51 protein-coding genes and 1 pseudogene (1 of these 52 cut by a window edge) are annotated in these 56,860 nt (G+C 64.0%); 19 read left to right on the top strand and 33 right to left on the bottom strand.

Features of this window, described 5'->3' with window-relative positions; all coding sequences use genetic code 11:
• The 3 genes in view from PVW46_RS12740 to PVW46_RS12730 are tightly spaced (at most 28 nt apart) and all read left to right on the top strand, a layout consistent with a single transcriptional unit that may run on beyond the window.
• Positions 1-411, top strand: partial view of a fumarate hydratase gene (locus PVW46_RS12740; protein WP_209037464.1) — the end only. 459 nt of this gene lie to the left of the window's left edge; 411 of the gene's 870 nt are visible here — the last part of the coding sequence; the start codon falls outside the window, past its left edge; it ends in the stop codon at positions 409-411.
• Complete coding sequence (locus tag PVW46_RS12735) at positions 404-1,030, top strand: fumarate hydratase C-terminal domain-containing protein (RefSeq protein ID WP_209037465.1); 627 nt, start codon at positions 404-406, stop codon at positions 1,028-1,030. Before PVW46_RS12740 ends, PVW46_RS12735 begins: the two co-directional genes overlap by 8 nt.
• A 28-nt stretch (positions 1,031-1,058) precedes the next feature.
• Positions 1,059-1,508: a MaoC family dehydratase gene (locus PVW46_RS12730; protein WP_274576099.1), complete on the top strand. Its 450-nt coding sequence runs from the start codon at positions 1,059-1,061 to the stop codon at positions 1,506-1,508.
• A 2-nt stretch (positions 1,509-1,510) separates the two neighbouring features.
• Here the strand turns inward: PVW46_RS12730 and PVW46_RS12725 are convergent, their stop codons facing one another.
• Genes PVW46_RS12725 through PVW46_RS12700 form a run of 6 tightly spaced genes read right to left on the bottom strand, consistent with a single transcriptional unit; the run spans position 1,511 to position 8,220 of the window.
• Positions 1,511-2,254, bottom strand: a complete 744-nt coding sequence (locus PVW46_RS12725; protein ID WP_167645635.1) for an SDR family NAD(P)-dependent oxidoreductase — start codon at positions 2,252-2,254, stop codon at positions 1,511-1,513.
• Positions 2,251-3,759 carry a class I adenylate-forming enzyme family protein gene (locus PVW46_RS12720; RefSeq protein ID WP_167645637.1) on the bottom strand — a complete coding sequence of 503 codons (1,509 nt, stop codon included), beginning with the start codon at positions 3,757-3,759 and terminating at the stop codon, positions 2,251-2,253. The genes PVW46_RS12725 and PVW46_RS12720 overlap by 4 nt, the downstream gene beginning before the upstream one ends.
• Entirely contained in the window at positions 3,756-4,217 is a 462-nt protein-coding gene (locus PVW46_RS12715; protein WP_088670911.1) for a MaoC family dehydratase, read from the bottom strand. Before PVW46_RS12715 ends, PVW46_RS12720 begins: the two co-directional genes overlap by 4 nt.
• Entirely contained in the window at positions 4,217-5,236 is a 1,020-nt protein-coding gene (locus tag PVW46_RS12710) for an NAD(P)H-quinone oxidoreductase (RefSeq protein ID WP_274576098.1), read from the bottom strand. The genes PVW46_RS12715 and PVW46_RS12710 overlap by 1 nt, the downstream gene beginning before the upstream one ends.
• Positions 5,237-5,247: 11 nt before the next feature.
• Positions 5,248-7,230 carry a TRAP transporter permease gene (locus PVW46_RS12705; RefSeq protein WP_088672510.1) on the bottom strand — a complete coding sequence of 661 codons (1,983 nt, stop codon included), beginning with the start codon at positions 7,228-7,230 and terminating at the stop codon, positions 5,248-5,250.
• Positions 7,231-7,290: 60 nt separating this feature from the next.
• On the bottom strand, positions 7,291-8,220 hold the full coding sequence (locus PVW46_RS12700; RefSeq protein ID WP_052244652.1) for a DUF6282 family protein: 930 nt from the start codon (positions 8,218-8,220) through the stop codon (positions 7,291-7,293).
• A gap of 97 nt (positions 8,221-8,317) precedes the next feature.
• Between PVW46_RS12700 and PVW46_RS12695 the strand changes: the two genes are divergently transcribed.
• The 3 genes from PVW46_RS12695 (at position 8,318) to PVW46_RS12685 (ending at position 10,880) form a co-directional block, all read left to right on the top strand.
• Positions 8,318-9,094 carry a DNA-binding transcriptional regulator gene (locus PVW46_RS12695; protein WP_043144430.1) on the top strand — a complete coding sequence of 259 codons (777 nt, stop codon included), beginning with the start codon at positions 8,318-8,320 and terminating at the stop codon, positions 9,092-9,094.
• A gap of 98 nt (positions 9,095-9,192) precedes the next feature.
• The gene (locus PVW46_RS12690) at positions 9,193-9,972 is read left to right on the top strand and encodes an HpcH/HpaI aldolase family protein (RefSeq protein WP_088670913.1); all 780 of its coding nucleotides are present in this window, start codon (positions 9,193-9,195) and stop codon (positions 9,970-9,972) included.
• A gap of 8 nt (positions 9,973-9,980) precedes the next feature.
• Positions 9,981-10,880, top strand: coding sequence for a cupin domain-containing protein (locus PVW46_RS12685; protein ID WP_274576097.1), 900 nt, complete (start codon positions 9,981-9,983; stop codon positions 10,878-10,880).
• A 264-nt stretch (positions 10,881-11,144) separates the two neighbouring features.
• Here the strand turns inward: PVW46_RS12685 and PVW46_RS12680 are convergent, their stop codons facing one another.
• On the bottom strand, positions 11,145-12,545 hold the full coding sequence (locus tag PVW46_RS12680) for a formimidoylglutamate deiminase (RefSeq protein ID WP_274576096.1): 1,401 nt from the start codon (positions 12,543-12,545) through the stop codon (positions 11,145-11,147).
• 48 nt (positions 12,546-12,593) lie between these two features.
• Between PVW46_RS12680 and hutI the strand changes: the two genes are divergently transcribed.
• The 4 genes from hutI to hutU are packed head-to-tail and all read left to right on the top strand — an operon-like array spanning position 12,594 to position 17,795.
• Entirely contained in the window at positions 12,594-13,802 is a 1,209-nt protein-coding gene (gene hutI, locus PVW46_RS12675; protein ID WP_274576095.1) for an imidazolonepropionase, read from the top strand.
• A complete protein-coding gene (gene hutH, locus PVW46_RS12670; protein WP_274576094.1) occupies positions 13,799-15,337 on the top strand; it encodes a histidine ammonia-lyase in 1,539 nt (512 codons plus the stop codon). The genes hutI and hutH overlap by 4 nt, the downstream gene beginning before the upstream one ends.
• Positions 15,334-16,134: an N-formylglutamate deformylase gene (gene hutG / locus PVW46_RS12665; RefSeq protein ID WP_069211777.1), complete on the top strand. Its 801-nt coding sequence runs from the start codon at positions 15,334-15,336 to the stop codon at positions 16,132-16,134. Before hutH ends, hutG begins: the two co-directional genes overlap by 4 nt.
• Positions 16,131-17,795, top strand: coding sequence for a urocanate hydratase (hutU, locus tag PVW46_RS12660; protein WP_274576093.1), 1,665 nt, complete (start codon positions 16,131-16,133; stop codon positions 17,793-17,795). The genes hutG and hutU overlap by 4 nt, the downstream gene beginning before the upstream one ends.
• Before the next feature lie 42 nt (positions 17,796-17,837).
• Here the strand turns inward: hutU and hutC are convergent, their stop codons facing one another.
• Complete coding sequence (gene hutC, locus PVW46_RS12655) at positions 17,838-18,527, bottom strand: histidine utilization transcriptional repressor HutC (protein WP_043144438.1); 690 nt, start codon at positions 18,525-18,527, stop codon at positions 17,838-17,840.
• 136 nt (positions 18,528-18,663) lie between these two features.
• Here hutC and PVW46_RS12650 point away from each other — a divergent pair, with 136 nt between their 5' ends.
• The 3 genes from PVW46_RS12650 to PVW46_RS12640 are packed head-to-tail and all read left to right on the top strand — an operon-like array spanning position 18,664 to position 22,111.
• The gene (locus tag PVW46_RS12650) at positions 18,664-19,620 is read left to right on the top strand and encodes an ABC transporter permease (protein ID WP_043144439.1); all 957 of its coding nucleotides are present in this window, start codon (positions 18,664-18,666) and stop codon (positions 19,618-19,620) included.
• Between the two features lie 5 nt (positions 19,621-19,625).
• Positions 19,626-20,483 carry an ABC transporter permease gene (locus tag PVW46_RS12645; protein ID WP_043144440.1) on the top strand — a complete coding sequence of 286 codons (858 nt, stop codon included), beginning with the start codon at positions 19,626-19,628 and terminating at the stop codon, positions 20,481-20,483.
• A gap of 2 nt (positions 20,484-20,485) precedes the next feature.
• A complete protein-coding gene (locus PVW46_RS12640; protein WP_274576092.1) occupies positions 20,486-22,111 on the top strand; it encodes an ABC transporter ATP-binding protein in 1,626 nt (541 codons plus the stop codon).
• A gap of 35 nt (positions 22,112-22,146) precedes the next feature.
• Here the strand turns inward: PVW46_RS12640 and PVW46_RS12635 are convergent, their stop codons facing one another.
• From PVW46_RS12635 to PVW46_RS12625, 3 genes are all read right to left on the bottom strand, one after another.
• Complete coding sequence (locus PVW46_RS12635) at positions 22,147-23,322, bottom strand: 2Fe-2S iron-sulfur cluster-binding protein (RefSeq protein ID WP_274576091.1); 1,176 nt, start codon at positions 23,320-23,322, stop codon at positions 22,147-22,149.
• A 1-nt stretch (position 23,323) separates the two neighbouring features.
• Entirely contained in the window at positions 23,324-24,364 is a 1,041-nt protein-coding gene (locus PVW46_RS12630; RefSeq protein WP_069211774.1) for an aromatic ring-hydroxylating dioxygenase subunit alpha, read from the bottom strand.
• An 84-nt stretch (positions 24,365-24,448) separates the two neighbouring features.
• Positions 24,449-25,375 (bottom strand): LysR substrate-binding domain-containing protein, encoded by a 927-nt coding sequence (locus PVW46_RS12625; protein WP_274576090.1) that lies wholly within the window; start codon positions 25,373-25,375, stop codon positions 24,449-24,451.
• Between the two features lie 156 nt (positions 25,376-25,531).
• Between PVW46_RS12625 and PVW46_RS12620 the strand changes: the two genes are divergently transcribed.
• Genes PVW46_RS12620 through hisC form a run of 3 tightly spaced genes read left to right on the top strand, consistent with a single transcriptional unit; the run spans position 25,532 to position 29,657 of the window.
• Positions 25,532-27,091 carry an ABC transporter substrate-binding protein gene (locus tag PVW46_RS12620; RefSeq protein WP_274576089.1) on the top strand — a complete coding sequence of 520 codons (1,560 nt, stop codon included), beginning with the start codon at positions 25,532-25,534 and terminating at the stop codon, positions 27,089-27,091.
• Between the two features lie 56 nt (positions 27,092-27,147).
• Complete coding sequence (locus PVW46_RS12615) at positions 27,148-28,533, top strand: FAD-binding oxidoreductase (RefSeq protein ID WP_274576088.1); 1,386 nt, start codon at positions 27,148-27,150, stop codon at positions 28,531-28,533.
• A 14-nt stretch (positions 28,534-28,547) separates the two neighbouring features.
• Positions 28,548-29,657 (top strand): histidinol-phosphate transaminase, encoded by a 1,110-nt coding sequence (hisC, locus tag PVW46_RS12610; protein WP_274576087.1) that lies wholly within the window; start codon positions 28,548-28,550, stop codon positions 29,655-29,657.
• A gap of 111 nt (positions 29,658-29,768) precedes the next feature.
• Here the strand turns inward: hisC and PVW46_RS12605 are convergent, their stop codons facing one another.
• The 3 genes from PVW46_RS12605 to PVW46_RS12595 all read right to left on the bottom strand — a co-directional run bounded on the left by PVW46_RS12605 (position 29,769) and on the right by PVW46_RS12595 (position 32,326).
• The gene (locus PVW46_RS12605) at positions 29,769-30,296 is read right to left on the bottom strand and encodes a HutD/Ves family protein (RefSeq protein ID WP_069211769.1); all 528 of its coding nucleotides are present in this window, start codon (positions 30,294-30,296) and stop codon (positions 29,769-29,771) included.
• A gap of 111 nt (positions 30,297-30,407) precedes the next feature.
• Entirely contained in the window at positions 30,408-31,814 is a 1,407-nt protein-coding gene (locus PVW46_RS12600; protein WP_274576086.1) for a sulfatase family protein, read from the bottom strand.
• 20 nt (positions 31,815-31,834) lie between these two features.
• On the bottom strand, positions 31,835-32,326 hold the full coding sequence (locus PVW46_RS12595; protein ID WP_088670927.1) for a MarR family winged helix-turn-helix transcriptional regulator: 492 nt from the start codon (positions 32,324-32,326) through the stop codon (positions 31,835-31,837).
• Between the two features lie 138 nt (positions 32,327-32,464).
• Between PVW46_RS12595 and PVW46_RS12590 the strand changes: the two are divergent.
• Positions 32,465-32,909: pseudogene (locus PVW46_RS12590) on the top strand (ISKra4 family transposase); the annotation flags it as partial.
• 290 nt (positions 32,910-33,199) lie between these two features.
• Here PVW46_RS12590 and PVW46_RS12585 read toward each other — a convergent pair.
• The 5 genes from PVW46_RS12585 to PVW46_RS12565 are packed head-to-tail and all read right to left on the bottom strand — an operon-like array spanning position 33,200 to position 39,864.
• Positions 33,200-34,552 carry an FAD-binding oxidoreductase gene (locus PVW46_RS12585; RefSeq protein ID WP_274576085.1) on the bottom strand — a complete coding sequence of 451 codons (1,353 nt, stop codon included), beginning with the start codon at positions 34,550-34,552 and terminating at the stop codon, positions 33,200-33,202.
• A complete protein-coding gene (gene hglS, locus PVW46_RS12580) occupies positions 34,549-35,910 on the bottom strand; it encodes a 2-oxoadipate dioxygenase/decarboxylase HglS (RefSeq protein WP_274576084.1) in 1,362 nt (453 codons plus the stop codon). The genes PVW46_RS12585 and hglS overlap by 4 nt, the downstream gene beginning before the upstream one ends.
• Before the next feature lie 19 nt (positions 35,911-35,929).
• Positions 35,930-37,195 carry an NAD(P)/FAD-dependent oxidoreductase gene (locus tag PVW46_RS12575; protein ID WP_274576082.1) on the bottom strand — a complete coding sequence of 422 codons (1,266 nt, stop codon included), beginning with the start codon at positions 37,193-37,195 and terminating at the stop codon, positions 35,930-35,932.
• Positions 37,195-38,697 carry an L-piperidine-6-carboxylate dehydrogenase gene (gene amaB / locus PVW46_RS12570; protein WP_274576081.1) on the bottom strand — a complete coding sequence of 501 codons (1,503 nt, stop codon included), beginning with the start codon at positions 38,695-38,697 and terminating at the stop codon, positions 37,195-37,197. Before amaB ends, PVW46_RS12575 begins: the two co-directional genes overlap by 1 nt.
• Positions 38,698-38,709: 12 nt before the next feature.
• Positions 38,710-39,864 carry a pyridoxal phosphate-dependent aminotransferase gene (locus PVW46_RS12565; RefSeq protein WP_274576079.1) on the bottom strand — a complete coding sequence of 385 codons (1,155 nt, stop codon included), beginning with the start codon at positions 39,862-39,864 and terminating at the stop codon, positions 38,710-38,712.
• 151 nt (positions 39,865-40,015) lie between these two features.
• On the opposite strand from PVW46_RS12565, the gene PVW46_RS12560 reads away from it, so the two are divergent.
• The gene (locus tag PVW46_RS12560) at positions 40,016-40,891 is read left to right on the top strand and encodes a LysR family transcriptional regulator (RefSeq protein WP_246870456.1); all 876 of its coding nucleotides are present in this window, start codon (positions 40,016-40,018) and stop codon (positions 40,889-40,891) included.
• A 71-nt stretch (positions 40,892-40,962) separates the two neighbouring features.
• Here the strand turns inward: PVW46_RS12560 and aptA are convergent, their stop codons facing one another.
• From aptA to PVW46_RS12490, 14 genes are all read right to left on the bottom strand, one after another.
• Positions 40,963-42,279 (bottom strand): omega-aminotransferase AptA, encoded by a 1,317-nt coding sequence (gene aptA / locus PVW46_RS12555; protein WP_274576077.1) that lies wholly within the window; start codon positions 42,277-42,279, stop codon positions 40,963-40,965.
• Positions 42,280-42,302: 23 nt separating this feature from the next.
• Complete coding sequence (locus PVW46_RS12550; RefSeq protein ID WP_274576076.1) at positions 42,303-43,316, bottom strand: proline racemase family protein; 1,014 nt, start codon at positions 43,314-43,316, stop codon at positions 42,303-42,305.
• A 9-nt stretch (positions 43,317-43,325) separates the two neighbouring features.
• Complete coding sequence (locus PVW46_RS12545) at positions 43,326-44,060, bottom strand: SDR family NAD(P)-dependent oxidoreductase (RefSeq protein WP_274576075.1); 735 nt, start codon at positions 44,058-44,060, stop codon at positions 43,326-43,328.
• Between the two features lie 4 nt (positions 44,061-44,064).
• Positions 44,065-44,820 carry an SDR family NAD(P)-dependent oxidoreductase gene (locus tag PVW46_RS12540; RefSeq protein ID WP_274576074.1) on the bottom strand — a complete coding sequence of 252 codons (756 nt, stop codon included), beginning with the start codon at positions 44,818-44,820 and terminating at the stop codon, positions 44,065-44,067.
• Positions 44,817-46,289, bottom strand: coding sequence for an aldehyde dehydrogenase family protein (locus PVW46_RS12535; RefSeq protein ID WP_274576072.1), 1,473 nt, complete (start codon positions 46,287-46,289; stop codon positions 44,817-44,819). The genes PVW46_RS12540 and PVW46_RS12535 overlap by 4 nt, the downstream gene beginning before the upstream one ends.
• Before the next feature lie 8 nt (positions 46,290-46,297).
• Complete coding sequence (locus PVW46_RS12530; protein ID WP_274576071.1) at positions 46,298-46,999, bottom strand: SDR family oxidoreductase; 702 nt, start codon at positions 46,997-46,999, stop codon at positions 46,298-46,300.
• A 10-nt stretch (positions 47,000-47,009) separates the two neighbouring features.
• Entirely contained in the window at positions 47,010-48,248 is a 1,239-nt protein-coding gene (locus PVW46_RS12525) for an NAD(P)/FAD-dependent oxidoreductase (protein WP_274576070.1), read from the bottom strand.
• Between the two features lie 52 nt (positions 48,249-48,300).
• Positions 48,301-49,191, bottom strand: a complete 891-nt coding sequence (locus PVW46_RS12520) for a dihydrodipicolinate synthase family protein (protein WP_274576069.1) — start codon at positions 49,189-49,191, stop codon at positions 48,301-48,303.
• Complete coding sequence (gene betC, locus PVW46_RS12515; protein ID WP_274576068.1) at positions 49,188-50,726, bottom strand: choline-sulfatase; 1,539 nt, start codon at positions 50,724-50,726, stop codon at positions 49,188-49,190. Before betC ends, PVW46_RS12520 begins: the two co-directional genes overlap by 4 nt.
• Positions 50,723-51,655: an aminotransferase class IV gene (locus PVW46_RS12510; protein WP_443137040.1), complete on the bottom strand. Its 933-nt coding sequence runs from the start codon at positions 51,653-51,655 to the stop codon at positions 50,723-50,725. Before PVW46_RS12510 ends, betC begins: the two co-directional genes overlap by 4 nt.
• A 9-nt stretch (positions 51,656-51,664) precedes the next feature.
• Complete coding sequence (locus PVW46_RS12505) at positions 51,665-52,405, bottom strand: amino acid ABC transporter ATP-binding protein (protein WP_043144464.1); 741 nt, start codon at positions 52,403-52,405, stop codon at positions 51,665-51,667.
• Between the two features lie 11 nt (positions 52,406-52,416).
• Entirely contained in the window at positions 52,417-53,502 is a 1,086-nt protein-coding gene (locus tag PVW46_RS12500; protein WP_043144465.1) for an amino acid ABC transporter permease, read from the bottom strand.
• Positions 53,503-53,506: 4 nt separating this feature from the next.
• Positions 53,507-54,673 (bottom strand): amino acid ABC transporter permease, encoded by a 1,167-nt coding sequence (locus tag PVW46_RS12495; protein ID WP_088702398.1) that lies wholly within the window; start codon positions 54,671-54,673, stop codon positions 53,507-53,509.
• An 87-nt stretch (positions 54,674-54,760) separates the two neighbouring features.
• Positions 54,761-55,798, bottom strand: coding sequence for a transporter substrate-binding domain-containing protein (locus PVW46_RS12490; RefSeq protein WP_043144467.1), 1,038 nt, complete (start codon positions 55,796-55,798; stop codon positions 54,761-54,763).
• A 132-nt stretch (positions 55,799-55,930) separates the two neighbouring features.
• Here PVW46_RS12490 and PVW46_RS12485 point away from each other — a divergent pair, with 132 nt between their 5' ends.
• Complete coding sequence (locus PVW46_RS12485) at positions 55,931-56,668, top strand: GntR family transcriptional regulator (RefSeq protein WP_274576065.1); 738 nt, start codon at positions 55,931-55,933, stop codon at positions 56,666-56,668.
• Positions 56,669-56,860: the final 192 nt, after the last annotated feature.

Raw genomic sequence — 56,860 nt, 5'->3', positions numbered from 1 at the left:
GCGGATCTCAAGGTCTTCAGTTATCCCACGATCGACGAGATCGAGGCCTATTTCATGGACTGCGTGCTCACCGCCGGTTCGCAGCATTGTCCGCCGGTGATCATCGGCATGGGGATCGGCGGATCCTTCGATCACGCCGCCAAGATGGCCAAGCGCGCGACGCTGAGACCCGTCGGGTCGGACCATGACGACCCTATGATCCGCGAGATGGAGGCCCGCCTTCTTGCCGCCGTCAACAAGACCGGCTTCGGTCCCATGGGCACGGGCGGGGATACCACGGCGCTGGCGGTGCATGTCGACTACGCCCACGGCCACGGTTTCGTGCCGGTCGCCGTTTGTTTCAACTGCTGGATCAATCGCCGTACGACGGTGCGCGTATCCGCCGATGGCGAGGTGACACGTCTTGAGTGATGCGCCGCTCCGCCTGACCCTGCCGCTGACGCCCGAGCAGGCCCGCAGCCTCGAAGTCGGCCAGATCGTCTGGCTGGACGGCACGGTGCGCACGACGGCCGGGTTCCCGACCCACAAGCGCATGGTCGAGGGGCTGGGCGTTCCGGGGGCCCTGCCCGACGATCTGCGGGGCGGCACCTTATTTCACATGGGCAGTTCCTGCCGCGAAGAGGGTGGCCGCTGGCTGCCGAACTATGTCAATCCGACCACCTCGACCCGGTTCGACGCCTTCATGCCCGATATCATCCGCGGCCTCGGCCTGACGGCGACAGGCGGCAAGGGCGGCATGGGTCAGGGCTGCGTCGATGCGTTGCGCGAAGTCGGCGGGGTCTATTTCTCGATGCCCGGCGGGGCGTCGCCGCTCCTGTCCGAAGGCGCGGTTGAACGCCTGTCGACCCATTGGGACGACCTGATCGAACAGTTCCGGCTGGCACGGTTCCGCCTTGAGGGTTTCGGCCCGGTGACCGTGGCGATCGACGCGCACGGCAACAGCCTCTACGCGACATTGCAGGACACGGCCCGCGCTCGGTTGCCGGGAATTCTGCAGAAACTCGCGGCGGAACGCCAACCGCCGGAATGACACTCACACACGGATAAAGGCAGAGCACATGAAACGGTATTTCGAGGACTTCGAGATCGGCGAAACGTGGCAGAGCACACCTGTCACCATGACCGAGGCGGAGATTATCGACTATGCCAAGGCCTACGACCCGCAGCCGATCCATACCGACCCGGAAGCAGCGGCAAACGGCCGATTCGGGTCGGTGATCGCCAGCGGCTGGCAGGTCGCCGCGCTGTCGATGTGGTTGTTTGTGGAAAGCGGCGGCTACGGGGACACGCCGGTCGTCGGCATGGGGATCGAGTCGCTGCGCTGGCGCCGCCCGGTCCGGCCGGGCGACACGCTCACCGTCACGCGGGAGGTGATCGGTCTGGAGCGCTCAGAGAAGCGGCCCGAGTGGGGCACGATCCGCACTCAGGTTTCCATGGCGAACCAGGATGGCGAGGTGGTGATGACGCTGGTGTCGCTCGGTCAGGTCGCTTGCCGATCCAAGGCCTGAGTTCAGAGGTGTCGGCCCTCATCCACGATGAGGGCGATGCCCGTGCTGCTGGTGAGATGCGTGATCGCCCCCTCAATGGCCAGCGCCACGTCCTCGGGTGAGGTGACCTTGCGCAGGGGCGTCTTGTCGGCCATCGCTTCCAGTTGCGCCCGGCTGCGTCCCGCGACGAAGTCCGTGTCCACCCCGGCGGGGGAGACCGAAAAGACGCGGATCGTCGGGCCCAGCACCTTGGCAAGCCCGGTGGTGAGCGTGTCGAGGCCGCCTTTGGCGGCGCAATAGGCCAGGTTACTGCCCACGCCGGTCTTGGCCGCGATGGACGAGACGTTGACGATCACGGCATCGCCGCTCTTTTCCATCAGAGATCGGAACGCCCGGATCACCGAGAAGGGTCCGCGCAGGTTCACCTGCACAATGCTGTCGAACAGCGCATCATCGAGACCGTCGAGATCGTTCAGCGGCACCGGTTTCGTTCTTCCTCCCGAATTGACGAGCACGTCCAGCCGACCGAACTGCCCGGCCACCAAGTCACGGGCCTCGGCGATGGAATCCGCGTCTTCGATCGAGATCCGGCAGGCCACATGGCCCTCGCCCTGGAGCGCGGCCACGGTCTCTTCGGCGGCGGCCTTGTTGGCGTGATAGCCGACGATCACAAGCATTCCCAACCGGGCCAGACGCAGGGCGGTGGCGCGTCCGATGCCCCGGCTGCCGCCAGTGATCAGCGCGATTTGGCGCGGGCTGTCCGTCATGCTGTCTTCTCTTCGATCCGGCGTTTGAGTTCCTGCTTCAGCACCTTGCCAACCGCGTTGCGGGGCAGCGCAACGATGATCTCGACGGCGGACAGACGCTGCATCTTGCCAAGTTGCGCGTTGGCCCAGTCAAGAATCGCGTCCGCATCGGCCGTCGCCCCCGGTTTCAGGGTCACGAAACCGAGGGGCGTTTCCCCCCACTTCGCGCTCGGCATGGCGACGACCGCGGCCTCGGCCACGTCGGGATGGGCCAGAAGCTGCTCTTCCAGATCCGAAGCATAGATGTTGAACCCGCCCGAGATGATCATGTCCTTCTTGCGATCGACAAGCGTGAGGAACCCATCTGCGTCGAAGACCCCGATGTCCCCGGTCCGGTGATAGAGCGTGCCATCGGCATCGCGCCACTGAAAATCGGCGGTCACGTCGGGACGACGGAAATACTCGGTCATCATCATCGGCGACCGGCCGATGATCTCGCCGCGCTCGCCAAGGGGTACGTCCTGACCGGCATCGTCGATGATGCGTACATGGTTGTTGGCCGCGGGGCGCCCGACGGTCCCGGCCTTGTCGGGGTGCGCCGTTACGTCGAGGATGCATGTACAGCCGCCTTCGGTCAGGCCGTAAACCTCAAGGAACTTGCCCGGCCAGTCCCGCACAAGCCGCAACTTGTCGGCGGCGGCCAGAGGGGCGCCGGTGCTCTGCTTCAACTCGAAGGACGAGAGGTCACGCTCGCCGAAACTCGGCTCCGCCAGGATTCGCTGGTACTGGACCGGCACCAGCATTGTGTGTGTGGCCCGGAACCGTTCGGCAAGGTCGAGATACCCGGAGGCATTGAACTTCGGCATCATCACCACCCGGCCGCCGTGAAACAGCGTCGCGAGCATCGGCATCAGGGTCGTGTTGGAATAGAGCGGCGTGGCCAGCAACTGCGTGCTCGCGGCGGACAGGCCGAACTGGTTGCGCGCCGTCTGGCGAAAGCGCATCCGGTGCGACTGGACGATCCCCTTGGGCCGCCCGGTGGTGCCGGAGCTGTAGATGATGTTGAACGCCGCATCGGGGTCTGCGAGCATCGGCTCCATTGTCGCCTTGGTGGCGTCCTGAACTGTCGGCAGAACGGGCAGTTCCCTCGAAAGCCCGTGCATCAACTGATCCGCATAGGCCGGATCGGCGATCAGAGCGGCCGGGTCACAGTCGGACAGCATTCCCAGCTGTGCGTCCGGGTGGGCGCTCGTCTGCAGCGGCACGGCACAGCGTCCGCTGGCGACGATCGCAAGATAGTCGATGACGAGATCGGGGCTTACATCCCCCAGGAGGGCGATCCGGCTGCCGGCGGGCGTGGCCTCGTCCAGCATGGCCGCGACGCTCAGGACTCGGTCGCGCAGGTCCTTCCAGCTGAGGGCTGCCTCCCCCACGATCAGGGCCTCGTCATCCGGCCGGGTCGTCCCGTGGTCCAGGAGCTGGATCATCAGCCCGCCTTCGCCGGTGGTATCCATGGCGTCGCTCATGCCGGGTCCTCGATCAGAAGAACATTGCGGGCAACTATGGCGGGACGGTCCAGGTTTTCGATCTGAATCTCTGCCTCGGTCACGATCCGCGTGCCGGCCTTGTGGGGGGTGGCCTCGACCAGGCTCTGTACCAGCCGGACGCGGCTGTCGACCGGGATCGGCGCGATGAACCGGATGCGGTCGTAGCCGTAGTTCAGCCCCTTCCCGCGGTTCCGGATCGAAAAGACCTGGCGCTGAAGACCCGGTACCAGCGACAATACCATAAGCCCGTGGGCAATGGTCCGGCCGCCCGGCATCTCGCGCGCGGCGCGGGCGGTGTCGACGTGGATCCAGTGATCATCCCCGGTCAGGTCGGCGAAGTCGGTGATCATCTGCTGGGTGATCGTGACCCAGTCCGATTTTCCAAGCTCGGTGCCGGCCAGGTCGGCCAGGTCACGGGCGTGATCGACGGTGCGCATCAGTTCTGTCCTTTCACGGGATGAGTTTCGGCCTTGGCCGGGTCGACGGCCAGGACGACCTTGCCGATCTGTTCGTTGCGGTCGAGGACACCGTGCGCGTCACGCACGTCGCCGAACGCGAATACCTGGTGAATGCGGGTGGTGATGGCGCCGCTCTCCAGCAGCGGCCAGACCTCGGCCTCGAGCGCCCGGGCAAGCCGGGCCTTGTAGGCGGCAGGTTCAGGACGGATGGTCGATCCGGTAAGGGTCAGGCGCCGCCGCACAAGCTGGCGCACGTTGACCTCGGCTGTCTCGCCCTGGTGGCTGGCGATCAGGACGACCCGACCGTCCATGCGCAGCAGGTCGAGTTGGCGCTGCGTATACGGCCCGGCCTGGGCATCCAGGATGACGTCTACCCCCTCGCCGCCCGTCAGGTCGCGGATCTTGTCGTCCCAGGCGCCGCGGTAGTCCACGGCCTCCTCGGCCCCGATGTCGCGGCAGACCTGACGTTTTTCGTCATTCCCGGCCGTGGCAAAGACCCGCGCTCCGCGCAGGGTCCGTGCCATCTGGATCGCGGCCATGCCGACGCCGCTGGTGCCGCCCTGCACGAACAGGGTTTCCCCCCCGGCCAAGGCACCGCGCCACATCACGTTGTTCCAGGCGGTGAAATAGGCCTCGGGGAGCGAAGCCGCCTCGATGTAGCTCAGCCCGGCCGGGATGCGCATGCACTGGCCTTCCTGGACCGCGCAGTATTCGGCGTAGCCGCCGCCGTTGGTCAGCGCACAGACCGGGTCCCCCACGGCCAGTCGCGTGACCCCGTCCCCGACCGCGGCGACGGTGCCGGCAATGTCCAGGCCCGGGATAGGCGAGGCATCGGGCGGCGGCGGATAGAGCCCGCGCCTCTGCTGGACGTCCGGCCGGTTCACACTGGCCGCGACAACCCGCACGAGGACCTCGCCCGGGTCCGCCTCGGGCCGGGGCGCTTCGGCGAAATGCAGTACCTCGGGGCCACCGGCACCACGGATTTCGACCTGTTTCATCCTGACGCTTCTCATGTCGTGCCACGCGCGGCGTTTCGGTTCATGACGGCGGCCAAGCCCAGCACCGGGACCGCGAGGACGAGCGCCGCCAGCAGAAGCTCCAGGTCGTTCCAGCCCGGGATCCCGTCAGCAGGCAGGGCTATCAGGATCGCAGCCAGCAGCAGGACGATCCGCAGCGGCAGGCCGTACCAGGCTTTCCGGAACAGGGCGCCGACCACGGGCACATAGCCTTGCATCGCACAGGCGAAGAGCGCGATACCCACCACCGCCAGAGCCAGGGAGGACGCGATCTCGCCCGCGGTCCCCTGCCCCACAAGCGCGGGATCGAAGACGAAGAAGAAGGGGATGAAGTAGATCACGCTGCCCAGGCGCATGGCCTCGAAGCCGGTCTTCATCGGCGGTGTCTTGGCGATCGACGCCGCGGCAAAGGCGCCGAGCGCCACCGGCGGCGTGATGAAGGACAGCATACCCCAGTAGAAGATGAACATATGCACCGCGATCGGATCCAGCCCGACCCGGATCAGCGCGGGCGCCAGCAGGATCGCGAGGAAGATATAGGCCGCGGTCGAGGTCATGCCGATGCCGAGGATCAGCCCGGTCAGCGCGCCCATGATCAGCAGCAGGAGCGAATTGCCATCTGCGATCCGCAGCAGGTCGTTCACCAGTGTCGCCGCTACACCCGTCATCGACAATGCGCCGATGATCAGCCCGACCGCCGCAAGGATCGCGACGAGATTGGCAAAGAGTGACCCCAGGTCGTCAAGGAATTGGCCAAAGGCTGACCAGGTCCACCGGTGCTTTTTCGAGAAGACCTGGTTGAGCAGGATCAGCAGCGGCGTGGCGTAATAGGGCGCCAACGCTTCGCGGCGCAGGACCAGCAGCATGTAGATCAGAACGGCAAAGGCGAAGATGTAATACCAACCTTCCTTGATCGTCTTGCCCAGCTTCGGCAGGTCCTCTTCCTTCATGCCCGACAGGTTTTCCTTCGCGGCCATGGAATCGATCTGTACGAAGAGCCCGAAGAAATAGAGCGCCGAGGGAATGATCGCGGCCAGCGCGATATTGGCGTAGGGCACGTTCATGATCGACGCCATGACGAAGGCCGTCGCGCCCATGACAGGTGGCATCAGTGTACCCCCGGTGGAAGCGCAGGTTTCCACACCGGCGGCAAACGTGCCGCGGATGCCGATGCGCTTCATGGCCGGGATTGTCATGACGCCGGTCGTCAGCACGTTGGTGATGACGCTGCCGCTCATCGACCCCATGAGCCCGCTGGAGAAGATCGACACCTTGGCCGGCCCGCCCCGTACCCGGCCCAGCAGGGCAAAGGACAGGTCCATGAAGAACGCCCCTGCCCCTGTCCGCTGCAATGCTGCGCCGAAGATCAGGAAGCCGATGATGAGGTTGGCAAAGGTCCGCATCGGGATGCCGAGGATGCTCTCGGACCCCATGGCGTGATAGGCCGCCGTATAGGACAGCGGCGATGCGAAGCCCGCGATCGCGGCTGGCAGGTACTCGGTATAGATCGGGTAAAAGGACATCACGCCCACGACGATGGCCAGCGGCCAGCCCGCTGCCCGGCGACCCGCTTCGAGCACCAGCGCCCAAAGCGCCAGGGCGAAGTAGACTGCGGTCGGGGGCGGTGACATTTCCCAGCCCCGCAGCAGGATCGACATGGTGTTGCCGATGAAATAGCCGCAGACCACCAGCACGGCGACCGCCAGGACCCAATCATGCCAGGGCGGGTTTTCGCGCCGGTGCTTCTGGCTCGCCGGATACAGCAGGAAGGTGCAGAACAGGCCAAGCGCGATGACCATGTAGTAGAACCTGAGGTCCACGATGGTGTAGTCGATGAAAAACCCCAGGTTGAAGGTCTGGTTCACCGCCAGCAACGTGAGTGTGGCGGCCAGAACGCGCACCACGAGTCGGGGGATGGCATCAAGTTTCCTTGGGCCTGCCTCGAACCGGGCGGCCTGTTCTTCGATATCGCTCATGGTGCTCCTCCACCGCAGTCAGTCTGCGGGCGTTTAAATCAAGTCCCGGCCCTTGCCGGGTCAGTCCAGTCCGACAAGCTTTGCAGGGTTGTGGTTCACCATGCCACGAACCTCGTCCTCGCTGTATCCAAGCGCGAGGCACAGTTTGATCGCCTGGCGCATCCCTTCGACCGGAGTCGGGTTGTCGACTTGCCCGAGGTCCGAACCGATGGAGGTATGCGCGGGACCGGCCGCGTCGATGTGCTCCTTCAGCTCTTCCGGGGAATAGACGTTGAACCGGCTGTCGATGTAGAGACAGGCGGACTGTTCGATCACCGCGCCAAACTCTGCCAGTTCACGGATGTCGTCGTAGGTGAAATGCAGCCCGTACATCGGGTGATTGATCAGCAGGCGCTTCACGCCTCGCTTCTTCGCCTCTGTGAAGAGGGTCCAGATCTCGGAGATGTGGAGATGACCGGAGGACAGGATCGCATCCGCCTCGGCGATGGAGTCGAGGATTTCCTTCACTACGTCGAGCAGCTCGCCATAGGCATCGACGACTGTGATGCCGGGCGACTTCTTCAGCGCGACGTTGGTGGCAAGCCGGCTCTTCCGGCGCGAGCTGCGGATGTGGTTGGCGGATTGCGCAGTCGGCATCCAGATCAGCTTGGCGCCCATCTTGAGCTGTGCATCGACCACGAAGGGATCGAGACCGCCCGTCGAATTGTTCAGGACCAGTCCGCCGTACATGGCGACGCCGTGGTGCCCCAGCACCCGGTTCATGATCGGAATGAACGGCGCCACGGAATAGTGGTGGTCCTTGAACAAGATGCCGCGCATTCCAGCCTCCGCGGCCTGCTCGACGGCCTCGAAGTGGTCCAGCTGCCGCTCCATTGTCGATGGACCGGAATGGACGTGCAGGTCCAGAGCCCCTTTCATGAGTCCGTCCACTACGGAATCGTCGATTTCTGCGATCAGGGCGCGTACTCGAGCGCGATTTTCTTCAGACATGTTTATCCTCCAAATGTTCCGGCGACATTAGGGCTTGACCTCATTCTGCCTCAACTCGACTATCCCGTGCATTCCGACAGGCGAAATGGAGGGGTGCATGGGGATCAGATCCATCGAGCGGGCTCTGCAGGTCCTGCAGGAGATGAACATGCAGCCGCATTCCTCGATCGCCCGCCTGCATGAAAAGACCGGGCTCCCCAAGCCGACGCTTGTGCGGATCCTCAAGACGCTCGAGGAGGCCGGTTATGTCGAAAATGACAAGCGAATCGGCGGCTACCAGGTCAGCGCTCTCGTGAGTTCGCTCAGTTCGGGCTATCACAAGGAACCGTTGATCGTCGAAGCCGGACGCTCCTGGGCAATCGCGCTCACGCGCAAGCACCACTGGCCGGTTTCCATTTCTGTGCTGGACCGCGACGCGGTGGTCGTGCGCTTCAGCACGGTGCCTGACAGTTCGATGTCGCCGTTCCACACCACCGTGAACATGCGGTTGCCGCTGATCACCCGGGGCATGGGGCTGGCCTACCTCGCCTTCGCCCCGGAAGAAGAGCGCGATCTCATCTTCGATATGCTGCGCAATTCCAACGACCCCGAGAACGCGCTGGTGCATCACCCCAAGGAACTGATGAACCTGATCGAGACCGTGCGGGCACAGGGCTACGCCACGCGCTCTGCCGGGGTGGAGCCGCAGAACTCCAACACCATCGCCGTGCCGATCTTCACCGCGGGCGGTCGCATCATCGCGAGCCTCGGGCTCACCTATTTCACCTCTGCCTTCAAGGCCCAGGCCGACGCCTGCGCCCGCTACGCACCGATTCTGCAGCGCACCTCCGAGGAAATCACCCGCGATCTCGTCCGCCTCAGCGCCGCCCCCTGACCTGCCACCGTTTCGCCTGTCGGAACCGGCCCGCCGCGCGTTTGTCCGCGTGCGGGCAACGTGGAAAAACCGCGCAAAACGCAGACGGAGGACAGGCTGTGAACTCACCGAAAACAAGATTCAGGGATGCCTTCCTGAACGGCGAAACCCTGATCGGGAGCTTCCTGAAGATCGCCAACACCCAACCGGCCGAGATCCTTGGCGCGGCGGGCTATGACTTTGTGGTGGTGGACGAGGAACACGCGCCCTTCTCCCGCGAGAGCACGGACCGCATCATCCTCGCCTGCAAGGCCTGGGACATCGCCGCCCTCGTTCGGGTGCAGGGACCGGCGCCAGAAATGATCCTCAGCGTGCTCGACTGCGGCGCTGACGGCGTTCTGGTCCCGCATGTCGACTCGGCCGACAAGGCGCGGGCCGTGGTTTCTGCCGCCCGCTACGCCGGGGGCGCCCGAGGGTATTCCCCGACGACGCGCGCCGGCGGGTTCGGCGGCGCCCGGATGCAGGCGCATACCGAGGCTCAGGACGCCCGGGTCACGGTCATTGCGATGATCGAGGATGTCGCCGCCCTCGATCACCTGGACGAAATCATGGCGGTCGATGGCCTCGACGGTATCTTCATCGGGCGCGGCGACCTGACCGTCGCCATGGGCCAAAGCTCCGGAACCGCCGCCCCCGTGGTGGAGGCCGTGGGCATGATCACCGACGCCGCCCGCCGCGCTGGCAAGGCAATCTGCGTGATGTCCTCCAGCGCCTCCGACATGCGGTCGCTCGCGGCGCAAGGAGCGACCGCCTTCATCACCTCGTCCGACCAGACCCTTCTGAAATCCGCTGCGGCACAGGGCCTTGAAGAGGCCCGCGCCGCCCTTGCAAGCACCTGAGGCCCGATATGTACGACAAGAAAGACCCCCGTTCGACCCTCGCCTCTACCGCTTCGGCCAAGCCGAAGACCGGCCTGATCGCCGAGGAACAACTCGGCCTCTTCTACCAAGAGGAGCCGCAGATCAACGACGAGGCGGGCAAGACCTGGTTCCTGCGCGGCCACAACTTCGTCCTAGCCTATACCGAGGCACAGCCCGGCGCCACGTTGCGGCGTACCGGCCAGGCCGACGAATACGTCGCGATCTTCCCCACCGCTGGCGCGGCGATCGAGGCAGACACCTCCGCCCGCGTCGCGCCCCTGAGCCTTGCCATGATACCGCCGGGCGACAGCGCGATCACCCTGCCCGAGGGCGGACCGGTCTACCGGCTCTTCACCACCCGGTCGCAGGATCTCGTCGATCTCTGCCCCAATGCGCACGCCTATGATACGCCCCGAACCCATGTGCCCGACTTCGCACCCTGGCCGGAACCGCCCGAAGGCCTGACCCTGCGCACCTATTCCTATGACGTGCCTGCCGAGGACGGTCGCTTTGGGCGCATCTTCCGCTGCACCACCTTCATGGTGAACATGCTATACCCCTACGACGGCCCGCGTGATCCGTCCAAGATGTCGCCGCACCACCACGACGATTTCGAACAGTTCTCGATCCTGATCGAAGGAGAGTACGATCATCACCTGCGCTGGCCTTGGACAACCGACATGGCCGACTGGCGCGAGGACAAGACCCATCATGTCGGCGCGCCCTCGGCCTTGGTCATCCCGCCGCCCGTCATCCATACGAGCCGCGCCTGCGGTGCCGGGACCAACAAGCTCATCGATGTCTTCTGCCCGCCGCGCGAGGATTTCAGCGCCAAACCCGGTTGGGTGCTCAACGCCGCGGATTACCCGGTCGACCAAGACGCCTGACACAGCGTTCGCCAGGGACGTGTTGCGCCCCGCGCAATCGACCCTGGCTTTCCGATCGGCGCCGGCATCTGGCAAATACCAAAGCAGCCCGCGGGCGGCGCGGATCGCTGTCCGTCTGCCTTGATCCCTCGATGCAATGGGACGCGTCGCCTTTCCGTCTTCGGATTCTTCGCCAAGAAGCGGACTTCTCCTTCGTTACCTTCCTCATCGGCTTCGTGACCGGTCCGTCGGCAGAATTGACGTTCCGCCAGGGCGTCGTGCCCGTCAGGCCAGGCTGTCCAGCAACTGTTGGACTGCGGCGCGGTAGCCCGCAAAGATCGCGTCCCGTTCTCGGTGCTGTCCTTCCGTGACCATGTGTCGTCCTGCGGACCAGACGTCTGTGACGACGTCATCCTTTGCGGCGAAGGCGAGGCCGTCGATCAGGGCGTGCCGCGACAGGGCGCACAACGCCGGGCGCTGGCTGTCGACCGCCACGAGGTCGGCAAGGCGACCGGGGGCGATCTCTCCGCCGTTGCGGTCCAGGGCCTGCGCTCCACCCCGGGCCGCGTTACGGTAGAGGAACTCTCCGACCGAGCCCTGTCCGGCGATCATCACGTTGCGGCCTGTGTCGCGCAGCCGCTGCGAGTATTCCAGCGTGCGCAACTCCTCTGTCAGCGAGATGTTGATATTGGAGTCCGAGCCAATTCCGAAGCGGCCACCGGCCGCGATGTACTCCGGGCCGTTGAACGGCCCGTCTCCGAGGTTGGCCTCCGTAATCGGGCAAAGCCCCGCGACGGCATGTGTCGCGGCCATGTCCCGCGTCTCGGCCGAAGTCATATGGGTCGCGTGGATCAGGCACCAGCGTTCATCGACCGGCTGGTTGTCGAGCAGCCAGGCCACCGGCCGCGCGCCAAGCCAGGCCTCGATGTCGCTGACTTCGCGCGGCTGTTCGGCGATGTGGATATGGATCGGCCCCTGACCGTGCACTCCGACGACACGGGCCAGGTCCTCGGGGCAGGTGGCGCGCAGAGAATGGGGCGCGATGCCGATCCGCGCGTCGGTGGGCAGGCCGCGAAGGGCGGTTGCTGCGCGTTCCGTCAAGCGCAGGAACCTGTCGACGTCGTTGCCGAAGCGTCGCTGTCCGGCCGCCAGCTCCACCTGCCCCGCACCACCGAAAGTGTACAGCACGGGCAGGTGTGTGAGGCCGATCCCGGTGCGGGAGGCCGCGGCGAAGATCCGCTCCGACAGCTCGGCGATATTGTCGTAGGGTGCGCCGCCGGGCTGGTGGTGAACATAGTGGAACTCACCCACGCTGGCATAACCGGCCTCCAGCATCTCGACGTGGACCTGCGCGGCGATGGCCTCGATCTGGTCGGGCGTCATTCGGTCCATGAAGCGATACATCAGGTCGCGCCATGTCCAGAAGCTGTCGCGCCCCGCCTGTCGGAATTCCGTCATCCCCGCCATGGCACGCTGGAAGGCATGGCTGTGCAGGTTGGCGAGCGCAGGCAAAAGCGTGTCGACGCAGGAGTCATCGGCTTCGGGCCGCACCTCTGTCTCCACCCGGACAATTGTCCCGCCTTCGACAGTCAACCGGACATCAGTAGCCCAGCCCTCAGCCAGGAGCGCCTGCTTTGCATGTATCACGACCTTATCTCCACGCTTATATATTTTATGTCTAGACATATAAACGGGGCAACGCTAGGAGAAAAGCAGAATTTGGAGGGATCCCGGATGACTGAAGCAACCAAGCTGATGACCAACCTGACCGCCGCCACGCTGGTCGGCGACGCCCCCTATGGATTGACCCAGGATGCTGCCATCGCGCTTGAAGGTGGGCGCATCCGCTGGGTCGGGCCGCGTGGCGACCTGCCGTCAGAGCTGGCCGGGGCCAAGGCCGTCGACATGGGCGGGCGGCTGGTCACACCGGGGTTGATCGACTGCCACACGCATCTTGTGCACGGTGGCAACCGCGCGGCGGAATTCGAGATGCGTCTGAACGGAGCAAGCTACGAAGAGGTCGCGCGCGCCGGGGGTGGCATCGTTTCCACCGTCAAGGCCACCCGGGAGGCTAGCGAAGACGCCTTGCTGCAAGATGCCCTGCGCCGGGCCGATACGTTGATCGCCGAAGGGGTGACCACGCTCGAGATCAAGTCGGGCTACGGACTGGATGTCGAAACGGAACTCCGGATGCTGCGGGTGGCGCGTGCGGTCATGGCCAATCGACCGGTGCGGGTAAAGACATCGTTCCTGGGCGCCCACGCCGTCCCCGCAGAGTACATGGACCGCGCCGATGCCTATATCGACGAGATCTGTATCCCCGCGTTGCGGGACGCCCATGCCGAGGGGCTTGTCGATGCGGTCGATGGGTTCTGCGAGGGCATTGCCTTCTCGCCCGCGCAGATCGCGCGCGTTTTCGATGTCGCCCAAACATTGAATATCCCGGTGAAACTCCATGCCGAACAGCTGTCCAACCTTGGTGGTGCGGCGATGGCGGCAGGCTACGGCGCACTGTCTGCCGATCACATAGAATATCTCGACGAAGCCGGCGTGGCCGCCATGGCCAAGGCCGGTACGGTCGCAGTGCTGCTGCCCGGCGCCTTCTACACGCTTCACGAAACGCAGATGCCGCCGGTGCAGGCCCTGCGCGATCATCATGTTCCCATCGCCCTGGCCACCGACGCCAACCCCGGCTCCTCGCCGCTGACGTCCTTGCTACTTACGCTGAATATGGGCTGCACATTGTTCCGCCTGACACCGGAAGAGGCGCTGCGCGGCGCCACGGTAAACGCCGCCCGGGCGCTGGGGCTTTCCGATGTAGGGACCATCACGGCGGGGCAACGCGCCGAACTGGCGGTGTGGGATATCGCGCATCCCGCAGAGCTTTCCTATCGCATCGGTTTCAACCCGCTGCATTCCCGCATTTTCGGAGACCTTGCATGACAAGCATGACCCTGACCCCCGGAGTCGCGACCTTGGTCGACTTGGCCCGGGTCTACCACGATGAAGCCAGCGTGCGGCTCGATCCGACCTGCCACGCCGGCGTCGCGCGCGCCGCGGCACGGATCGACGCGGCGGCCAATGGCGACGAGGCGGTCTATGGTGTGAACACCGGTTTCGGCAAGCTCGCCTCTGTCAAGATAGCGGCATCGGATACCGCGACCCTGCAACGGAACCTGATCCTGTCGCATTGCTGCGGCGTCGGCGCACCGATCTCGCGGCGCCACGCGCGATTGATGATGGCACTCAAGCTGCTGTCCCTTGGGCGCGGCGCCTCGGGCGTGCGGCCGGAACTGATCACCCAGATCGAAGAAATGCTGGCGCGCGGCGTCACACCGGTGATCCCGAGCCAAGGCTCTGTCGGGGCCTCGGGCGATCTGGCGCCCCTCGCCCATATGGCCGCCGTCATGATGGGCCATGCCGAAGCCGAATACGAGGGAGAGACCCTGGCCGGTGGCGAGGCGCTGAAGCGCGCCGGGCTGACCCCGGTGGAACTGGGGGCCAAGGAAGGGCTGGCGCTGATCAACGGCACACAGTTTTCCACCGCCTTTGCGCTGGCAGGGCTGTTCGACGCCTGGCGGGCGATGCAAGCCGCGCTTGTGACCTCGGCCATGTCCACGGATGCGATCATGGGGTCGACCGCACCTCTGCAACCGGAGATCCACACCCTGCGCGGCCATTCCGGACAGATCGAGGCGGCGGCAACCATGCGTGCGCTTCTCGAAAACTCCGAGATCCGCGAGAGCCACCGAGAAGGCGACACCCGCGTGCAGGACCCCTATTGCATTCGCTGCCAACCGCAGGTGACGGGTGCCGCCATGGACATGCTGCGCATGGCCGGACGCACATTGGAAATCGAGGCCAACGCCGCAACCGATAACCCACTTGTGCTGACCGAGGCCGGGCTGATCGTGTCGGGCGGAAATTTCCATGCCGAGCCGGTTGGCTTTGCAGCCGATATGATCGCGCTCGCGGTGGCCGAGATCGGGGCTATCGCACAGCGTCGCATCGCGCTGATCGTGGACCCGACGCTGAGCTTCGACCTGCCGCCGTTCCTTACGCCGAATCCGGGGCTGAACTCTGGCCTGATGATCGCCGAGGTGACGACGGCCGCCCTGATGAGCGAGAACAAGCATCTCGCCAATCCATGCGTAACAGATTCGACCCCGACGTCGGCCAACCAGGAAGATCATGTCAGCATGGCCGCTCATGGCGCGGTGCGGCTCGGTCGGATGGTTGCCAACCTCGACCGCATCCTGGGGGTCGAACTGCTGTGTGCCGGTCAGGGCATCGAATTCCGTGCCCCTTTGCGGACGAGCGCTCCGCTGACGGCGGTGCTGGATCGGTTGCGCCAGACCGTCCCAGCACTGACCGACGACCGTTACATGGCCCCCGACCTGGAACGCGCAGCCGATCTGGTGCGCTCCGGCGCCTTGCAACAAGCGGCGCAAACGACAATGCCGGAGTTGCGCGCATGACCCCCGTCGAGATTGCCCGCGGCGCAGGCCCCATCGTCCTTGGCCTGCCGCATACCGGAACCTGGGTGCCGGACGACGTGCTGAACAGGCTGAACGACCGCGGACGCGGTCTGGACGACACGGATTGGCATATCCACACGCTCTACGACGACCTGCTTCCCGGCGTCACCACTGTGCGTGCCACCTTCCACCGCTATGTCATCGACGCCAACCGCGATCCCTCTGGGCAGAGCCTGTATCCTGGTCAGAACACCACCGGCCTCGTGCCGCTGACCGATTTTGACGGGCAGTCGATCTGGCACATGGAACCTTCCGAAGCCGACATCGAGGCTCGGCGGCTGGCGTTCCACGCGCCGTATCACGCCGCCTTGCAGGCCGAACTGGACCGGGTACGCGCCGAACATGGCGTTGCAATCCTCTACGATTGCCATTCGATCCGCAGCCACATCCCCTTCCTGTTCGACGGGATCCTGCCGGACTTCAACATCGGGACGAATTCGGGCGTAACTTGCGATCCGTCCATCGAAGCCGCGGTGACGGGCATCTGCGATCGTGCGGAAGGCTACACCTCGGTCCTCAATGGACGGTTCAAGGGCGGCTGGACCACGCGGCACTACGGCCGCCCCGCAGACGGCTTTCACGCCATTCAGATGGAACTGGCGCAATCAACGCACCTGACCGCAGAAGCCCCGCCCTGGAATCTCGACCCGGCCAAGGCCGAAAAGCTGCGCGTTCCCCTGTCCGAAATTCTGACATCACTGGCCGATCTGGCCCCGACCCTTGGAGGCAAACGATGACCAATCCTCGTCACAACATCCGCGACGTCTTTCCCGCCACCGGCCCCGAGATCACCGCGAAAAGCTGGCTGACCGAAGCGCCGATGCGGATGCTTATGAACAACCTGCACCCCGACGTGGCGGAAAACCCGCACGAACTGGTGGTCTATGGCGGGATCGGCCGCGCGGCGCGCACCTGGGCGGATTTTGACATGATCGTCGCCAGCCTCAAGGATCTGGAGGACGATCAGACGCTTCTGGTCCAATCCGGCAAGCCGGTTGGCGTCTTTCGCACCCACAAGGATGCGCCCCGCGTCCTCATCGCCAATTCGAACCTCGTTCCGAACTGGGCAAACTGGAAACATTTCAACGAGTTGGACAAGAAGGGCCTGGCAATGTACGGTCAAATGACCGCCGGCTCGTGGATCTATATCGGCTCTCAGGGCATCGTTCAGGGCACCTATGAAACCTTCGTCGAGGCCGGGCGTCAGCACTACGACGGCAATTTGACCGGGCGCTGGATCCTGACCGGGGGCCTTGGTGGCATGGGGGGCGCACAGCCGCTTGCCGCCGTCATGGCAGGGGCCTGTTGTCTTGCCGTTGAATGCGACGAGACCCGCGCCGATTTCCGCCTGCGCACCCGCTATGTGGATGCCAAGACTCACAGCCTCGATGAGGCGCTGGAGATGATCGACCGCTGGACCAAGGCCGGCGAGGCCAAGTCCGTGGCCCTGATCGGCAACGCGGCGGATGTCTTTCCGGAGCTGGTCAAGCGTGGCGTGCGTCCCGATATCGTGACAGACCAGACCTCGGCCCACGACCCGATCCACGGCTACCTGCCGCAGGGCTGGACCGTCGCTGAATGGCGGCAGAAACAGGAAAGCGACCCGGAAGCCGTGGAAAAGGCCGCGCGCGCATCCATGAAGGTGCATGTGGCGGCGATGGTCGACTTCTGGAACGCCGGCGTGCCGACGCTGGATTACGGCAACAACATTCGGCAGGTGGCGCTGGAGGAAGGGCTGGAGAACGCCTTCGCCTTCCCCGGTTTCGTCCCCGCCTATATTCGCCCGCTGTTCTGCAAGGGCATCGGACCGTTCCGTTGGGCTGCGCTGTCGGGTGACCCGGAAGATATCTACAAGACCGATGCCAAAGTGAAAGAGCTGGTGGACGACCCGCACCTGCACACCTGGCTTGACATGGCGCGCGAACGCATCAGCTTTCAGGGTCTGCCCGCGCGGATCTGCTGGGTTGGCCTAGGTGTGCGGCACAAGCTGGGTCTCGCCTTCAACGAGATGGTGCGCAACGGCGAGCTGAAGGCCCCGGTCGTGATCGGCCGCGATCACCTCGACAGCGGCTCGGTCGCCTCGCCCAACCGCGAGACGGAGGCGATGAAGGACGGCAGCGACGCAGTATCCGACTGGCCGCTCCTGAACGCGCTGCTGAACACCGCTTCGGGCGCGACATGGGTTTCGTTGCACCACGGCGGGGGAGTCGGTATGGGCTTCAGCCAGCATTCCGGCATGGTGATCTGTTGCGATGGTTCCGAAGACGCCGATCGCCGGCTTGCCAACGTGCTGTGGAACGATCCGGCCACCGGTGTCATGCGCCACGCCGATGCAGGCTATGATATCGCCAAGGATTGCGCGAAGGAGCACGGGCTGAACCTGCCCGGCATCCTCTGACGCCAAACCCGCATCGCCGCGGTCAGCCGATCGCGGCGATGCTCAGTACTTCGTGGTCATTCTGTGGCCGCGCCGATGGGTCAGCCGAACCAGCGTGATCGCCTCACCCTGCAACCAGGTCGTGCGTTCGGTGCGAAACAAGGCATTGCCTGCAAAACAGCCCAGGTGATCGGCAAGATCCTGGGTCGCTTCGATAGCCATGAAGCTGATCTCGGCATTGGAGAATGGAATCTCCGACAAGAGCCACTCATTCGGGCCGCTTTTCGAAAAATCCGCCGTCAGCACGCTGGGCACGATTTCGGGGTTTATCCAGCGCTCTTCGTGCTGGTAGGGGATCCCGTCTGCCCAATGCATACAAACGACACGCACCACTTGCTGGCCCTGCGCCAAGGACAAGCGCCCCCTCAACCAGTCCGGCACCTCCTGCAGCGTCCGGTCGATCAGCGCATAGCGGTATTCCGCTCCTTGCGCCTCGATTTCCTCGCGTACGATCGGAATCGAAAACCTCGCCTGGCGGATCGGTGCCATCCGGACACGCGTGCCTGCCTTCCGCTTGCGCTCGATGATGCCCTCGTCCGCCAATTCGCGCATCGCTCGATTGACCGTGGCACGGGCGCAGCCGTATTTTTCCGCCAAGTCCATCTCGTTCGGCATCAGGCTGCCGGGTCGCATCACGCCACGCGCGATTTGATCGAGAAGGTCCGCTTTGACATCCTTGAAGGTCACGGTCATTGGCAATGCCCCTTTATCACTTCAGCCAATCTAACCAATAGACCAACCTAACTATCTGATCTTCGGGTATACAGATTACTGTAGACCTCGATAATGATATACATAATGAAATAAGAGTAGACAATAGGACCGGATCGTGTCGCCAATCCTGAAGATCATACTGTCCCGTCTGGCCATGGGTGTTCTGACGCTGCTGATCGTGAGCGTGCTGATCTTTTCAGCCATCGAACTGCTGCCCGGAGACATCGCGACGGAAACTCTTGGCCAGTCCGCCACGGAAGAAACCATCGCCGCGTTCCGGGAACGCTTCAACCTGAACGACCCGGTCCACCTGCGCTATCTCTATTGGCTGCGTGACGCGGTGCAAGGCGATTTCGGCGTGTCCCTTGCCAACCAGCGCCCGATCTCCGAACTGATTGCCGCACGCGCCGGGAACACCTTTTTCCTGGCAGCCTATGCCGCGTTGATCGCGGTACCGCTGGCGATCGTGCTGGGGATGATGGCCGCACTCTATCGAAACTCGGCCTTCGACAAAGGCGTATCGGGGGCCACTCTCGCCGCGATTTCCTTTCCCGAGTTTTTCGTGGCCTACATCCTCGTCCTGCTGTTTTCAGTCATCTTCGGCTGGTTCCCCAGCCTCGCCAACGTCGATGCGTCTACGGGGCTCGGTGAAAGGCTCTACCGCACCTTTCTGCCCGCTCTGACCCTGACGTTGATTGTGGTCGCGCACATGATGCGGATGACCCGCGCCGCGATCATCAACCTTCTGGCCCTACCCTATATCGAGATGGCGCATCTCAAGGGGATGCGGCGCTGGCGGGTCATAGCGGTGCATGCCCTCCCCAACGCCGTGGCGCCGATCATCAACGTCGTCGCGCTGAACCTTGCCTATTTGGTGGTGGGTGTCGTTCTGGTCGAAGTGGTTTTTGTCTATCCGGGACTCGGGCAGCTTCTCGTGGATGCGGTGTCAAACCGCGATGTGCCGATCGTACAGGCGGCCTGCCTGATCTTCGCGGCCACTTATATCCTGCTGAACATGACCGCCGACATTCTGTCGATTATCGCCAACCCCCGTCTTCTGCATCCGAGGTAACCGACATGACCAAGCTGATGACCAGACTGGGCGACGCCCCGCTGTCCGCTTGGATCGGGATCGTGATCGTCACGCTGATCGCCCTGACCGCAATTTTCGCACCGCTGCTTGCGCCCTTCCCCGAGGTTGAGGTCGTGGGTCCGCAATACAGCCCATGGGCGGCGCCCCATTACCTGGGCACGGATGCGCTGGGGCGGGATGTACTGTCACGAATGATCTATGGCGCGCGCAACACCGTAGGCATCGCGCTTCTGACCACGGCGCTGGCCTTTCTGCTGGGCGCAACCTTCGGATTGCTGGCGGCAACCCTGGGCGGCTGGTTCGACATGATCGCAAGCCGCGTGGTCGATGTGCTTATGGCCATCCCCGCGCTGATCTTCGCCCTACTGGTTCTGACGATCACGGGCACCTCCGTTTTTGCCCTTATCCTGGTGATCGCGGTGTTGGACAGCACCCGCGTCTACCGCTTGTCGCGTGCAGTGGCGCAGGGCATCCTGACGATGGACTACGTCGAAGTCGCCCGGATGCGCGGTGAAGGGCTGTTCTGGATCATACGGCGCGAGGTGCTGCCCAATGCCGCAGCACCGTTGATCGCCGAGTTCGGGCTGCGGTTCTGCTTTGTCTTCCTGTTCATCTCGGCCCTGTCCTTTTTGGGACTGGGGCTGCAACCGCCTATCGCGGACTGGGGCGCGATGGTGCGCGAAAGCGCCAAGCTGATCTCGTTCGCGGATTTTTCCACTTGGCAGACGGCCACCTTCGGATTGGCGCCGCTGCTGCCCGCGGGCGCCATTGCGCTGCTGACCGTATCCGTAAACCTGATTGTCGATTGGGTGCTGCATCTGGCCAGCGGCCTGGAGGATTGACCATGACAGACACGTCGGACCTTTTGCTCGATATCCGCGACCTGAAGATCGAGGGCCGTTCGGGCGGCGACTGGCAACCCATCGTCAAGGGGGTCGGCCTGACGCTGAAACGCGGAGAGATCCTGGGCCTGATCGGGGAAAGCGGCGCGGGCAAATCCACGCTGGGACTCGCGGCCATGGGCTATACCAAGTCCGGTTGCCGGATCGCCGGCGGATCGGTGAAACTCGACGGGCAAGAGCTTGTCGGCGCTCCCGCCGAACGCCTGCGCCAGTTGCGCGGTAAGAGGATCGCCTATGTGGCGCAATCCGCGGCGGCCGCCTTCAACCCGGCATACCGCCTGATCCGGCAATACAGCGAAGCCCCGGTAAAGCACAATGTCATGTCCCGGCAGGAGGCCGAACGCGATGCGATCGCGCTATACCGCGAGATGCAATTGCCCAATCCGGACGAAATCGGGTTCCGCTATCCCCATCAGGTCTCGGGCGGGCAGTTGCAGCGGGCAATGACCGCAATGGCCATGTCCTGTCGCCCGGACCTGATCATCTTCGACGAACCGACGACAGCTCTGGACGTGACCACACAGATCGAAGTTCTGGCCGCCATCCGAAAGGTGGTTCGCGAACATCACACAGCGGCGATCTACATCACGCACGACCTTGCCGTGGTCGCGCAAATGGCAGACCGGGTCAAAGTGCTGCTCAGGGGTGACGAGGTCGAAGAGGCCGAGACAAGGGCGATGCTCTCTGACCCGCGTGAAGACTACACGCGGTCGCTCTGGGCCGTCCGGGATTTCCGCCGCGCTCCGAAATCCCCGGTTCCCGAAGCCGGCCCAATCCTGAAGATAAGCGGAGTAGATGCGTCCTATGGCACGCATAAGGTCCTGGAAGGAATCGACCTTGCCGTCGACCGCGGCCAGACGATGGCCGTCGTCGGAGAGAGCGGCTCCGGCAAATCGACCCTCGCCCGGGTGATCATGGGGCTGCTGTCTCCCGATGCAGGCGACGTCGATCTGGAAGGCGCGGCGCTGCCTCCGCTCAACCGCCAACGGCCGAAGGACGTCCAGCGCCGGGTCCAGATGATCCACCAGATGGCCGACACCGCGTTGAACCCGAAGCATCGCATCCGCGAAGTGCTTGGCCGCCCGCTGGAGTTCTTCCTGGGCATGAAGGGCGCGGCCAAGGAAGCACGCATCCGGGAGCTGCTCTCGTTGATCGAACTCGACCCCGACGCCTTCATCGACCGCTTTCCATCGGAGCTTTCCGGCGGTCAGAAACAGCGGGTCTGTATCGCGCGCGCACTGGCTGCCGAGCCGGACTTCATCATCTGCGATGAGGTGACTTCGGCGCTGGACCAGATCGTCGCCGAAGGCATCCTGCGCCTTCTCGACCGGCTGCAACGCGAAATGGGGCTGACCTATCTGTTCATCACCCACGACCTCGCCACCGTTCGTTCAATTGCCGACTGGGTCGTCGTGATGCAGAAGGGGCGGATCGTCGAACAAGGTCCAAAGGACGAGATGTTCCAGCCGCCACACCACCCCTATACAGAACTTCTGCTGTCGTCGGTTCCCGAAATGGATCCGGACTGGCTGGACGGTGTCCTCAACGAAAGACGCGCGGCCGAGTAACGGCCGCGCGACGGTTCTTTCGGATTGTCTGGTCTTCAGATGTCAACGACGACGCGGCCTTCGGGCCGCGCACAGCAGATCAGGACTTCTCCCGCATCCGGGGCCTGCAGCGGCTCTTCGACATAAGACACCTTGCCCTCCACGAGGGTGCAGCGGCAGGTGTTGCAGATGCCCGAACGGCAGGAAAACGCTGGTTCGAGCCCCGCTTCCTCAGCCAGTTCGAGAATGGTCCGGGTATCGCTGCCCATGTCTGCGGATGCACCGGATTTCGAGAAGACGACCGTGTTTGCGCCTTTCGGGGCTTCGTCGCTTTCGGCGGCCATCGGCACGGTGGTTTCTGTCACGGCCCAAGCGTCCGGATCGGTCAGATTGACCAGGTTCGCAAGCGCCTTTGGCGCGCTGACAGCCGCTTTTGCCGCAGGCGCTCGTTCCGCCGCCATCTTTTCCAGCGAGGTCGCGGTGCCGAAGAATTCGTAGGACACACGGGACCGGGCGATACCGAGGTTCGACAATAGACGGTACATCGCAACCATGAAGGGTGTCGGCCCGCACATGTAGACCTCGTAGTCGTCCAGCGGCAGAAGCGATTGCAACAGCACCTTGTCGATCAGTCCCTCACTGTCGAAACGGCGCTCTGCCCGGTCGCGATCCGTGGGCTGGCGATGCGCCACATGCAACGTGATCCGGCCATCGGAGGCGTCAGAAAGGGCGCGCAACTCATCGCCCAGGGCCTGAACATCGCCGTTTTCGCAGGCATGGAAGATCCAGACCCGCCGCTTGCTGCGGGCCAGCACCTTTGCCATCGCCAGAAGCGGGGTCAGCCCCACACCGCCAGCCAGCAGCAGAACCGGACGCTCGCTTTGCTGATCCAGGACAAAGCCGCCGCGCGGCGGGGCGATCTCGATCTCCTCGCCTTCCTGAACATGGTCGTGCAGCCAGCACGACCCGACCCCGTCCGGCACCTCGCTGCCATCGGGTGCGCATTCCCGTTTGACGGAGATGCGGTGGAAATCGTCCTGCTGCACGTCGCCCGACAGCGAATAGGTCTTGAGGACCGATCCCTCGTCGGTCGGCACCCTTAGGGTCAGGTATTGCCCGGGCTGCGCCTGCCAGAGCGGGCCGCCGTCGATTGGTTTTAGATGAAACGAGGTAATGACCTCGCTTTCACGCACCCGGGCGATAACCCGGAATTTGCGGAACGCATCAGCCATGTCACGCGTCCATCTTGGCGTCGACCATCCGCTCTTCGGCGATCATCGCCTCAAGCTGACGGCGGAAGCGCAACTGACCCGCGTCGATACTCAGGTCGATATGGGGCGATTGCTTTTCGGTCATGCCGATCTGGACCTCGTGCAGGACGGCGCGATCCTCTTCAAAGGCACCGCGCACATCGGCGGCCATCATCTTTGACAGCTCTTCGTCATCGGGGCGGACATTGCGCAGCTGGAACCAGTAATAGCGCGTTTCCGTTTCCGAGGTCGGCGTCATGAAATTGTAGCTGTCCATGACAAAGGTCTTTTCGTGCAGCGGCCCGTCCGGCCCGCCCGTCCCTGCCGGGGTAAAGACCGCGCGGATCAGCGCGTGCGAGGGATAGCGCACCTCGTAATGCTGGAGGCGGTCGCAATTGCCCTCAAACTCCACCACCTTCTTGTAGAAGGGCGCGGGTTCGTGATCCATCATCCAGCGATGCACGATCACGCCGTTTTCCGTCTTGGTGACGCGCAGCGGCGTGTCCTTGGTCGCGGGCGCGGCGAAAGAGCTTTCGTGCACCCAGGCCACATGGCTGGGATCCAGCAGGTTATCGCACATCAGCAGGTAGTTGCACTCGAGCTCCATCGCATCGCCGGAATTGATGCCCCAGTCGGGACTGTCGAAATTCGGGATGTCGATGATTTCCTCTGGGTCCGCCATCGCGGCATTGCCCATCCAGATCCAGACAAGCCCGTATTTCTCGTGGACGGGATAGGGCCGCACTTTCGCCGCCGACGGGATGCGGCCACCTCCGGGCGCCCAGACGCATTGACCGGCGCAATCGAATGTCAGACCGTGATAGCCGCATTCGACCGTATTTCCCTTGATCCGCCCCTTGGAAAGCGGCAGCTTGCGGTGCGGGCAGGCGTCTTCCAGCGCGATGACTTCATCCTCTTCGGTGCGGAAGACACAGATCTTTTCACCCAGTACCTTGATCTGCTGGAGATCCCGCGTAACCTCGGCGCTCCAGGCAGCGACATACCATGCATTGCGTAGAAACATTGGCGACCTCGTCCATTAGATTGGCGTTATTCGCAATATGTCTGATCAAGAGGCCAATAACAGGCAGAAATGATCGAGGATACTTTAGATATCCTGCATGTCGGTCGAGACATCACGGCCCATTGCCATCAACCAGTTCAGAAATTCTCGTGCTTTGGGCTGATGCAACGTCGTCTCGCCCCAGCAGACAAAATACGGTTCAGGCATCGGCAAGCTGTCCTCCGCTAGCCGCACCAGCCGCCCGAGTTCCAGGTCGAAACGGGCAAAGGACTGCTGCGCGAGGACAACGCCCTGTCCACCTGCCGCCGCCTCGAGTGCGGAACTCGACAACGAGTGCACCGCCACCGGTTTGAAGGCGGCTTCCTCTAGGCCGTGCGCCGAAAACCAGTCGGCCCAACGTGGAACCGTGCGGTAGGCCGGGCCCCAGTCGATATCAATCAAGGGCATGTGAAGCAGGCCCTCGACGGACCGCGCCTCGGGATGTTCTTTCAGCAGGGCCGGCGAACAGGCGGGGAAGCAAACATCCGTGAACAATTTCCGGGCATGGGGAAATCTCTGCGCGATGTTTCCGTATGTCAGCCGGAACATTTCGGCCGTCATGTCGGGGTCAGGTTCAAGATGTGTTGCCTCCAGCCGCAGCGGCACGTCGCCGAGATGGGACTGGATGTCGTGCAATAGCGGGTTGAGCCATTTCAGTAGCAGCGTCGGCAGGCCCGATACCTTCAGGTCCGCCCCCATCTTGGCACGCTGAACCAGGGTCTGGGCCATTCGCAACCGGTCGAACCCCTCGGTGACCAGCCGGTGATAGGCCAGCGCCTCGTCTGACAGCGCCGCGCGCCGACCGTCCTTGTTGATCACCTTCATCGACAGGTATTCTTCGAGCACCTTGAGTTGCTGACTGATCGCACCGGATGTTACACCAAGCTCCTGCGCAGCCCCGCCAACAGATCCAAGACGTCCGAAAGCCTCGAATGCCTGCAAGGCGCGCAAAGGGGGCAGATAGGATTTCACTATGGTCTTCCTCCAGAAGAATCCGACTCATGTTAGCTGCACTACACAGTATGACAGGAATACTGAGTTGTCCCGGCCTTATGTCACCTCATACGATATTATGAATAGACATATTGACGGACGCAGATCCAAAACCTTCTCTGCAGGGAGAGAAAAATGACCACATCCATCCACCGACGCACATTGCTTCAGAGTGCAGCGGCCGTCGGCACGCTGGGCCTTCTCGGTCTTCACGGACAGCCCGCGCAGGCGCAGTCCACACCAAAACAGGGGGGAACTTTCCGCCTTGCTATCAATGACTTCGACAGCGGCGAAACGCTGGATCCGCAGGTCAACGAAAGCAAATTCATGCAGAATTTGCAATACCAGATCCGCAATGCGCTGATCGAAGTCGGACCAGGCGGCGTACTGATGCCGGAACTGGCAACCGAATGGTCGAGCAATGATGATTCGACGGTCTGGACCTTCAAGTTGCGCGAAGGGGTTGAATTCCACAATGGCCAGCCCTTCACCGCCGAAGACGCGGTCTTCTCGGTGAATCTGCACCGTGGCGAAAAGACCATCTCGGTGGTCAAGGCGCTGATGGCCGGCGTGACCGATGTCAAGGCCACCGGCCCGCACGAGATGACCATCACGCTGGAAGGCCCGAACAGCGGCTTCCCGGCCGTCCTGTCCATGGCAGCCACGATCGTGGTTCCGGCGGGCACCACGAATTTCGACGAAGGTATCGGAACCGGCGGCTACATCCTGGAAAGCTACGAACCCGGCGTGAAGGCGCGGGTGACGAAGAACCCGAACTACTGGAAAGAGGGCCGCGCGCATTTCGACGCGGTGGAAATCCTGGCGATCCGGGACGTGAACGCACGCACCACTGCGTTGCGCACCGGCGAGGTCGACGCGATGAACGCGGTCGATGCCACTACCGCCCAGCTGATCAAGGCGATGCCCGGGATCGACCTGATCCAGGTGCAGGGCAAGATGCACTACTGCTTCAGCATGAACCTGTCCGAAACCCCCTATCAGGACCCCGACGTCCGTCTGGCCATGAAACTGGCGATCGACCGCGAGGACATGGTGAACAAGATCCTCGGCGGTTTCGGATCGGTCGCCAACGATCAGCCGATCTCGAGCGCTTACCCGAACCACAATCCCACTCTGCCGCAGCACAGCTACGACCCGGAACAGGCCCGGGCGCTGATGAAGAAAGCGGGTGTCGAAGGTCACAAGCACGTCCTGCACGCATCTGAGACGCCGTTTGCGGGCGCGGTGGATGCCGCGCAGCTTTTCAGCCGGCACGCCGCGGCTGCGGGCATCGACATCGAGGTATCGCGCGAACCGGAGGACGGCTACTGGTCCAACATCTGGGGCAAGACGCCGTTTTTTGCTTCGCGCTGGTCGGGCCGCGCCAACGAAGACCTGATGCTGACGCAGGCCTATTCGCGCGCCAGCCTGGGCAGCTGGAACGCGACCCACTGGGACAACGACGCCTTCAACACCGCGCTGATCGCCGCACGGGGTGAAAAGGACGAGGCCAAGCGCAAGGAGCTGTACTGGGAATGCCAGCGCCTCATCCACGAAGACGGCGGCATGATTGCGCCGATCTGGGCCGACATCCTCGATGCGAAGTCGAGCAAGGTCGCCACAGGCGATCAGGTCGCCAGTGATTGGGACATGGACGGCAACCGCGCATCCGAGCGTTGGTGGTTCGCCGCCTGATCCCGACCGGCGGGCCGCCACTCCCCGGCCCGCCACCCCATTGCAAGCGAGGACAGATGACACAGCCCGCCCGCCCGCTCGACACGGTTCTCTCCGCTCTCGCACCGGTCTTCGGTGACAGGCTGTCCACGACCCAGGCGGTCCGGGACCAGCATACGGCGCTGGAAAGCTGGTTGCCGCCCGATGCGCCCGATGCCGTCGTCATGGTGCGCAGCACCGAAGAGGTGGCCGAGGTGCTGAAGCTGTGCAACGCGCATGGCGTGCCCGTCGTGCCCTTCGGCGCGGGGTCGTCAATGGAAGGCCAGGTCAACGCACCGCAGGGCGGGATCAGCCTGGACCTGTCGGGCATGGACAAGGTGCTGTCCGTCAATGCCGAAGACATGGATTGCACCGTGCAATGCGGCGTCATCCGGCAGCGCCTGAACGAGGATCTGCGCGCATCCGGCCTGTTCTTTCCCGTGGACCTTGGCGCCCATGCGACTCTGGGCGGCATGGCGGCGACCCGTGCCTCGGGCACGACGACCGTGCGCTACGGCTCGATGCGCGAACTGGTTCTGGGTCTGACCGTCGTGCTGCCGGATGGCCGCATCGTCAGGACCGGCGGCAGGGCTCGCAAATCGGCGGCGGGCTATGACCTGACCCATCTTTTCGTCGGCGCAGAGGGCACGCTTGGCGTCATCACCGAACTGACCCTGCGGCTGGCGGGTATCCCCGAGGCGACCAGCACCCTGATGTGCAGCTTCGACAATATCGGTGCGGCGACTGCCGCCGTGGTCACTGCGCTGCAATTCGGGCTTTGCCTGAACCGCATAGAACTGGCGGACGCCGTTCAGATGGCCGCGATCAATGCTCATGGCGGGTCGACCCTGCCCGAAGCCCCGACGTTGTGGATCGAGCTGGCGGGGTCGGCAGCCACGGTGGACCATGATGCCGACGTACTGCGGGACCTGGTTCAGGACGCCGGCGCCACCGGCATGGAGCAAGCCGAGAACGCGGAGGCCGCCGCCGCGCTCTGGCGCATCCGGCATTCGGCGCTCTACGCCTCCCGTGCGCTGCGGCCCGGGATCAAGGGCCTGTCGACTGACGTTTGCGTCCCGGTCTCCGCCCTGCCCGCCTGCATCGAGGGCATCACGGAGGTGGTCCGGTCGACCAGCATCCAAGCGCCCCTGATTGGCCATGTGGGCGACGGCAACTTTCACATGGTGCTGCTGTTCGACCCCGAAGACCCCAACGAAACTGCCGAGGCACGCCATATCAATAGCAAGTTGATCGAGCTGGCCCTGTCTCTTGGTGGCACCTCGACCGGTGAGCATGGCGTTGGGCTGGGAAAGAAAGGCTACATGGCCGCTGAACACGGCACCGCGCTGGACCTGATGCGCGATCTCAAACGCTGTATCGATCCGGCCAATATCATGAATCCCGGCAAGATCTTCGATCTGTGACCAAAGGAACGCCAATGAACCCCGACCTGATCCGCCCCGAGATCGCGGCCCTGCCGACTTATAACGCCGGTCTCGCACTCGACCGGTTCCGCGCGCATTACGGCATCGACTGCCAGGCCAAACTGGACAGCAACGAGAACCCCGCGGGCCCCTGCCCGGGTGTCGTGGAGGCGATCCGCGAAGAAGCCACGGGCATCTCTCGATATCCGGATGCAGGCAACGCCGACCTGCGCGGGGACCTTGCCGACGCGACCGGCGCATCCCCCGACCGGATCATTGTCGGCAACGGGTCCGAGGACCTGATCGGCGCACTTTTTCGCACGGTGCTGCGCCCCGGCGACCATGTCGTCACGATCTGCCCCAGTTTCGGCCTGCATGAATTCGGCGCGCTGGCCTGCGGCGCCCATGTCACCAAGGTGCCTTTCGAAGCGGACTGGTCCTTCCCGATCGACGGCTTGATCCACGCGATGTCCAAAGAGGCCCCGCGCGTGCTGATCTTTTCCTCGCCCAGCAACCCGGCCGGACCGGCAATTTCTCCGTCAGACTTCGACGCTGTCCTGAAGGCGACACCGCCCGAGACACTGGTTGTCTTCGACGAAGCCTATCTGGAATACCTCGACGCCGACGCCCGGTTCGATGCCATGGGCCGGCTGGCGGCCGGACCCAACCCGTGGATCGTGCTGCGTACGTTTTCCAAGGCCTACGGCCTTGCCGGGATACGGGTCGGCTATGGCATCGCCTGCGCCCCAGAACTCGTCGCGCAGATGATGAAGGCCCGCAATCCGTTTGGCGTCAATGCGCTGGCGGTCGCCGCCGCGCGGGCAGCGCTGCGCGATCCCGACTACCTCGCCCGGTCGGTGCGATCCGCCATCGAGGGCCGCGCCGCCCTGACCGCCGGACTGACGCAAACTGGCTTTGCCTGCGCCCCGAGCCAGACCAACTTCGTGTTCTTCGATACCGGGCAGACGGCCACCGATTTCGCCGAAGCCCTGCGTCACAAGGGTGTGCTGATCAAACCCTGGCTCGAAGAGCCTTACACCAGCTGGGCCCGGGTGACGGTCGGTACGGCACGGGAAAACCAGTATTTCCTGGACGCGGTCGCATCCATGCGTTGCCCCGCCTGACGGCAACCAGGCCGGCCTGCCAGCCCGTGTCCAAATCATGGGCTGGCAGATCCAGGCGCACTGGCCTTGTGCCGGGCCGCCCGGCCCGGAAAGGACTGTCGGGTGCGACCGTCACGCCAGCCGCACCACCACGCAACGCCCCTTCTGCCCGACGTCGATGCAGCCTCCCTGCCCCAACCCGAAGGCCCCGCACGGCAACGCGTCTTCTGCCAATGTGACACGTCCGTCCATGCACAGAACCCCGGTCTGCCCCGAGCCACTTTCGATCGTTGCCGGACCGTCGATCACCTCGACCGACGCCTTCACATATCGGGGATCGTAGATCAGGTTCAGATTGCGCACTGGTCCATTTACCATGTGGCTGTCGACTGGCGCATCGCCGGAAAAGGTCAACGGCCGGAACGGTCGTGCCCGAAGCACGCCCCCCGGCGCGTGCAGGTCCAGCCCTTGCCCCTCGATCACCGTCAGGATCCGGGTCTGCCCCTCGAAGGCCGAGAACGGCCCATCCGTCGAGACTTCGGCGATGCTGATGCGCCACCGCCATGGCTCGCCCTCGTCGCGCAGGATCTCGTGCGTGACGCCGCCGCCGTTCTTCCAGGCCGTCGTTTTGAAGTCATCGGGCGTCACGATGCGGAACATGACGGGGCGCTCCTTGGTTTTCGGCCGGGGCTGATGCGCTGGCGCGGGGTCCGGGGTCGTAAGTGAAATGCCTGCCCCTGAGAAAGAAGCAAGCAAGGCGTCCGGGTGCGTTCAGGTTTCCGGCGGTGGGGTCGCGGCGGGCGCGCCCATGGTCTTGGCCATCTCCGGCCCGCCATATCCCGCGATCATCGCATCCTGATCGGCAAACGCCAAAGCGTTCACCTCGGCCGGGTCGCAGATCGCGTGAAGCTCGTCCGTGAGATCGGCGAGCACCTTTGCGCAGGCGGGATCGGCGGCACGGTCGGTCGTCTCTTCCGGGTCGGCCTCCAGATCGAAGAGTTCCGGCTCGAAGCCTTGGTAGTGGATCAGCTTCCACCGCCCCTTGCGCAGCATGAAGGCGCCGGAGACCGCCCCGATGGCGTGATACTCCGAGAAAATGACGCGTTCCGGCTTTTCCGGGCGCTCGGCGATGTCGTAGAGGCTCTCGCCGGGGCGCTCTCCTTCGAGGGTTGCGTCGAAATGATCGATGATGGTCTCCGAGATGTCGAGCAGGCTGACGGGCGTGGCGCAGGTGCCGGGCGTGATGCCGGGTCCTGCGACGATGAGGGGCACGGCGACCGATTCCTCGTACATGTTGCCTTTGCCCCAAAGCCCGCGCGCCCCGACGTTGTCGCCGTGGTCCGAACTGTAAATCACCGTCGTGTCCTCAAGTTGGCCATTGGCCTCGAGCGCATCCATCAGCTTGCCGATGTTGTCGTCCAGGAAAGTGCACAGCGCAAAGTAGCAGGCCGCCGCCAGCCGCCGTTCGTCATGGTCGCGGAAACCGTTGTCGACGATCAGCGCGCTGTTCTGCTTGTCGACCCATGGGTGGTTCTCGAACCCGTCCATCGTGTGCAGCTTGAAGGGCGGCAGGCTGTCGAGCGGGTACATGTCGAGGTATTCCTGCGGCACGATCAGCGGGAAATGCGGCGCGACGAGGCCCACATAGAGGCACCAGGGATCGGGGCGCGTTGCGGCGTCCTTCAGCCAGTCCTCCGTCCGGGTGACGACCGCCCTGTCGTATCGGGTATAGTTGCTGTCACCCGGGCCGATGTACGGGCCGAGCATTCGGACATCCTTGTTCACGCGCTCTTCTTCCCGGCGCATGGAGGCCCAGACCATACCGACACCGTCGGCGACCTGCATCGGGATATGCTCCACGTCGAAGCCCGCCGGGTCTTCGTTGCTGCGGTAGTGCAGCTTGCCGATGGATTCGACGCGGACGCCTTTTGACTGCAACGCGTGACCCCAGCCGCGCGGTTCACCGGCGTAGGGCATGGCGTTGTCCCAGAGCCGGATGTCGTGCACGTGGCGCCCGGTGGCAAAGGCCGCGCGGGCCGGCACACAGATCGGACAGGGCGTGTAGGCATCAGTGAACCGGATGCCCCGCGCGGCCAGCCGGTCGAGGTTGGGCGTCTTGACCAGCGGGTGCCCGGCGCAGGACAGCGCCCGCGCCTGGTGTTCATCTGAAAGGATCACGAGAAGATTTTTTGATCGGGTCATGTGTCCAGTCCATCGGGGAGTTCAGAGACCTCGGCAGCGCGGGTCAGTTTCAGCAGCATGGTGCGGATGACATTACGCTCGTCTTCCGAAAGCGCCTGCATCAGGAATGCGTTTCGGGCGTCGACAACCGGCGCCAGCCGGTGCAGCGTTTCGCGCCCCGCCTCGGTAAGGGACAGACAAAACTGGCGTCCGTCGCGGGGGTGCGTCGACAGCGACACGAGGCCTCGTGCCTGCAGCTGGTTCACGGTTTTGGAAAACTGGCTCTTGTCGAAACCGAGCACCTTGCGAAGCGCGGTCGACCCCTCGGCCACGCCCAGGCCTACGACGCGAATGATGCGCCATTGCGGCAGCGTCAGATCGCTGTGGCGCGCGATCAGGGCGCGGCCCTGCGCGGAGAGTTTCTGTTCCAACTGATGAATCAGGAAGCTCACCGGAAAGGCGTCCCGGACCCGGGAGGCCGCCGTCGTGTCGTCGTTTTGCGTGCCCATGCCGCACCACCTTTCTGCGGACTTTGCTGCACCAATCTGGTGGATAATTCAACCAAATAACCTGCTGTTCTTCCGGGGGAGTGGGCAAAACTTGGGGGTGTATGAGCATGCTGGTGGTTCATTAAGCGGGGAACTGCCATGAACGTGCGGATTATTGTCGAGACGACCGTGAGAACGGAACCACGAAGAGGCGTCGTCTCGGTCGTTTGTCCCGCCTGTTTCGGCATGCGCAACCTGAGGGGCTCGGGTTGTTGCTCGAAGATGCCAAGACGATCCTGGGACAATTGCAGAATGCGATCCTGCTCGACCAGATCGAGGAAATTTCCGAAGCCGGCGAGATCTGTCCTGACTGCGGCACGGTGCGAGCCATCCATGATGATCGGTAGAGGGTGCTGGACAGGCACTTCGGCAGGTTTCGTATAAAGGCTCCGCGCATTCGCCGCTGGGCCTGCAATGGCAAATCCAACGTCGCCCTGGGCGGGCCGTTTTCGCCTCTCGCTCACTTTTCCCGGATCGGTCGCCCCCGGAACTGCGGCGCCTTCAGTCCGAACTTGGAGCGCGCCATTCCTTCCGGGAAGCGGCGCCGAATGAGATGGTCACCAAAGGGAGCACATCGCGTGGCCGTTGTCCCCGCCGCCGTTCTCGACGGTCGGCTACCCGGCGCGTACCAAAGAGCAGCCGCATGACCCCCAAGTTTTGCCAACTCCCGAATTACACTCCCGCACCTTGGCCAAGCGCGAATCAGGCGTACACATTCTGCTCTATGGCCCTCCCAGCACAAGCAAGGCCGAATTCGCCAAGATGCTGGCGCGCGAGGTCGGCGTAGAGCTACGCGCCGCATGCATATGTTGCGGGGCGCGCCCGGTTGGTCGTCTAGAGATGCCGCCGTTGAACAGCCCGCATAGACTGCTCCAACAAGTCGGTGGATTGCTGTCCGAACATCCGAAAATACCTGTCGTTCTTTGGGCCTATGCCATGCTCTGCGCTGAACGAGCCGCCGAAAGCCCGCACCGCCTGATCCATGACGCAATCGCGCAAGCTGCGTTCGAACTCATCGTCAAGTGGGCCGTTCCTCTTGACGAGGTTGAAGTGCAAGCCTCCGTCGCCCAAATGGCCAAAATCACAGATTTCGACCATTGGAAAGTTCTGCGCGAGCAGCCCAGTCATTGCGGTCCGAAAGGCGATGACCTTGTCGCGTGTGAATCCAAGGTCGAAGGCAATCAACGGACCCGCGGCCTTGACCCCCTCGGACAAGGCGTGGCGCAAGGCCCAGATTTCCTGCGGGCGCCCAAAGAAGGCATCCGCGACCGGCGCATCCGCAATGTCCCAAGCCTCGGCCAGCACGGCTTCGAGAACGTCCTGGAGCGGCGTATCCCAAGGTGCGCTCGTCGGACGCGAGAGTTCGATCAACAGCGCCGTTTCGGGAATTTCCCCCCGTGGGAACGGGTTCTTCAGCGACGCGGCGTGGCGAAACGCATACCCCATTGCAGCGCGCGACATGAATTCAAACGCGGACAAGAGCGGCCCTGCGCGCGTTTCCAGATGCCGCAGAAGGGTCAGCATCGCCTCATCGCCGCTTGGAACGACAAGTGCGGTCGCCTGTTCCGCCACAACCGGTTCAAGGTTGAGGATCGCCTCCGTGATCGTACCGAACCAGCCGGAGGACCCGATATGCAGATGCTTCCAGTCCGGGCCGGTATTGTCCTTTCGCACCGGCGACCCCAGCCGCAGCACCTCGCCATCGTCCAGAACGACGGTCAGGCCCAGCGTGTTGCGCCGCACATCCCCGTAGCGCAGGAAACGGCCGCCCCCGGTATTGGTTGCCACCATTCCGCCGATCATCGGGTCCGACCCAAGGTCGATGGGAAAGAACAGCCCATGTTCCGCCAGCCGATCATTGACCTCGGACAGCCGGAACCCCGCGCTGACCCGAAGCGACCGATTGGCAAGATCCAGCTCGAACGTCTCGCGCAGGCGCGACAGGCTGAGCACCGCCGTATCGCCGACATCATCGGGTACAGAGGCGCCGACAAGCCCGGTATTGCCGGATTGGGCGACAAACGGCCTGCCCGCCCGACCACAATGGCGAATGCAGTCCGCCACCTGATCCGTCGTTTCCGGCAGGAACACCACGGGGCTACGGCCAACCTCGCCGCGCACGCCCTGAAGATAGGCCGCCATGTCCTGCGGTTCGGTCAGCGTCCTTATCCCGGCGGGCCCCGTCATGCGGCGCTGACCTTCAACTGGTTCAAGGCCGCGACCAGCGAGTCCGATTGCATCGCCTCGTACAGCGCGAATTCGTCGGCGACCGACTTGCCAAGCGCGACCTCGAAACTGGCGCGGTTGGAGGCGGCCTGCGTCTCGCTCCGGGCCTCGTCCCCGAGATTGGATTGAAAGATGCCCGCCGCGCTGACCGGCAGGAAGTCCTCGTAGATGATCGGGCTCAGCGTCAGGGCGCCCGCGTCCAGCAGCGCCGACACATCCGTGCCCGTCGCGGGCGCTTCGCCCCGGCCGTATTTGAAATAGGCCAGCCCCTGATCGTGCAGGTCGCGCCAAGTGTCGGGGAAGGCGGCAAAGACCTCTTGCAGTTTCGCGACGTACTCTTCGGCGTTCGAGCCATCCGCCGCCGGGAGGATCGCGGCCCGCACCTCGGCCAGCAATTGATCATACAGCGCCCGGCCCTTGGGCGTCAGCGCCGCGCCGCGTTGTTCGATCTCACCAAAGCGGGCGGTGTGGTGCCCCTCTGTCCAGCCCGCCCCCTCGGGAAAGCGCACGGCCTCGTTCAGCGCCTTGAAGGCCGTCTGCCGCAGCAGGATCGGGCAGCTGCGGCGCGGCGGGCCTTCGACGACGGCCTTGGCGGGCAGGCCCCGGGCGACCATACCCGCCTGTGCCGCGTCGATATCCAGCGTGCGCGGCGTCAGATGGTTGATGTGCGGCCCCTTGAACGACACCACGTCGGCGATCAGCCGGTGCGCGTCGATCAGGGCACCAAAGGTCGCGGCATCGACACAGGCGTCGGAATGCCAGCGGAAGGTTTCCAGCACCTCGGCAACGAACTGTTTCGCGTCGGCCTCGTCCAGCCCGCCCTGTGCCTCGGCCTTTTCGGTCAGCGCAACGGCACCCTCGGTAAAGATCCTGCGGCGCGCCAGCGTCTCGGCGGCCTTGTGGCGCAGGGCCTCGTCCGCGATCAGTTCCAGCCGCAGGAGCGAGGTGAACACCCGAAAGGGGTTTTCCGCCAGATCCGCCCGCGCCACGGGGCGGAAGGCGGTGGAATGAACCGGAACAGAGGCAATCGACAGGTCGTAATAGCCCACCGGCTCCATGCCCATCACGGCAAAGACGCGCGCCATCATGGCCAGTTCTTCGGCTGTGCCCAGCCGGATCGCGCCGTGGCGTTCAGCGCTGATGCGCGCGGTGTCCTCGCCCGGGGTCAGCGCCAGCGTGTTGCCGGACCTGTCCAGCACCTCGGCATTCACCTCTTCGACGATCTCGACCAATGTCCCGTAGGCCGGAACCTCCTTGCGGTACATCAGCGACATGGCAGCCGAGAAATCGGCACGGATCTTGTTTGCGGATACTTTCATGGGTTCGGTCCCTTGGCGCCTAGAAGCGCCCGTTTGCAAAATGGGTCAGTGTTGCACCCAGCTCGTAGTAAAGCCCCTTGGCGGAGGCGTGTTTTTCAGCCAGTGGATCGACAAGGCCCAGCGGCAGATCGCCGGTGCCAAGCGCCCAGCCCGCCGCCGCCTTGCCAAAGACCGTGCCGGGCCCGATACCCCGCCCGCTATAGCCGAGGATCGAGATGCCGTTGCGGCCCCGGCGTTCCACGCGGGGCAGGTAGGTGCCGGTCATGGCGATACGCCCCGTCCAGTCCTGCTCGAACGGGATGCCCGCAAGCTGCGGGAACAGCTTTGCCAGTTTCCGTTCGGCCCAGCCGCGATGCAGCGCCCCGCCAAAGCCGTCGAGATTGCCGAGCGCGCCAAAGATCATCCGACCGGACTGATCCAGCCGGAAAGACGACATGACAAGCGCCGTGTCCCAGCACCCCTCACCGCCGCCCAGGATGTCGCGCCGGAGGTCCTGTGGCAGGGGGGGCGTCGCCAGCTGAAAGAAATGCGCCGGGATCACGGCATTGTCGTCTGCGGCCCCGGTGCCATAGCCGTTGACCGCCTGGATCAGCTTGGCCGCGCGCACCTCGCCTTCAGCGGTGCGGACGATCCAGCCCTTGTCCGTCTCGTCGATTGCCAGCGCGCCGGAGCGCTCAAAAAGGGCGGCCCCCTGCGCGGCGGCAGCGCGCGCCAGCCCCTGCACATAGGCCAGAGGCTGAATCGTTCCGGCGCGCGCGTCCCAGAGCGCCCCGTGATAGGCCCGGCTGCCCGTGCGCCGGGCGGTTTCCGCCGCATCCAGCAGCCTGACCGGGGCGCCGCGCCTTTCCTGTTGGGCAAAGCGGTTTTCGAGATCGCGCATTCCGGCTGCGGAATGGGCGCAATGCAGGGTGCCCTTGCGGGTGGCCTCACAACGGATCTGGTGTTGCTCGATCAGGCCAAAGACCAGCGCCGGCCCCTCGGCAAGCGTTGCATTCAAGGCCGCGCCCGCCGTTTGGCCAAGCTTTTCCTCGACCTGGTCCGGGGGCGTCCAAAGCCCGGCATTCACCAGTCCGACATTGCGGCCGGACCCACCGTAGCCGATGCTGCGCGCCTCAAGCAGCGCAACGGACGCCCCGGCGGCGACCAGATGATAGGCCGCCGAGACGCCGGTGAACCCGCCGCCGATGACAACAACATCCACCTCGATCGCCCCGGACAGGGGCGACCATTGGTGGCGTTCCGCCGCGGTCCGCGACCAGAGGTTATCGAGCGCCGCGTCTCCCATCAGATTTCAAAGGAAATGCCCTGCGCCAGCGGCAGCTCGCGCGAGTAGTTCACGGTGCTGGTCTGGCGGCGCATATAGGCGCGCCATGCATCCGAGCCGCTTTCACGCCCGCCACCGGTCTCCTTTTCTCCCCCGAAGGCACCTCCGATCTCGGCCCCCGAGGGACCGATATTGACGTTGGCAATGCCACAGTCAGACCCTTGGGCGGACAGGAAATACTCGGTCTCGCGCACATCCGTCGAGAAGATGCAGGACGACAGCCCCTGCGGGACGGCGTTTTGCAGGGCGATGGCCTCATCGAGGTCCGCGTATTTCATCGCATAGAGGATCGGGGCGAAGGTCTCGGTATGGACCACGTCGGATTGCGCAGGCATCTCGACAATCGCCGGGCTGACATAGGCCGCATCGGGGAACTGGTCGGTCAGGGCACGGCCGCCGCCATGCACGGTGCCGCCCTCTGCCCGGGCCTGTTCCAACGCCTTGTCCATCGCGGACAGCGCGCCCGCGTCGATCAGCGGGCCGACCAGCGTGCCTGCCTCCAGCGGGTTGCCGATGGCGAGGCCCTCATAGACTTTGGCAAGGCGCGGAACCAGCTGGTCGTAAACATCTTCGTGCACGATCAGACGGCGCAGCGAGGTGCAACGCTGCCCCGCCGTCCCGACCGCCGAGAAGACGATGGCGCGCACGGCCATCTCCAGATCGGCGGAGGGTGCGACGATCATCGCGTTGTTGCCGCCCAGCTCCAGGATCGTCTTGCCGAGTCGCTTGGACATGTCGGCCGCCACGGCCTTGCCCATGGGCACGGAGCCGGTGGCCGAGATCAGCGCCACGTCGCGCGATGCCGTCAGCACCTCGCCCAGATCGCGTTCGCCGATCAGCGTCTGGATCAGCCCTTTGGGCGCATCGTCGCCAAAGGCCGCCATGGCGCGGTCGCAAATCTTCTGGATGGCCAGCTGTGTCAGCGGCGTTTTTTCCGAGGGCTTGGCGATCACCGGGTCGCCGCAGACCAGCGCCAGCGCCGCGTTCCAGCACCAGGGCGCCGCCGGAAAGTTGAACGCCGTGATGATGCCGCAGATGCCGATCGGGTGCCATGTCTCGCGCATGGAATGGCCCGGACGTTCCGAGGCGATGGTCAGGCCATACAACTGCCGCGACAGGCCCACGGCGAAATCGCAGATGTCGATCATCTCCTGCACTTCGCCCAGGCCCTCCTGGTAGATCTTGCCGCATTCCAGCGTCACGAGGCGACCAAGGTTTTCTTTTTCACGGCGCAGCTCTTCGCCGAGCAGGCGAACCAGTTCGCCGCGGCGCGGAGCGGGCACCTTGCGCCATGCCTCGAAGGCACGCACGCCGGTGGCAATCGCCGCCTCGGCATCGGCGATGGAGTGCATGGGCACCCGGGCGATCTCGCTGCCGTCGACGGGGGTGGTGACGGACAGGGTTCCGCCGGTGGTTTCGGCGGCCGTCAGGCCGCACACATCTAGAATATCCTGGTAGGTCATGTCGGGACTCCGTCAGTTGGGTGTCAGAACGGCCACGGCCCGCTGCAGGCGGGCGCAACCCTCTTCGAGGTCGGAACGCGCATAGGCGTAGGAAAGTCGGAAATGGCCCGGCAAGCCAAAGGCACGCCCGGGCACGATGGCAAGCCCGGCAGAGGCAAGGACGTGGCCGCAAAAATCGGCATCGGTTTCCAGCACGGTGCCCTCCGGTGTCTTGTGCCCCAGCACACCGGCGCAGGACGGAAAGACGTAGAAGGCCCCATCGGGCACAGGGCAGTCGATGCCGGGAATGGCGTTCAGCGCGTCGAGCACATAGTCCCGGCGGGCGCGGAACGCGTCGCGGCGGTCGTCGATATGCTGCATGTCCCCGGTCACGGCGGCCACGGCTGCGGCCTGCGCGATGGAACAGGCCCCCGAGGTGACCTGCCCCTGGACCGCCGTCATCGCGTCGATCAACGCGGGCGGGGCAATGCCCCAGCCGATCCGCCATCCGGTCATGGCGTGCGCCTTGGACACGCCATTGATGAGCATAGTTCGATCCGCAAGCTCTGGGCAGGCCTGCCGGAAGGACGTGAACGGCGCATAGCAGATCAGGTCATAGATCTCGTCAGAGGCGATCCAGACATGGGGGTGGCGCTTCAGGACCGCGCCCAGTGCCGCCAGCTCTGCCGCGGTGTAGACGGCGCCGGTGGGGTTGGAGGGCGAATTCAACAGCAGCCAGCGCGTGCGCGGCGTGATCGCGGCCTCCAGCTGCTCGGGGGTCATCTTGAACCCGGCTTCGGCGCCGCAGCGCAGCTTCACCGTTTCGCCACCTGCCAATGCGACCATGTCGAAATAGCTGCTCCAGCAGGGCGCGGGCACCACGACCTCGTCACCGGGGTCGAGCGTGGCCAGGAACATGTTCGCCAGAACCTGCTTTGCGCCGGTCGAGACGATGACATTCGCCGGCGCGACGCCCGCCGCGTCGGCGACCGCCTTGCGCAGGGCCGGCAGGCCGGATGTGGGCATATAGCGCGTGACGCCGTTCTGCATTGCCAGGGTTGCCGCCTTGCGAACATGGGGTGGGGTCGGGAAGTCCGGTTCACCCGTGCTTAATGCCAAAACATCATGACCCGAGGCGCGCAGTCGCGCAGCCGCTTCCGAAATCGCGACGATCTCGGACAGCGCCATACCATCTATTCTGCTTGATTTTCTTAGCATTTCGGCCCTCGTGAGTTCTGTGTATTTGACACATCGCCGCGAACCATGAGAAACGCCTTTATCAAATACATCATGCAAAAGCCTCATACCTATGCGCCATCCCAAACGGTTCCTTCCACCGATGACGGCCTTGCGTGCGCTGGAATCCTTTGAGCGCACCGGCAACGTGACCGAGACCGGGCATGAAATCGGCGTCTCGCAAAGCGCGGTGAGCCGCCAACTCAAGGTGCTGGAGGATTACCTTGGAACCTCGTTGTTCCTGCGCGACAGGAAAAGCATCACGCTGACCCCGGCGGCGCGGGACTATTGCACCCAGATCAGAAGCGCCCTCGACAAGATCGGAACCGCCAGCCTGCGCCTGAAGGCGAACCCGGGCGGCGGGCAGCTGAACATCGCGATGTTGCCGGCCTTTGGCGTGCGTTGGCTGGCACCGCGCCTGCCGGATTTTGTCGCGCAGCACCCCGAAGTGACGGTGAACCTCAGCACCCGCCTGAGACCTTTCGATTTTGCGACAGAGCCGTTTCACGGTGCGGTGCATTTCGGCGAACGCGACTGGGCCGATGTCTGCTATCTGGAACTGATGCGCGAATATGTCGTGCCGGTGGCCTCGCCAAAACGGGCCGCCGCGCGCAAGGGCGATGCGTTGAGCGATCTTTTCCAGCTGCCGCTCTTACATCTCGATACGCGGCCGGATGCCTGGGAAAAATGGGCGCGGCTTCTGGGCCACCCGCTGCAAAGCCCGGTCGGTATGCTGTTCGACCAGTTCGCCTCCATGATCCAGGCCGCCCTGCACGACATGGGGGCAGCGCTGGTTCCAACCTTTCTGATCGAGCGCGAACTTGAGGAAGGTCGTCTTGTCGCGCTTTGGCCCGAGAGTTCGGTCAGCATCGGCACGTACTATTTCGTCTGGCCCAAGGACGACATCGATTACCATCCACGGAATATGTTTGTGGATTGGCTGAGCAACGCCAGAGACACCGGGCTCGGCATCGACTGATCGTTGCGGTGCATTTTGCGGCACCCCCGACCGGACAGATCGACCGGCGGGGATGCACGCTTGCCGCGCCGTCAGTCCAGCGTATTCAGAACATCGCGCAGGGTGTCGACCAACTGGTCGATCTGCTCCCTGGAAATAATCAGCGGCGGAGACATTGCGATGATGTCACCCGTCGTCCGGATCAGAATCCCCTTGTCATAGGCCTTGAGGAACGCGTCAAACGCGCGTTTTGTCGGTTGTCCGGCAATCGGTTCCAACTCGACCGCGCCGATCAGCCCTTCGTTGCGAATGTCGATGACATGGCGCGCGTCGGCGAGGCTGTGCAGGGCCTCTTGCCAATAGGGCGCCAGTTCGGCGCAGCGCTCGAAGAGGCCCTCTTCGCGGTAGGTGTCCAGCGTGGCGATACCCGCCGCCGCCGCAATCGGGTTGCCGGAATAGGTATAGCCGTGAAACAGTTCGATCAGATGTTCGGGTCCCTGCATGAAGGCATCGTGGATCGCGCCCGATGCAAAGACCGCCCCCATCGGGATCACGCCGTTTGTCAACCCCTTGGCCGTGGTCATCATGTCGGGCGTCACGCCGTAGTGCTGCGCGGCAAAGGCGCTGCCAAGCCGGCCGAAGCCGGTGATCACCTCGTCGAAGATCAGCAGGATGCCATGCTTTGCCGTGATCTCGCGCAGGCGTTGCAGATAGCCCTTGGGCGGCAGCAGCACGCCCGTCGATCCGGCCATCGGCTCGACGATCACGGCGGCAATCGTCTCGGCCCCGTGCAGCGCGACGATGCGCTCCAGCTCGTCCGCCAGATGGGCGCCATGCTCTGGCTGGCCCCGGCTCATGCTGTTTTCGGGGATATGCGTATGGGGCAGATGATCGACCCCGGCCAGGAGCGACCCAAAGACCTTGCGGTTGTTGACGATCCCGCCAACCGAGATCCCGCCGAAGTTCACGCCGTGATACCCGCGTTCCCGCCCGATCAGCCGGGTGCGCTGACCCTCGCCGCGCGCCCTGTGATAGGCCAGCGCGATCTTCAGCGCCGTTTCGACGGATTCCGAGCCAGAGTTGGTATAGAACACATGGTCGATGCCGTCCGGAGCCAGATCGACCAGCCGGTTGGCCAGCTCAAAGGCCAGCGGGTGCCCCATCTGGAAGGCGGGCGCATAGTCCAGTTCGGCCACCTGGTGCTGCACGGCCTCGGTGATCTTGGGCCGGCAATGGCCCGCATTGCAGCACCACAGACCGGCGGTGCCATCCAGCACCTGGCGACCGTCAGAGGTGGTGTAATGCATGTCCCTGGCGGCGGTAAACATGCGCGGATTGGCCTTGAACTGCCGGTTTGCCGTGAACGGCATCCAGAAGGCGTTCAAATCGTTCGGTTTTGCGTCAAGCATCGTGGTCTCCTGAAGAAAGGGCGTCAGCCGCCCCATGTGTCCGAAAGCGTGAACCCCTGCGGGAACGGGTCCGTGGGGTCGAGGCCGATCTGCGTCATGCCGTAGATCCAGCACTGGCCGGAAATCCGGTTGCGGGTGGCGGCGTAGGGGCCCACATCGGTTGTCCCCAGGAACTCGGTCTGGAATTCGCCGCCGATGATCGACCGCGAGACGATGACATCGCCCGGGCTGACCCGACCATGGGCGTTCTGCACGGCCATGTTGGCGTTCGAACCGGTGCCGCAGGGCGAGCGATCCGCGCGGCCCGGGCGCAAGGTCGTGCAGGTGCGCAGAGCGCCGTCGGCGTCGGTGTCGCGGAACATGACATAGGCCAGCCCGCTCAGCGCCGGGATCGTCGGATGCGGGGCGGGTTCCTGTTCGGCGATGCGATTGCGCAGCGCCACGCCAACGGTTGCCAGCGCACGTGCGTTTTCCGGGGCGATGGTCAATCCGACCTGGGCCACGTCCACCAACGCATAAAAAACCCCGCCGAAACAGAGATCGTAGTCGATTGCGCCATGCTCGGGCGTGTCGATCTGCCCGGCCTTGGCCAGAAACGACGCGGGCATATCCAGCGCAACCCGCGTGACCTTGCCGCCCTCGCAGCGTGCCACCGCGCGCACCAGCCCCGCCGCCGTATCGAAGGTGACGACGGTTTCGGGCTCGATCATCGGGATCATGCCGGTTTCCAGCATGGCGGTCGTGGCACACATGGCGTTCGAGCCGGACATGGCGTGCGCCTGATCCGGTTGAAGGATGATCAGCCCCACATCCGCCGCCGGATCGCAGGCGGGCGTCAGCAGGCAGAACGACCCGGCCGGGCCGGATCGCGGTTCCGAGCACAGAAACCGCCGCAGGCTGTCGTCCACCGTGTTCAGATGCAGCAATTTCTCGGCCATGGTGGAGCCGGGCACGTTCAGCACGCCCCCGGTGATCACGCGGCCAATCTCGCCCGCGCAATGCACATCCACGGTTTGCAGGGTTCGGGTCCAACGCATATCGCTCTCCTATGCCACGGCCTGGGCGCCGGTGATCTCGACCACCGATCCGCACAGATAGCCCGCCTCGTCGCTGGCGAGAAAGGCCACCAGCGCGGCGATCTCCTCGGGCTCGCCGATCCGGCCATAGGGCACCAGACGATTGAGATCGTCGATGCTGCGGCCCGACCGCGCGAGGTTACTCTCAAGCATGGGCGTTCGCACTTCGCCGGGGGCCACGGCATTGACCCGGATCTTGTCCGGTGCGCAATCGCGCGCAAGGTTCTGGGTGAAGGCCACCACAGCCGCCTTGGTCGTATTGTAGGCGATATGACCCGGCGCCGGGTGCAGGCCCCATTGGCTGGCGGTGTTGACGATGGCCCCGCCGCCCTGGGCCTGCATCTGCGGAATGACGGCCTGGCACATATGAAACAGCGCATCGACATTGACCGCGAAAGAGGCCTGCCAGTCGTCCGCAGTGAGTTCCATCAGGGCGCCGCGCCGCATCAGACCGGCATTGTTGCACAGCACGTGGATGCCGTCGGGGGCGATGCCTTCGACGAAGCCGCGAATGGCGGCGGGGTTCGTCAGATCGACGTCATGTGCCGTGCCGCCGATGTCCTGCGCGAGGCTTTCCGCCGCCGCGCCGTTCCTGTCCACGATGCGCACCAGCGCGCCCTCGGCGGCCAGCCGCCGGCAGATCGCCGCGCCAATACCACCGGCCCCGCCGGTCACAATGGCAACCTTGTCCTTGAAACGCATCATCGCCTCACCTCATCTGGCTTGCGCCGTTGACATCCAGCACCGCCCCCGACAGCGACACCTGAGAGGGCCGCAGGACAAAGGCGACAAGTTCCGCGATCTCGTCGGTTTCCGCCATGCGGCCAGTCGGGATGCCCGCCAAGGCCGCCGCCGCCCCGTGTTCCGCCACATAAGCCTCTGACATCGCTGTCCTGACCCAGCCCGGCGCGATGGCCAGGGCCTGAATGTTGTCCGGACCAAAGCCGCGCGCGATGCTTTGCGTCAGGTTGATCAGCGCGGCCTTGGTCGCACCGTAGGACATGGCCTCGGCCCGGTACCCCCCCTGCCCCGCGCGCGAGGCGATATTGACGATGCGGCCACCGCCATGAGTGCGGAAATGTCCGATGGCCGCGCGGCACAGGTCCGCCGCCGCCATCAGGTTCAGCTGGATGTCGGACGCCCAGACCCTGTGCCAGTCGTCCAGCGCGTCATCGACGGACGAGGGTGTCAGCTGCCCCGCGTTGTTCACCAGCGCGTCGATGCGGCCCATCTGCGCCTCTGCCTCTCGCCACAGGGCGGTGGGCCCATCGGGCGTCGACAGGTCGGCCTGAATGGCAATGGCATCGCCCAGGTCCGACGCCAGCGCCCGCGCTGCATCGCCGCTGCGCGCGTAATGCAGGGCCACGCGCGCGCCGTCCTGCGCCAGCTGGCGGGCGATGGCACAACCGATCGATCCGGTCGCGCCCGTCACCAGCACGCATTTGTCTGACAGGGGCGCGGTCATTCCTTGATGTACCAGCCCCAGGGGCGATGCGCGTCCCAGGTCGTGATCTGCTTGGTCTCAAGGTAGTTGTTCAGACCCCATTCGCCCAATTCGCGGCCGAAACCCGACTGCTTGTAGCCGCCCCACGGCGCCTCGGTGAAGGTCGGTTGGGAACAGTTGACCCAGACGATCCCGGCGCGAAAGGCACGGGCAACGCGCTCTGCCCGCTCAAGATCCTTGGACATGACCGCCGCCCCCAGGCCGAAGCGCGTATCATTGGCAAGGCGGATGGCCTCTTCCTCGGTCTTGAAGGGTTTGACGCAGACCACCGGGCCAAAGATTTCCTCGGTCCAGATGGTGGCGTCTTCGGGAACATCGGCAAAGATCGTCGGTTCGACATAGCAGCCGTCTTCGAGACCCGCGGGAATGCCGCCGCCGGACACAAGACGCGCCTCGCGCTTGCCGGTTTCGATCCAATCCAGCACCTTGTCGTGCTGCGACTTGCTGACCAGCGGCCCAAGCAGGACGCCCTCGTCCAACCCGTGCCCGATCTTGATCTTGCGCGCCTCGGTCACGAGACGGACCATCACCGCCTCATAGGCGCTGTCCTCGATCAGAACACGCGAGGTGGCAGAACAGACTTCGCCCTGATTCCAGAAAATACCGAAGAGGATCCACTCCACCGCTTCCTCAATCGGCGTATCGGCGAAGACGACCAGCGGGGATTTGCCGCCCAGCTCCAGAGACACCGCCTTGATGTCGCGAGCGGCGGTGGCCATGATCCGCGATCCGGTCGGCACCGACCCGGTGAACGCCAGCTTGTCGACCAGCGGATGTTCGGTCAACGGCTGCCCGGCCTCGGGGCCAAAGCCCGTGACGAGGTTCAGCACACCCGGCGGCAGACCGGCCTCATTGGCAATCTCGCCCAGTTCCAGCGCCGTGACCGATGTCAGTTCCGATGGCTTCAGGACCATGCAGCAGCCCGCCGCCAGCGCCGGGGCCACCTTCCACGACGCCATCAGCAGCGGGAAATTCCATGGGATGATCGCCCCGGCCACGCCGATGGGTTCCTTGACCGCCTTGGAGGTGAACCCCTCCATGCCCAGCGGCACGTTTTGTTCGTGACCGTCCAGACCCTCGGCCAGATCGGCGTAGAAATGGAACACCCCGGCGGTGTCCTCGATGTCCCAGACCGCTTCGGGCAGCGGCTTGCCGTTGTCCTGCACCTCCATCCGCGCCAGCGCATCGGTGCGCGCGGCGATCAGGTCGCCCATCTTGCGCAGGCAGGCAGCACGTTCGGCGCCGCTCATGCGTGGCCATGGCCCCTCGTCAAAGGCGCGCCGCGCCGCCTTGACCGCCTTGTCGATATCCGTGGCGTCGCCGCGCGGCACCTGATGGAACACCGTATTGTTCGACGGATCGACCGCATCGAAAGTCGCGCCGCTGGTCGGCGCGACATAGGCGCCGTCGATGAAAATCTGGGTCTTCATGGGAAACCTCACATGTGCCGCGTCACGCCGCCATCGACGCGCAAGGATTGGCCGGTGATGTAGCTGCTGTCGTCTGTAAGCAGGAAGGCCGCGACCTTGGCCTGTTCCTCGGCCCGGGCAAGGCGGCCCAGAGCGGACATGTCAGCGTATTTCTGCGGCAGGTCGAGACTGTCGGTAAAGCCGGGCAGCAGGCAGTTCATGCGGATATTCGCCGGGCCGTAGCGATCCGAGTAGAGCTTGGTAAAGGACGAGACACCGGCGCGGTAGACCGAAGACGTCGGAAAGGTCAGCGAGGGCTCGAAGGCCGAAAAGGTCGTGATGTTCACGATCGACCCGCCGCCCTGCGCCTCCATCACCGGGGTCAGCAGCTTGGCCATGCGCAGGACGGGCTTGATCACCATCTCGTTGGCGCGATCCCAATCTTCTTCGGCGATGTCCAGCAGGTCGCCCTTGGGCGGGCCGCCCACATGGATCAGGCAGGCATCGATGCGGCCATAGGTGGACATGGCCAGATCGAAGACCGCCTGGGTATCCGCCGCCGTTTCGGCGCGGCCGCGATGGGCGACACCACCCAGTTCGGCGGCCAGGGTTTCGCAGCTTTCCGACGGCGACATCAGCGCCAGCTTGTAGCCGCGAGCGTCCATTTCACGGGCCGTCGCGGCGCCCATGCCGCGCCCGCCGCCGATGATGAGGCATGTTTTTTCGGTCATGGTCCTCTCCTTAGAAACGATTGATACGATAGGGATGCAGATCAAGGCCGGGCCGTTCGCCCGCGATCAGCTGCCCCATGAGTTTTGCCGTCGTCGCGGCATAGGTCAGGCCCAGATGGCCGTGTCCCGTGGCATAGAAAACGCCCGGCGTCTTTGCGCTGGCGGACATGGCGGGAACAGTGTCGGCCATGGCCGGACGGTGTCCCATCCACTCGGTGCTGTCCTTGACGCGCAGGCCCGGCAGCGCCTCTTTCGCGCGGCGCACGGTGATCTTCGAGCGCCGCCAGTCGGGCGGCGTGTCCAGGCCCGCCATTTCCACGGTGCCCCCGATGCGCAGGCCGCCCGCCGTCGGCGAAACCATGAAGGCCTTGGCGGGCCAGATGATCGAATGGCGCAGGCTGACGCCCGGGTCCATGATCTGTGTGTGATAGCCGCGCTCGGTTTCCAGCGGGATCGGCTCGCCCAGCTGTTTCGCCATACGCGCGGTAAACGCCCCCGCGGCCAGGACAACCTCCTGACACTCCAACCGGCGGCCATCGGCCAGCAGTGCGGCCTCGATCCGGCCCGACCGGTCAAAGCCCTTCACCTCGGCGCGCTCGACCGTGCCGCCTGCTGCCTCGAACCTGTTGACCAGTTCGGTCACGATGCGGAACGGGTCGCGCACAGTGCGGTTGTCGGGCAAGAGCAGCGCCTTTGTGATCCGCCCGTCGATCTCGGGTTCCAGATCGTGCAACTGGTTGTGCCCGAGCACCTCGTAGTCAAAGCCGAACCGGTCGAGCATCTCGATCCGCTCGCGATCCGCCGCGAACTCCGTCTCATCCGCGTAGAGCGACAGGCAGCCGGTGTCGGAAAGGTGATCGGACAGGCCGAGGTCGCGCAGCATCTCTTGCGTGTCCGTCAAAGCCCGCGCGCACAGCGCCGCGCCCTGCGCTTCCAGGTCGCGCAGCTTCGACGGGCGCGAGGCCAGCAGGAAGCGCCAGAACCAGGGGATGAGGCGCGGCATATAGGCCGGGCGCACGCAGATCGGCCCTTCGGGATCCAGCAGCCAGCCGGGGATCTGCCGCCAGACGGAGGGGCGCGAGGCCGGCATGAACTCGGTCACGGCAATCGACGCCATGTTGCCATAACTCGCGCCACGCCCCGGTGCATCCCGGTCGATCAGGATCACGCGGCGCCCGCGCCGCTGAAGGTCCAGTGCGATGGCCGCGCCGATGACGCCGGCGCCGATCACAAGTGTGGGTTTGGTCATGGTCGATCTCTTGCGGAATGAGGGGCGCAAAGACCGCGCCCCTCCAGCTTGGTCACATGGCGAGGATGGGCGCCATCGCTTCCTTGAACTCGGCCTTTTCGGCCTCGGTCAGCGGCCCGAGCGGCGCGCGGCATTCGCCCACGGGCATGCTCTGAAGTTCGGCGCCATATTTGATTTTTTGCACGAATTTGCCGGATTCGAGGATGTTCATCGCGCGGTAGAGCTTCATCATCAGCGACTTTGCCGCCACCAGATCGCCTGCCTTGTAAAGGCGGTCCAGCTCGCAGCACGCCTTGGCCATGCAGTTGGACGGGCCGCAGATCCAGGATTCGGCACCCCAGAACATGAAATCCAACGCGATGTCGTCCGAACCCGAGATCAACTGAATCTTACCCTCGTAGCGCGACACGATATCGATGGCCCGTTGCAGAACCCCCGAGGATTCCTTGATCCCGATGACACGCGGGTTGTCCGCGAAGTGATCCATCAACTCGAACGAGATGTCGTCGCCGTCCTTCGCCGGATAGCTGTAGAGCACGAGGTTCACATCGACCTCGGCCAGCACCGTCTCGTAGTGCTTGATCAGCTCTTCCTGCGTCGGGCGGGTGTAGAAGGGCGGCGCGAGCAGTACGTTGTCATAGCCGATTTCCTTGGCCATCGCGGTCTGTTCGATCACCTCGCGCGTGGCGGGCGCGTTGGTGCCCGCGATCAGGATTTCGTCGTCATTGGCGAAATCCTTGACGAATTGCAGGACAGCGCGGCGCTCTTCGGTGGTCTGGCTGAAGTATTCCCCGGTGGAGCCGTTGGGCACCCAGCCGGTCACGCCGCTTTCGCGGAAATGGGTCAGCAGCTTGCCGAAGGCGTCGAAGTCGATCTTGTTGTCGGCGTCGAAGGGCGTGACCAGCGCAGGCATGACGCCCGACAGTTTGACGTTGTAGCTCATGGGTTTGTCCTTTTCTTGACGGGAAGGTAACCGCGCCGTTCGACGGTCGGGAAGGCGTCGCCCCGGCGCACGTAGTTGGTGTTCTGGGTCAGCGGACGCGGGGTGAAATCCCACGTCTCACTGCGTCCTGTTGCCAGCGCGGAATCTACGATCTTGCGGGCGCGCTGGCTGGCGGTCACGGTGTCGGGCAGGCTGTCCAGCGGCCATGTCGCTTCGGCCAGGTCGGCAAGCCGCGCCTCTTCCGCGTGCTCCTGCCCCGCGAGGTTGGTCTGTTCCAGCGGATCGCTGGCCAGGTCATAAAGCTGCGGCGGGTAGGCGCGCGAGATCACCAGTTTCATGTCGCCATCGCGCACGCAGACGCGCGGCGCGGCCGTGCCGCCGTCGATATGTTCCACAAACACCGGCCCTGAGACGTCTTCGCCCCGCACCGCCGACAACAGGCTGCGCCCGTCGAGCGGCGTCGCGATCTGATCGGCGATGCCGGCGATGTCCAGCAGTGTCGGGAATATGTCGACAAGACTTGCAGGCGCGGAAACGCGGCTCGGGCCATGTTCGGGATGCGCCACGATCAGGGGCACGCGAACCGCGGGCTCGAACAGCGTTTTCTTGAACCACATGCCGCGCTCGCCGATCATGTCACCATGGTCTGAGGCAAAAAGAACCAAGGTGTTGTCGGCAAAACCGCTGTCGTCCAGCGCAGTCATCAGGCGCCCGAACAGGGCGTCAACATAGGAAATCATGCCGTAATAGCCGCGCCGCGCCCGGATGTAATCCTGCTCGGTCAAGGTGCAGCGGTCCTGGCCGTAATGATAGTACAGGGACCGGCTGTGCGGATCGCGGTCTTCGACGGCGATATCCGGCACGCGCGGCGGCTCGATGTCAGCCTCGTCGTAAAGATCCCAGAACTCCGGCGTGATGACATAGGGGTCGTGCGGATGGGTCAGCGAAACCGTCATCATGAAAGGCCGGTCATCCTCGCCGCGTGCCCGCGCGTAAAGCTCGCGCACCGCGTGGTGGATCACGTCCTCGTCGTAGTCGATCTGCATCGAGCGGGCCACAGGCCCCGCATCGCGCACTGTGTCGATGGTCGAGACGCCGAATTCATAGGCGCGCTCGTCATCCTCGGCCACATCGGCAAAACGCGGCTCGGGCGTCCAGGACATGTCGGCGGGATAGATTTCCGTGGTCAGCCGTTCCTCGAACCCGTGGAACTGGTCGGGGCCGACAAAATGCATCTTGCCGGAGATGCAGGTGTAATAGCCCGCCCGGCGCAGGTAATGCGCAAAGGTCGGCGTCGAGGCGGTGAACTCGGCCCCGTTGTCGAACGCCCCGATACGCGAGGGCAACCGCCCCGCCATCATCCCGAAACGCGACGGCGCGCAGAGCGGATAGGGGCAATAGGCGTGCTCGAACACCGTGCCGCGGGCGGCCAGCGCGTCGATATTGGGCGTCTTGCAGACCGCGCCGCCATAAGCGCTCAGCACAAAGGACGTGAGCTGATCGACCATAAAAAGAAGGATGTTCGGGCGGGTCATAGGCGCGCGGCCTTCTGCTCGGCCACGGTGCGCGCCACGAGATCCTTGTAAAGCGCCCGGATGCGTTCGGTCACGGGGCAGGTGCCGTCGCCGATGTCCTTGCCGTCGATGCTGGCCACACGGGTCTGCGCCCCGAAGGTTCCGGTCAGAAAGGCCTCGTCCGCGCCGTAGGCCTCGTAAAGCGAGAAGTTCTTTTCCTTCACCGGAATGCCGTTTGCGCGGCAGATCCGGATCACATTGGCGCGGGTCACACCGTTCATGCAGTAATCGCCGGTCGAGGTCCAAACCTCGCCGTCCCGCACGATAAAGAAGTTGCAGGCGTTGGTGGTGTTCACAAAGCCATGTGGATCGAGCATCAGCCCTTCGTCCGCGCCCGCCGCCTCGGCCTGAAGGCAGGCGATGACGCAGTTGAGCTTGGAATGGCTGTTGAATTTCGGGTCCTGTGCATGCGGCAGGCCGCGCACCTGCGGGACACTGGCCAGCCGGATGCCCTTGGCCAGCCCCGACGCGGGCACCGAATGTTCGACGATGGCAACGATCGTCGGTCCCCATTTCGACAGCGAGGGATGCTGAAACGGCTTGGCCTTGCGCCCCCGCGTGATCATCAGCCGGCAATGCGCGTCGCCGGTCATGCCGTTGGCGCGGGCGGTGTCATCCAGCAGCGCCCGGATGTCATCCCGCGACAGGCCGATATTCAGCGCGACCGCCTTGCAGGACTGGAACAGCCGGTCCATGTGCGCGTCAAAGAACGCCCATTCGCCATCATAGAGGCGCATCCCCTCCCACATGCCGTCGCCCAGCATGAAGCCGCTGTCGTAGACCGAAACGACGGCCTCGTCCTTGGGCACGAGCTGGCCGTTGACATGAATCAACAGCTGATCGTTGCGCGGATCTTCTTCCGCTGTGTGGGTGGTCTGGCGATCCATCATGGCGATGCCTCAATGCGCGACGATCTGGCTCAGGAACGCCTTGGTGCGCTCGTTCTGAGGGTTGTCGAAGAACTGGTCGGGCGGACCCTGTTCGATGATTTGCCCTTCGGCCATGAAGATCACTCGGTCCGCAACCCGCCGCGCAAAGCCCATCTCGTGGGTGACGCAGACCATGGTCATGCCTTCCTCGGCGAGGCCCACCATCACGTCCAGCACTTCCGAAATCATTTCCGGGTCCAGCGCCGAGGTCGGCTCGTCGAACAACATGATCTGCGGCGACATACACAGCGCCCGGGCGATCGCCACGCGCTGTTGCTGACCGCCGGACAGTTCGCCGGGGAACTTGTGCGCCTGTTCGGGGATCTTCACCCGCTCCAGCAGGCGCATGGCGGTCTCTTCGGCCTCGGTCCGGTTCAGCCGACCGGACAGGACGGGCGCCAGCGTGCAGTTTTCCAGCACCGTCATATGCGGAAACAGGTTGAAGTTCTGAAACACCATGCCCGCGTCGCGGCGGATTTCGTCGATATGATCGAGATCGTCATCCAGCGGCGTGCCGTTGACCTCGATCAGCCCGGACTGGTGTTCCTCCAGCCGGTTGATGCAGCGGATCAGGGTCGATTTGCCAGAGCCCGACGGGCCGCAGATCACCACCTTTTCGCCGCGGGCGATTTCAAGATCCACGTCATGCAGCGCGTGGAACGAGCCATAAAACTTGTTCATGGCGGAAATACGGATGGCAGGTTCGCTCATTTCAGGGCTCCTCAGCGGGTCCCGACGCGCAGGCGGCGTTCGAGATAGGCGCCGTAGCGCGACAGGGAAAAGACGAAGACAAAGAAGATCAGCCCGACGAAAACGTACATTTCGATGGTGGCAAAGTTCCATTCGGCGGTGCCGGAGGCCGCACGCCCCGACGCCATCACATCGAAGAAGCCGATGATCGTGACCAGCGAGGTCTCCTTGAAGGTGATGACGATCTGATTGATCGTCGGCGGCAGGGCGTTGCGGAACGCCTGCGGCAGGATGATGTAGCCGATGCGCTGCCAATAGGTCATGCCAAGCGCCTTGGCGGCCTCTTCCTGCCCGGCGGGCAAGGCCTGCATGCCTCCCCGGATGATCTCGGCCTGGTAGCAGGCAAAGAACAGCGCATAGCCAACGATGACCCGGTAAAGCTTGTCCCCGATGGCCCAGCCCGGCAGGACAAAGGGCAGCACGATGGCAAAGGTGAACATGATCGACAGCAGCGGCAGCGAGCGGACCGTGTCGATCACCAGCGCCATGGTCCGGGCGATCCACGGCAGTTCAGACCGGCGCAGCAGGGCAAAGACGATGGCCAGCGGCATGCCCAGCAGAACCACCGCGGCAAAGATGAACACCGTCAGAGCCAGGCCGCCCCAGTTCTGTTCCGTCACCTCGGGCAGGCCGAACAGGCCGCCGCGCATCAAGATGTAGAAGGCGGCAAAGCCTGCGACCCAAAGAACCGGCAAGCGGCGCGGCGACCAGAACCAGGGCACGCAGGACAGGATCGCCACGACCACCATGATCGCGCAAGCCAGCCCCGAGCGCCATTGCTCTTCGAACGGGTACAGACCGAACAGCACGATGCGCCAGCGGGCTGCCACGATGGACCAGCAGGCCCCGCCATGCATGTTCTCCCGGCAGACATCGCCCTGCCCTGCGCCGAAGGTCGCGTTAACCAGGGCCCAGCTGACCAGGGACCAGCCCAGCCACAGCGCGAGCGTGGCGAAGACGATGCTGACGATGGTATCGCGCCGGGTGGAGAAGTACCGGCCCTTGAGGGACTCGGCAAACGACGGCTGCGGGACGGAGGCGGGGATCACGTCGGTCATGCGCTCAGATCCTCAGCTGGGTGCCCTTGAGCTTGATCGCGTCGTTCACGCGATTGAGCACAAAGGAAATCGTGTAGTTGATGGTCAGGAAGCCGCCCATCAGGATCGCGATCAGTTCAAGAGTCTGGCCGCTCTGGTTGATGGCGGTAGAGATCACCATGAAGAAATCGGTGAAGCTGATGGCGATGCCGATCGTGGTCGCCTTGAACAGCCAGACATACTGGTTGATCAGCGTCGGCATAACGATCCGAAGGGCAAGCGGCATCCGGATGCGGCTGAAGATCTGCCACGATGTCAGACCCAATGCATGCCCGGCCTCTGTCTGACCGCGCGGTACGGCGTTGAAGCCCGCGCGCACGATCTCGGCGATATAGGCGGCGCCATAGATGGCGATGGCCGTCACGCAGGCCATGAGCTCGGGCGAGACGCGGATGCCTTCCTTGTAGTTCAGGCCCCGTTGTTCCGGAATGTTGACCAGCGGCGTATCGGGAATGCGGCCCAGCCACATGCACAGCACCGCAGCCAGACCGGCGAGGCCCCAGAGCACAAGGCGCTCCTTGCGCGCCTGCGCCACCGTGGCTTGCGACCAGCGTCCGTTGCGCAGCCACAGAGCCGCCCCAAAGGCGGCTGCAAGGGCGCAGAAGGCCAGCACAACGGACCCGCCGGTCACGTTCAGACCCGGCAGGTAGATGCCGCGCCCGGTAAAGGCGAAAACACCCAGCAGGGGTTCGACGTCCCGGGGCGCGGGCAGGCCCAGAAGCACAGTATACCAGAACAGCAGTTGCAGGATCAGCGGCACGTTTCGGAACACCTCGACAAAGCAGGTGCCGACCAGTTCGGCCATGCCGTTGCCTGACGTCCGCATCACGCCCACCGCGATCCCGATCACTGTCGCGATTGGCAGGGCCAATGCGCCAAGAAATAGCGAGTTGAGAATACCGACAAGGATGGCCTTCCAATACGGCGACGAGGTCGAATACTCGATCAGCGAAAAACTGATGCGCCAACCGGTCGTGCGCTCCAGAAAGCCGAAGCCCGAGGTCATTCCCTGCGCGTCAAGGTTGGTCTTGCCGACCACGACGAAGGCAATCGCCAGGGCGATGATCGAGCCCACGAACGCGACTTGAAAGCCTGTATCGCGGACGCGCTTGTCCTTCAGGAAAGAAGCCATACTGCTTTTCCTCGGCTGGGTTTGTTTGACGAAAATTCAAGGGTTCGTCCCGGCCGTGGAGTGGGGCGGCCGGGACAATGCGCATCATCAGTCCACGATGAACGGGTAGAAAACGCCACCTTCGTTATAAAGCGCGTTGATACCGCGCGGCAGGTCGTAGGGCGAACCGGACCCGATGTTGCGATCATAGATCTCGGCCATGTTGCCGACGTCCTTGATCATGTTGTAGGCCCAATCGTTGTCCAGACCCAGGCGGTCGCCATAGCCCGGCGTGTTGCCCAGGAACTTGGCGATGGTTTCGGACGGCGGGTTTGCCTTGAACTTGTCCACGTTTTTCGAGGTGATGCCTTCCATTTCGGCGAACCACAGTGACGACAGCATCCAGTTCTGGACGTCCAGCCAGTCTGCGTCGCCCTCGGGCACGATGATGCCCTCGGCTTCGAGCGCGATGACGTCGGGCAGGATCACGTGGTTCTCGGCACCGTCCGGCGCATCGACCCGGCCAGCCGCAAGGCTCGGCGCCCATTCCACCAGTGCGTCGCAGCGGCCGTCATAATAGGCTTTGCGCAGTTCATCGCCGTTCTCGAAGGTCAGAAGCTCGGCTTCGATATCGTGCGTTTCAAGGAAGGTTGCCGTGGCGCGTTCGGTCGACGTGCCTGCGCCGACACACAGCGTGCCGCCATCGAGATCGGCGATGCTTTCCGCACCCAGATCCGCCTTGGCCATCGCTTGGAACGCGCCGATGAAATACGGCGTCGAGTAGGCAAGGTTTAGTTCCGTATCGCGGCTTTGCGTCCAGCCCGAAACCTTGATGACGACGTCGATATCGCCGGATTGCAGGGCGGGCCAACGCTGCGCCCAGCTGATCGGCACGATTTCCAGATTGCCCTCGGAGGTGCCGAACAGGCCTGCGCTCAGGGCGCGGCAAAGATCGATGTCAACGCCTTTCCAATTACCCTGATCGTCCACCTCAGCAAAGCCCAGGAACGAGCCGTTGTGGCCGGAACACAAGAGAGAGCCGCGCTCCAGAACAGTTTTCAGGCGGCTGTCTTCGGCAACCTGCGCCTGCGCAGAAACAGCGGTCAGCATGGTCGTGGCCATCAGGCCCAGTGAAAGTCTTTTCATGTTGTCTTCCCTGTTGTCGACATAGTGTCTGCACGTTAGCTTGTCGTCACATTGTCGACATGTCAATACTTTTGAAATTATGACGGTGCAGCGCTATAGCGATGCTGAAAATCGACGCGAGGACGTGAAGTTATGTCGAAGGTTGAAGTGAAGACGCAAAAGCAGGCCAAGGGCCTCGGCGCACGTCACGTCTATGAGACGCTCAAAAAAGAGATCCTCACACTGGCTCTGGAGCCGGGTACGCCTTTGGACGAAACCACGCTCAGCCAGCGATTCGCCATGTCCCGTTCACCGATCCGCGAGGCGCTTGTCCGGCTTTCGGCCGACGGGTTGGTGGAAATGCTGTCGAACCGCTCGACGCTGGTTGCCCCGATCAACCTTGCCGAGTTCCCACGGTATGTCGAAGCATTGGACTTCCTGCAAAGGATCAACACGCGCTTGGCAGCGCGGCATGCCACCCCGGACGACATCAAGAAAATGCGTGCCTTGGCAAAAGCGTTCGACGACGCCTGCCGCGCCAATGATTATCTCGCGATGTCGGCAACCAATCGCGACTTTCACATGTCTATCGCGAATGCGGGCCGCAACCTTTATCTGGCACGCAGTTATGGGCAACTTCTCGATGAAGGGCGCCGGATTCTGCACATGCATTTCGACTATATCCGGCGCTCGGACACCGATGCCCTGTTGAACCCGGAACACTACGAAATGATCGATGCGATCGAGAAAAGAGACATCTCGCTGGCGGACCGTCTGGCGCACGAACACACCCGCCAGTTTCACAACAGGTTCATGGAATTCCTGCGGGCCCGATACGACGACGACTTCGAATTCGAGCTCGAAACGCCGATCTCAGGCTCTGAAGTATAGAAAAGAATTGGCCGGGCGAACATTGAAAGATCTGCGTGCCTTTCGGCCACTGGTTGGATGAATAATCGCTCGCGACACCAGCGATCCGAACCTGCCTGTTGGGAACCGATGCGGACACCGCCGGCACCATGATCACGCAAGCAATAGGCAGCTTGCGGCGTACCGCCGATCTGGCGCACGGCCTCCGCGACC

This window comes from Mameliella sp. AT18 (assembly GCF_028807275.1).
In the GTDB taxonomy this organism is placed as follows: Bacteria; Pseudomonadota; Alphaproteobacteria; order Rhodobacterales; family Rhodobacteraceae; genus Antarctobacter; species Antarctobacter albus.
This window is presented reverse-complemented; position numbering and strand designations above follow the sequence as displayed.

Excerpts from the sequence above, each read along its gene's own strand:
- PVW46_RS12730 (WP_274576099.1), top strand. The coding sequence starts at position 1,059 with ATGAAACGGTATTTCGAGGACTTCGAGATCGGCGAAACGTGGCAGAGC.
- PVW46_RS12725 (WP_167645635.1), bottom strand. The coding sequence starts at position 2,254 with ATGACGGACAGCCCGCGCCAAATCGCGCTGATCACTGGCGGCAGCCGG.
- PVW46_RS12720 (WP_167645637.1), bottom strand. The coding sequence starts at position 3,759 with ATGAGCGACGCCATGGATACCACCGGCGAAGGCGGGCTGATGATCCAG.
- PVW46_RS12715 (WP_088670911.1), bottom strand. The coding sequence starts at position 4,217 with ATGCGCACCGTCGATCACGCCCGTGACCTGGCCGACCTGGCCGGCACC.
- PVW46_RS12710 (WP_274576098.1), bottom strand. The coding sequence starts at position 5,236 with ATGAAACAGGTCGAAATCCGTGGTGCCGGTGGCCCCGAGGTACTGCAT.
- PVW46_RS12705 (WP_088672510.1), bottom strand. The coding sequence starts at position 7,230 with ATGAGCGATATCGAAGAACAGGCCGCCCGGTTCGAGGCAGGCCCAAGG.
- PVW46_RS12700 (WP_052244652.1), bottom strand. The coding sequence starts at position 8,220 with ATGTCTGAAGAAAATCGCGCTCGAGTACGCGCCCTGATCGCAGAAATC.
- PVW46_RS12695 (WP_043144430.1), top strand. The coding sequence starts at position 8,318 with ATGGGGATCAGATCCATCGAGCGGGCTCTGCAGGTCCTGCAGGAGATG.
- PVW46_RS12685 (WP_274576097.1), top strand. The coding sequence starts at position 9,981 with ATGTACGACAAGAAAGACCCCCGTTCGACCCTCGCCTCTACCGCTTCG.
- PVW46_RS12680 (WP_274576096.1), bottom strand. The coding sequence starts at position 12,545 with ATGTCTAGACATAAAATATATAAGCGTGGAGATAAGGTCGTGATACAT.
- hutI (WP_274576095.1), top strand. The coding sequence starts at position 12,594 with ATGACTGAAGCAACCAAGCTGATGACCAACCTGACCGCCGCCACGCTG.
- hutH (WP_274576094.1), top strand. The coding sequence starts at position 13,799 with ATGACAAGCATGACCCTGACCCCCGGAGTCGCGACCTTGGTCGACTTG.
- hutG (WP_069211777.1), top strand. The coding sequence starts at position 15,334 with ATGACCCCCGTCGAGATTGCCCGCGGCGCAGGCCCCATCGTCCTTGGC.
- hutU (WP_274576093.1), top strand. The coding sequence starts at position 16,131 with ATGACCAATCCTCGTCACAACATCCGCGACGTCTTTCCCGCCACCGGC.
- hutC (WP_043144438.1), bottom strand. The coding sequence starts at position 18,527 with ATGACCGTGACCTTCAAGGATGTCAAAGCGGACCTTCTCGATCAAATC.
- PVW46_RS12645 (WP_043144440.1), top strand. The coding sequence starts at position 19,626 with ATGACCAAGCTGATGACCAGACTGGGCGACGCCCCGCTGTCCGCTTGG.
- PVW46_RS12640 (WP_274576092.1), top strand. The coding sequence starts at position 20,486 with ATGACAGACACGTCGGACCTTTTGCTCGATATCCGCGACCTGAAGATC.
- PVW46_RS12635 (WP_274576091.1), bottom strand. The coding sequence starts at position 23,322 with ATGGCTGATGCGTTCCGCAAATTCCGGGTTATCGCCCGGGTGCGTGAA.
- PVW46_RS12630 (WP_069211774.1), bottom strand. The coding sequence starts at position 24,364 with ATGTTTCTACGCAATGCATGGTATGTCGCTGCCTGGAGCGCCGAGGTT.
- PVW46_RS12620 (WP_274576089.1), top strand. The coding sequence starts at position 25,532 with ATGACCACATCCATCCACCGACGCACATTGCTTCAGAGTGCAGCGGCC.
- PVW46_RS12615 (WP_274576088.1), top strand. The coding sequence starts at position 27,148 with ATGACACAGCCCGCCCGCCCGCTCGACACGGTTCTCTCCGCTCTCGCA.
- hisC (WP_274576087.1), top strand. The coding sequence starts at position 28,548 with ATGAACCCCGACCTGATCCGCCCCGAGATCGCGGCCCTGCCGACTTAT.
- PVW46_RS12605 (WP_069211769.1), bottom strand. The coding sequence starts at position 30,296 with ATGTTCCGCATCGTGACGCCCGATGACTTCAAAACGACGGCCTGGAAG.
- PVW46_RS12595 (WP_088670927.1), bottom strand. The coding sequence starts at position 32,326 with ATGGGCACGCAAAACGACGACACGACGGCGGCCTCCCGGGTCCGGGAC.
- PVW46_RS12585 (WP_274576085.1), bottom strand. The coding sequence starts at position 34,552 with ATGACGGGGCCCGCCGGGATAAGGACGCTGACCGAACCGCAGGACATG.
- hglS (WP_274576084.1), bottom strand. The coding sequence starts at position 35,910 with ATGAAAGTATCCGCAAACAAGATCCGTGCCGATTTCTCGGCTGCCATG.
- PVW46_RS12575 (WP_274576082.1), bottom strand. The coding sequence starts at position 37,195 with ATGGGAGACGCGGCGCTCGATAACCTCTGGTCGCGGACCGCGGCGGAA.
- amaB (WP_274576081.1), bottom strand. The coding sequence starts at position 38,697 with ATGACCTACCAGGATATTCTAGATGTGTGCGGCCTGACGGCCGCCGAA.
- PVW46_RS12565 (WP_274576079.1), bottom strand. The coding sequence starts at position 39,864 with ATGGCGCTGTCCGAGATCGTCGCGATTTCGGAAGCGGCTGCGCGACTG.
- PVW46_RS12560 (WP_246870456.1), top strand. The coding sequence starts at position 40,016 with ATGACGGCCTTGCGTGCGCTGGAATCCTTTGAGCGCACCGGCAACGTG.
- aptA (WP_274576077.1), bottom strand. The coding sequence starts at position 42,279 with ATGCTTGACGCAAAACCGAACGATTTGAACGCCTTCTGGATGCCGTTC.
- PVW46_RS12550 (WP_274576076.1), bottom strand. The coding sequence starts at position 43,316 with ATGCGTTGGACCCGAACCCTGCAAACCGTGGATGTGCATTGCGCGGGC.
- PVW46_RS12545 (WP_274576075.1), bottom strand. The coding sequence starts at position 44,060 with ATGATGCGTTTCAAGGACAAGGTTGCCATTGTGACCGGCGGGGCCGGT.
- PVW46_RS12540 (WP_274576074.1), bottom strand. The coding sequence starts at position 44,820 with ATGACCGCGCCCCTGTCAGACAAATGCGTGCTGGTGACGGGCGCGACC.
- PVW46_RS12535 (WP_274576072.1), bottom strand. The coding sequence starts at position 46,289 with ATGAAGACCCAGATTTTCATCGACGGCGCCTATGTCGCGCCGACCAGC.
- PVW46_RS12530 (WP_274576071.1), bottom strand. The coding sequence starts at position 46,999 with ATGACCGAAAAAACATGCCTCATCATCGGCGGCGGGCGCGGCATGGGC.
- PVW46_RS12525 (WP_274576070.1), bottom strand. The coding sequence starts at position 48,248 with ATGACCAAACCCACACTTGTGATCGGCGCCGGCGTCATCGGCGCGGCC.
- PVW46_RS12520 (WP_274576069.1), bottom strand. The coding sequence starts at position 49,191 with ATGAGCTACAACGTCAAACTGTCGGGCGTCATGCCTGCGCTGGTCACG.
- betC (WP_274576068.1), bottom strand. The coding sequence starts at position 50,726 with ATGACCCGCCCGAACATCCTTCTTTTTATGGTCGATCAGCTCACGTCC.
- PVW46_RS12510 (WP_443137040.1), bottom strand. The coding sequence starts at position 51,655 with ATGATGGATCGCCAGACCACCCACACAGCGGAAGAAGATCCGCGCAAC.
- PVW46_RS12505 (WP_043144464.1), bottom strand. The coding sequence starts at position 52,405 with ATGAGCGAACCTGCCATCCGTATTTCCGCCATGAACAAGTTTTATGGC.
- PVW46_RS12500 (WP_043144465.1), bottom strand. The coding sequence starts at position 53,502 with ATGACCGACGTGATCCCCGCCTCCGTCCCGCAGCCGTCGTTTGCCGAG.
- PVW46_RS12495 (WP_088702398.1), bottom strand. The coding sequence starts at position 54,673 with ATGGCTTCTTTCCTGAAGGACAAGCGCGTCCGCGATACAGGCTTTCAA.
- PVW46_RS12490 (WP_043144467.1), bottom strand. The coding sequence starts at position 55,798 with ATGAAAAGACTTTCACTGGGCCTGATGGCCACGACCATGCTGACCGCT.
- PVW46_RS12485 (WP_274576065.1), top strand. The coding sequence starts at position 55,931 with ATGTCGAAGGTTGAAGTGAAGACGCAAAAGCAGGCCAAGGGCCTCGGC.